This window comes from Microbacterium mcarthurae, from assembly GCF_046064585.1.
GTDB classification, from domain to species: Bacteria; Actinomycetota; Actinomycetes; order Actinomycetales; family Microbacteriaceae; genus Microbacterium; species Microbacterium mcarthurae.
Genome location: NZ_JAROCE010000005.1, coordinates 56,605 through 113,753 on the forward strand (window position 1 = coordinate 56,605; position 57,149 = coordinate 113,753).

The 57,149-nt window shown below is 68.8% G+C and carries 57 protein-coding genes and 1 tRNA gene (2 of these 58 only partly in view); 39 read left to right on the top strand and 19 right to left on the bottom strand.

Annotated elements, in window-relative coordinates; genetic code table 11:
- A protein-coding gene (locus P5G46_RS14115; RefSeq protein WP_408905916.1) for a DEAD/DEAH box helicase crosses the window boundary here: on the top strand, positions 1-59 show its final stretch. It extends 2,065 nt beyond the left edge of the window; the window shows 59 of its 2,124 coding nt (coding positions 2,066-2,124); its start codon lies off the left edge, out of view; its stop codon occupies positions 57-59.
- Between the two features lie 10 nt (positions 60-69).
- Here the strand turns inward: P5G46_RS14115 and P5G46_RS14120 are convergent, their stop codons facing one another.
- Positions 70-396 (bottom strand): sulfate permease, encoded by a 327-nt coding sequence (locus tag P5G46_RS14120; RefSeq protein ID WP_408905917.1) that lies wholly within the window; start codon positions 394-396, stop codon positions 70-72.
- Between the two features lie 158 nt (positions 397-554).
- Positions 555-4,094: a MobF family relaxase gene (mobF, locus tag P5G46_RS14125; RefSeq protein WP_408905954.1), complete on the bottom strand. Its 3,540-nt coding sequence runs from the start codon at positions 4,092-4,094 to the stop codon at positions 555-557.
- 161 nt (positions 4,095-4,255) lie between these two features.
- Between mobF and P5G46_RS14130 the strand changes: the two genes are divergently transcribed.
- Both P5G46_RS14130 and P5G46_RS14135 read left to right on the top strand, forming a co-directional pair.
- Positions 4,256-5,512, top strand: a complete 1,257-nt coding sequence (locus P5G46_RS14130; RefSeq protein WP_408905918.1) for a hypothetical protein — start codon at positions 4,256-4,258, stop codon at positions 5,510-5,512.
- Between the two features lie 214 nt (positions 5,513-5,726).
- Entirely contained in the window at positions 5,727-6,830 is a 1,104-nt protein-coding gene (locus P5G46_RS14135) for a DNA (cytosine-5-)-methyltransferase (RefSeq protein ID WP_408905919.1), read from the top strand.
- 45 nt (positions 6,831-6,875) lie between these two features.
- On the opposite strand, the gene P5G46_RS14140 is transcribed toward P5G46_RS14135, so the two are convergent.
- Positions 6,876-8,078 (bottom strand): FAD-dependent oxidoreductase, encoded by a 1,203-nt coding sequence (locus P5G46_RS14140; RefSeq protein WP_408905920.1) that lies wholly within the window; start codon positions 8,076-8,078, stop codon positions 6,876-6,878.
- Positions 8,075-8,614, bottom strand: coding sequence for a TetR/AcrR family transcriptional regulator (locus P5G46_RS14145; protein ID WP_408905921.1), 540 nt, complete (start codon positions 8,612-8,614; stop codon positions 8,075-8,077). The genes P5G46_RS14140 and P5G46_RS14145 overlap by 4 nt, the downstream gene beginning before the upstream one ends.
- Positions 8,615-8,803: 189 nt before the next feature.
- Here P5G46_RS14145 and P5G46_RS14150 point away from each other — a divergent pair, with 189 nt between their 5' ends.
- The 10 genes from P5G46_RS14150 (at position 8,804) to P5G46_RS14195 (ending at position 19,650) form a co-directional block, all read left to right on the top strand.
- Positions 8,804-10,222, top strand: a complete 1,419-nt coding sequence (locus P5G46_RS14150) for an MFS transporter (RefSeq protein ID WP_408905922.1) — start codon at positions 8,804-8,806, stop codon at positions 10,220-10,222.
- Positions 10,223-10,288: 66 nt separating this feature from the next.
- Entirely contained in the window at positions 10,289-10,501 is a 213-nt protein-coding gene (locus P5G46_RS14155; protein ID WP_408905923.1) for a heavy-metal-associated domain-containing protein, read from the top strand.
- Position 10,502: 1 nt separating this feature from the next.
- Positions 10,503-11,498 (top strand): heavy-metal-associated domain-containing protein, encoded by a 996-nt coding sequence (locus tag P5G46_RS14160; protein WP_408905924.1) that lies wholly within the window; start codon positions 10,503-10,505, stop codon positions 11,496-11,498.
- The gene (locus tag P5G46_RS14165; protein WP_408905925.1) at positions 11,488-13,812 is read left to right on the top strand and encodes a heavy metal translocating P-type ATPase; all 2,325 of its coding nucleotides are present in this window, start codon (positions 11,488-11,490) and stop codon (positions 13,810-13,812) included. Before P5G46_RS14160 ends, P5G46_RS14165 begins: the two co-directional genes overlap by 11 nt.
- A gap of 45 nt (positions 13,813-13,857) precedes the next feature.
- Positions 13,858-14,133, top strand: coding sequence for a hypothetical protein (locus P5G46_RS14170; RefSeq protein WP_408905926.1), 276 nt, complete (start codon positions 13,858-13,860; stop codon positions 14,131-14,133).
- Between the two features lie 115 nt (positions 14,134-14,248).
- Complete coding sequence (locus P5G46_RS14175; RefSeq protein WP_408905927.1) at positions 14,249-14,842, top strand: YdhK family protein; 594 nt, start codon at positions 14,249-14,251, stop codon at positions 14,840-14,842.
- A gap of 58 nt (positions 14,843-14,900) precedes the next feature.
- Positions 14,901-17,150 (top strand): heavy metal translocating P-type ATPase, encoded by a 2,250-nt coding sequence (locus P5G46_RS14180; RefSeq protein ID WP_408905928.1) that lies wholly within the window; start codon positions 14,901-14,903, stop codon positions 17,148-17,150.
- A gap of 58 nt (positions 17,151-17,208) precedes the next feature.
- Positions 17,209-17,526, top strand: a complete 318-nt coding sequence (locus tag P5G46_RS14185) for a metal-sensitive transcriptional regulator (RefSeq protein ID WP_408905929.1) — start codon at positions 17,209-17,211, stop codon at positions 17,524-17,526.
- Positions 17,527-17,776: 250 nt separating this feature from the next.
- On the top strand, positions 17,777-18,676 hold the full coding sequence (locus tag P5G46_RS14190; protein ID WP_408905955.1) for a helix-turn-helix domain-containing protein: 900 nt from the start codon (positions 17,777-17,779) through the stop codon (positions 18,674-18,676).
- A gap of 46 nt (positions 18,677-18,722) precedes the next feature.
- A protein-coding gene (locus P5G46_RS14195; RefSeq protein WP_408905930.1) for an IS5 family transposase occupies positions 18,723-19,650 on the top strand; the annotation gives its coding sequence in 2 pieces (ribosomal slippage) (positions 18,723-19,094 and positions 19,096-19,650; 927 coding nt in all).
- A 323-nt stretch (positions 19,651-19,973) separates the two neighbouring features.
- Here the strand turns inward: P5G46_RS14195 and chrA are convergent.
- From chrA to P5G46_RS14230, 7 genes are all read right to left on the bottom strand, one after another.
- Positions 19,974-21,200, bottom strand: a complete 1,227-nt coding sequence (gene chrA, locus P5G46_RS14200; protein ID WP_408905931.1) for a chromate efflux transporter — start codon at positions 21,198-21,200, stop codon at positions 19,974-19,976.
- Positions 21,197-21,529, bottom strand: coding sequence for a PadR family transcriptional regulator (locus P5G46_RS14205; RefSeq protein ID WP_269268751.1), 333 nt, complete (start codon positions 21,527-21,529; stop codon positions 21,197-21,199). Before P5G46_RS14205 ends, chrA begins: the two co-directional genes overlap by 4 nt.
- Positions 21,530-21,585: 56 nt before the next feature.
- A complete protein-coding gene (locus P5G46_RS14210; protein WP_260026862.1) occupies positions 21,586-22,746 on the bottom strand; it encodes a sensor histidine kinase in 1,161 nt (386 codons plus the stop codon).
- A gap of 80 nt (positions 22,747-22,826) precedes the next feature.
- Positions 22,827-23,495, bottom strand: coding sequence for a response regulator transcription factor (locus P5G46_RS14215; RefSeq protein WP_260026865.1), 669 nt, complete (start codon positions 23,493-23,495; stop codon positions 22,827-22,829).
- A gap of 29 nt (positions 23,496-23,524) precedes the next feature.
- Positions 23,525-24,286 carry an FAD:protein FMN transferase gene (locus P5G46_RS14220; RefSeq protein WP_269268748.1) on the bottom strand — a complete coding sequence of 254 codons (762 nt, stop codon included), beginning with the start codon at positions 24,284-24,286 and terminating at the stop codon, positions 23,525-23,527.
- 2 nt (positions 24,287-24,288) lie between these two features.
- Positions 24,289-24,513 carry an FMN-binding protein gene (locus P5G46_RS14225; RefSeq protein WP_311200160.1) on the bottom strand — a complete coding sequence of 75 codons (225 nt, stop codon included), beginning with the start codon at positions 24,511-24,513 and terminating at the stop codon, positions 24,289-24,291.
- 275 nt (positions 24,514-24,788) lie between these two features.
- Positions 24,789-26,120: a ferredoxin reductase family protein gene (locus P5G46_RS14230; RefSeq protein ID WP_282502679.1), complete on the bottom strand. Its 1,332-nt coding sequence runs from the start codon at positions 26,118-26,120 to the stop codon at positions 24,789-24,791.
- 236 nt (positions 26,121-26,356) lie between these two features.
- On the opposite strand from P5G46_RS14230, the gene P5G46_RS14235 reads away from it, so the two are divergent.
- The 18 genes from P5G46_RS14235 to P5G46_RS14320 all read left to right on the top strand — a co-directional run bounded on the left by P5G46_RS14235 (position 26,357) and on the right by P5G46_RS14320 (position 44,269).
- Positions 26,357-27,100: a VIT1/CCC1 transporter family protein gene (locus P5G46_RS14235; protein ID WP_260026872.1), complete on the top strand. Its 744-nt coding sequence runs from the start codon at positions 26,357-26,359 to the stop codon at positions 27,098-27,100.
- 643 nt (positions 27,101-27,743) lie between these two features.
- Complete coding sequence (locus P5G46_RS14240) at positions 27,744-28,154, top strand: arsenate reductase ArsC (RefSeq protein WP_408905932.1); 411 nt, start codon at positions 27,744-27,746, stop codon at positions 28,152-28,154.
- 292 nt (positions 28,155-28,446) lie between these two features.
- The gene (locus P5G46_RS14245) at positions 28,447-28,791 is read left to right on the top strand and encodes a hypothetical protein (protein WP_408905933.1); all 345 of its coding nucleotides are present in this window, start codon (positions 28,447-28,449) and stop codon (positions 28,789-28,791) included.
- Between the two features lie 46 nt (positions 28,792-28,837).
- Positions 28,838-29,765 (top strand): IS5 family transposase gene (locus P5G46_RS14250; protein WP_408905930.1). Its coding sequence is split into 2 segments (ribosomal slippage): positions 28,838-29,209 and positions 29,211-29,765, totalling 927 coding nucleotides; the frame shifts between segments, so codons are not numbered across the junction.
- A gap of 232 nt (positions 29,766-29,997) precedes the next feature.
- A complete protein-coding gene (locus P5G46_RS14255; RefSeq protein ID WP_408905934.1) occupies positions 29,998-31,122 on the top strand; it encodes an ArdC-like ssDNA-binding domain-containing protein in 1,125 nt (374 codons plus the stop codon).
- Complete coding sequence (locus P5G46_RS14260; RefSeq protein WP_408905935.1) at positions 31,119-32,072, top strand: bifunctional DNA primase/polymerase; 954 nt, start codon at positions 31,119-31,121, stop codon at positions 32,070-32,072. The genes P5G46_RS14255 and P5G46_RS14260 overlap by 4 nt, the downstream gene beginning before the upstream one ends.
- A 59-nt stretch (positions 32,073-32,131) precedes the next feature.
- On the top strand, positions 32,132-32,884 hold the full coding sequence (locus tag P5G46_RS14265) for a DUF2637 domain-containing protein (protein WP_408905956.1): 753 nt from the start codon (positions 32,132-32,134) through the stop codon (positions 32,882-32,884).
- Entirely contained in the window at positions 32,881-33,330 is a 450-nt protein-coding gene (locus tag P5G46_RS14270) for a hypothetical protein (protein ID WP_408905936.1), read from the top strand. The genes P5G46_RS14265 and P5G46_RS14270 overlap by 4 nt, the downstream gene beginning before the upstream one ends.
- 92 nt (positions 33,331-33,422) lie before the next feature.
- Positions 33,423-34,337, top strand: coding sequence for a hypothetical protein (locus P5G46_RS14275; protein ID WP_408905937.1), 915 nt, complete (start codon positions 33,423-33,425; stop codon positions 34,335-34,337).
- Positions 34,334-35,347, top strand: a complete 1,014-nt coding sequence (locus tag P5G46_RS14280; protein ID WP_408905938.1) for a ParB N-terminal domain-containing protein — start codon at positions 34,334-34,336, stop codon at positions 35,345-35,347. Before P5G46_RS14275 ends, P5G46_RS14280 begins: the two co-directional genes overlap by 4 nt.
- Positions 35,348-35,397: 50 nt before the next feature.
- A complete protein-coding gene (locus P5G46_RS14285) occupies positions 35,398-36,087 on the top strand; it encodes a hypothetical protein (RefSeq protein ID WP_408905939.1) in 690 nt (229 codons plus the stop codon).
- Positions 36,088-36,104: 17 nt separating this feature from the next.
- On the top strand, positions 36,105-37,763 hold the full coding sequence (locus tag P5G46_RS14290) for a M23 family metallopeptidase (RefSeq protein ID WP_408905940.1): 1,659 nt from the start codon (positions 36,105-36,107) through the stop codon (positions 37,761-37,763).
- A 6-nt stretch (positions 37,764-37,769) separates the two neighbouring features.
- A complete protein-coding gene (locus tag P5G46_RS14295) occupies positions 37,770-38,036 on the top strand; it encodes a DUF6112 family protein (protein WP_119296313.1) in 267 nt (88 codons plus the stop codon).
- 106 nt (positions 38,037-38,142) lie between these two features.
- A complete protein-coding gene (locus P5G46_RS14300; protein WP_408905941.1) occupies positions 38,143-38,484 on the top strand; it encodes a DUF6112 family protein in 342 nt (113 codons plus the stop codon).
- Between the two features lie 42 nt (positions 38,485-38,526).
- Entirely contained in the window at positions 38,527-39,957 is a 1,431-nt protein-coding gene (locus P5G46_RS14305; protein ID WP_408905942.1) for a conjugal transfer protein TrbL, read from the top strand.
- Between the two features lie 6 nt (positions 39,958-39,963).
- Positions 39,964-41,436: an SCO6880 family protein gene (locus P5G46_RS14310; protein WP_408905943.1), complete on the top strand. Its 1,473-nt coding sequence runs from the start codon at positions 39,964-39,966 to the stop codon at positions 41,434-41,436.
- Between the two features lie 119 nt (positions 41,437-41,555).
- The gene (locus tag P5G46_RS14315; RefSeq protein ID WP_408905944.1) at positions 41,556-42,791 is read left to right on the top strand and encodes a hypothetical protein; all 1,236 of its coding nucleotides are present in this window, start codon (positions 41,556-41,558) and stop codon (positions 42,789-42,791) included.
- Positions 42,788-44,269 carry an ATP-binding protein gene (locus P5G46_RS14320; RefSeq protein ID WP_408905945.1) on the top strand — a complete coding sequence of 494 codons (1,482 nt, stop codon included), beginning with the start codon at positions 42,788-42,790 and terminating at the stop codon, positions 44,267-44,269. Before P5G46_RS14315 ends, P5G46_RS14320 begins: the two co-directional genes overlap by 4 nt.
- A gap of 83 nt (positions 44,270-44,352) precedes the next feature.
- On the opposite strand, the gene P5G46_RS14325 is transcribed toward P5G46_RS14320, so the two are convergent.
- Positions 44,353-45,597: an MFS transporter gene (locus P5G46_RS14325; RefSeq protein ID WP_408905946.1), complete on the bottom strand. Its 1,245-nt coding sequence runs from the start codon at positions 45,595-45,597 to the stop codon at positions 44,353-44,355.
- A gap of 44 nt (positions 45,598-45,641) precedes the next feature.
- Positions 45,642-46,004, bottom strand: coding sequence for an ArsR/SmtB family transcription factor (locus P5G46_RS14330; protein WP_408905947.1), 363 nt, complete (start codon positions 46,002-46,004; stop codon positions 45,642-45,644).
- A 177-nt stretch (positions 46,005-46,181) separates the two neighbouring features.
- On the opposite strand from P5G46_RS14330, the gene P5G46_RS14335 reads away from it, so the two are divergent.
- The 6 genes from P5G46_RS14335 to P5G46_RS14360 all read left to right on the top strand — a co-directional run bounded on the left by P5G46_RS14335 (position 46,182) and on the right by P5G46_RS14360 (position 51,020).
- Positions 46,182-46,685, top strand: coding sequence for a hypothetical protein (locus P5G46_RS14335; protein ID WP_408905957.1), 504 nt, complete (start codon positions 46,182-46,184; stop codon positions 46,683-46,685).
- Complete coding sequence (locus tag P5G46_RS14340) at positions 46,682-48,469, top strand: type IV secretory system conjugative DNA transfer family protein (RefSeq protein ID WP_408905948.1); 1,788 nt, start codon at positions 46,682-46,684, stop codon at positions 48,467-48,469. The genes P5G46_RS14335 and P5G46_RS14340 overlap by 4 nt, the downstream gene beginning before the upstream one ends.
- Positions 48,470-48,553: 84 nt before the next feature.
- Entirely contained in the window at positions 48,554-49,030 is a 477-nt protein-coding gene (locus P5G46_RS14345; RefSeq protein ID WP_408905949.1) for a single-stranded DNA-binding protein, read from the top strand.
- An 11-nt stretch (positions 49,031-49,041) separates the two neighbouring features.
- Positions 49,042-49,641: a hypothetical protein gene (locus P5G46_RS14350; RefSeq protein WP_408905950.1), complete on the top strand. Its 600-nt coding sequence runs from the start codon at positions 49,042-49,044 to the stop codon at positions 49,639-49,641.
- Positions 49,625-49,837: a helix-turn-helix domain-containing protein gene (locus P5G46_RS14355; RefSeq protein WP_408905951.1), complete on the top strand. Its 213-nt coding sequence runs from the start codon at positions 49,625-49,627 to the stop codon at positions 49,835-49,837. Before P5G46_RS14350 ends, P5G46_RS14355 begins: the two co-directional genes overlap by 17 nt.
- The gene (locus P5G46_RS14360) at positions 49,830-51,020 is read left to right on the top strand and encodes a tyrosine-type recombinase/integrase (protein WP_408905952.1); all 1,191 of its coding nucleotides are present in this window, start codon (positions 49,830-49,832) and stop codon (positions 51,018-51,020) included. Before P5G46_RS14355 ends, P5G46_RS14360 begins: the two co-directional genes overlap by 8 nt.
- A gap of 246 nt (positions 51,021-51,266) precedes the next feature.
- Here the strand turns inward: P5G46_RS14360 and P5G46_RS14365 are convergent.
- Positions 51,267-51,340: transfer RNA gene (locus tag P5G46_RS14365), tRNA-Pro, on the bottom strand.
- 303 nt (positions 51,341-51,643) lie between these two features.
- Here P5G46_RS14365 and P5G46_RS14370 point away from each other — a divergent pair.
- Both P5G46_RS14370 and P5G46_RS14375 read left to right on the top strand, forming a co-directional pair.
- Positions 51,644-52,222 (top strand): GNAT family N-acetyltransferase, encoded by a 579-nt coding sequence (locus P5G46_RS14370; RefSeq protein WP_239275977.1) that lies wholly within the window; start codon positions 51,644-51,646, stop codon positions 52,220-52,222.
- 39 nt (positions 52,223-52,261) lie between these two features.
- Complete coding sequence (locus P5G46_RS14375) at positions 52,262-52,645, top strand: RNA-binding S4 domain-containing protein (RefSeq protein WP_239275978.1); 384 nt, start codon at positions 52,262-52,264, stop codon at positions 52,643-52,645.
- A 122-nt stretch (positions 52,646-52,767) separates the two neighbouring features.
- On the opposite strand, the gene P5G46_RS14380 is transcribed toward P5G46_RS14375, so the two are convergent.
- The 5 genes from P5G46_RS14380 to P5G46_RS14400 all read right to left on the bottom strand — a co-directional run.
- Positions 52,768-53,670: an NUDIX hydrolase gene (locus P5G46_RS14380; protein ID WP_239275979.1), complete on the bottom strand. Its 903-nt coding sequence runs from the start codon at positions 53,668-53,670 to the stop codon at positions 52,768-52,770.
- 200 nt (positions 53,671-53,870) lie between these two features.
- Positions 53,871-54,311, bottom strand: coding sequence for a DUF805 domain-containing protein (locus P5G46_RS14385; RefSeq protein ID WP_239275980.1), 441 nt, complete (start codon positions 54,309-54,311; stop codon positions 53,871-53,873).
- Positions 54,312-54,478: 167 nt separating this feature from the next.
- Positions 54,479-56,002, bottom strand: coding sequence for a ribosome biogenesis GTPase Der (der, locus tag P5G46_RS14390; RefSeq protein WP_239275981.1), 1,524 nt, complete (start codon positions 56,000-56,002; stop codon positions 54,479-54,481).
- Complete coding sequence (gene cmk / locus P5G46_RS14395; protein WP_239275982.1) at positions 55,992-56,705, bottom strand: (d)CMP kinase; 714 nt, start codon at positions 56,703-56,705, stop codon at positions 55,992-55,994. The genes der and cmk overlap by 11 nt, the downstream gene beginning before the upstream one ends.
- On the bottom strand, positions 56,698-57,149 hold the end of the coding sequence (locus P5G46_RS14400) for a prephenate dehydrogenase (protein ID WP_239275983.1). It continues 682 nt past the right edge of the window; the window shows 452 of its 1,134 coding nt (coding positions 683-1,134); the start codon falls outside the window, past its right edge; the stop codon is at positions 56,698-56,700. The genes cmk and P5G46_RS14400 overlap by 8 nt, the downstream gene beginning before the upstream one ends.

A 57,149-nucleotide genomic window follows, 5' to 3' on the forward strand; every position in this document is an offset into this window, starting at 1 on the left:
CTTCAACGCTCGGCCCCTTCGAGCGTGAGATGCTCGCAGACACCCAACGAACACTCTGACCAGAGCGCGTCAGACCGAGATCGCCTGACGCCTAGCTTTCGACTCCCGAATCAGAGCACCACACAGCAGGACCAGCGTGATCGGCCCGTTGAGGGTCAGCTTGATCGAGTTCCACGCGCACAGCAGCACTATGAGGTTGAGCCAGCCGGGGCCGCCGTTCTCGATCATTGTGACGCACCAGTAGGCGGCGAGCAGGTACGGGATCGCGAGAAGCATCGCGGGGATGCCCCAGCGCAGGCCCCGGCGCGTGCGGGTGGCGGCGATGAGGAGGTTGGTGGGCGCGTAGCTGAGGATGCCGTGGGTGCGGACGCTCGCCGCCCAGATGACCCGGAACATGGTCACAGTCCTTCCAGGGGTTCGGCGACAAGAACCTGAAAGGACCGCCCGTAGCCTGCGGGGTGGTCATACCGTCGCGGAGAGCGACAGCGCCAATATAGAGGCCGCCTCGTCCTCCACTGTACGACGGCCGCCGGACATCGAGAAGGGCACCGGACTCACAGCGCGCGGCGAACCGGCTCCCGTTCCAGCCAACGCTGCGGCTCCTCCCCCGCTCCCCGCACGAGGCTGCGTGCCCGGTCCAGGGCGGCCTTGGCTCGGGCGGCGTCGATCTTCTGCGCATCGTCCTCGGCGGCCGGGGTGCCGAGCGGAGTAGCCTCGGTGATGTCGTAGCGGTCGCGGTAGGCGGCGATGGTGCGTGCGAGGCGCCGCCAGGTCGCCGCGGTCTTGGCATCCTTCGGTGGCGCACCGAGCGCCTTGGTCCAGGTCTGCTTCTCGTTGAGGGCGGTGTCGAGGAGCGCGGTGGCGCGGGTCTCGATGAGGTCGCGGCGTTCGGTGAGCGCCTGCCGGAACTCGCCGCTCATGGTGCCGGTGGCTTCGGGGATGAGGCCGGCGATCAGGCGCGGTGCCTTACGAGCACGCCCCGAACCGGCTGGCCTCGCGGTGACGCGGGCGACGCGGTAGTGGAGGACGGCGGCGATGTCATCGGCATCCGTGAACCCGCGCGCCCGCACGAGGCGCGGCAGCAACGTCTCGATGTCGTGGTGGTTGGCCTCGGCGCGGCGGAGCTCGGCGGTCAGCGCTCCGAACGCCGGAGAGGCGATCGCGTCCTCGGCCTCCTCCTCGGTGAGACCGGATGCTCGGACCATGAGCGCCCACCTGTCCCGTTGCGCTGCGGCCGCCAGCGTCTCGTACTCGGCAGCGAGCTGGCCGATGTTCGCCCAGGCGTCTTGTTCGGTGGTGATGGTCTCGTGTGCGGAGAGCTCGGCACCGACGTGCTGGAGCACCCCGTGCAACACGCTTCGGGCGGTGGCCTCGGTATTGTCGCCCGGATGCGGCCCCTGGTGGGAGTCGTCGGGCTTGTCGATGGCGACGTAAGCGACGTTCGTCTGTCGTCCGCGGGTGAGCGCGACGTACAGGTTCTCCCTGGTCATGGCTGCGTCGACCAGCACGTGCGAGGTGTCGACCGTGATGCCTTGCGCCCGGTAGGAGGTCACGGCGTAGCCCAGGTCAAGATGCTCGGCGGCGTAGGCGGCGGGGATCACGACCGCGGCACCCCATTTGCGGTCGGCGCGGCGGAGGGTGAGGGAGCCGTCGACCTGGACCTCGGTGACCGTCCACCTGTCGCCGTTGCGCACCCAGCCTCTCCCGGCACGGAGCCGACGGTCGTTGCGCCGGGTGATGACGGTATCCCCGACCGCGGCATGAGTGCCGTCGTGCAGCTCGACTTCGCGGCGGGCGTCCACGGCGCCGTCGAGGATCAGGTCCGTGCGGGCGCGCTGGTTGAGCGCCTGGACGGATTCGTTCGAGTCGGAGACCAGCACTGTCGCCCGTCCGGCCTGCCGGTCGGCCCGCCAGGCGGCGTAGGCGGCATCGATCATCGTCTTCGTCTCACCGCCGTGGATGCGGTCGTGGTCCAGGTAGGTGTCGATGACCTCGACGTGGCCGTGGCGCAGGCCGAGCGAGGCGGTCTTTTCCCAATCGTTCGTGAACCTGTGCACGTCGACCAACTCGGGGGCATCCTCGCGGTCATGCACGAGCAGAGAGAACGCGCCGCCGGCATCGACGGACTGGAGCTGCGCGTAGTCGCCAACCAGCAGCACCTTCGCCCCAGCCTCGGCGGCGAGATTCGTGATGCGGTCCAGGGAGAGGGTGCCGGCCAGCGACGCTTCGTCCACGATCACGAGTTGATCTGCGCGGAAGGTGGCGCCGGTGCGTTGATGGACCTCCCACCATTTCGCGGTGTTCTCCGTCTGGATGCCGAGGTCATCGGCGAGGATCTGCGCGGCCACCGCAGACGGCGCGAGCCCGACCACACTGCCGGCGCCGTGCTCGTGCTCCCACGCACGCCGCAGCGCGGACATGGCCGTTGTCTTCCCCGCCCCAGCAGGGCCAACGAGGACATCGACGATGCGGCCCGAGACGGCGATCTTTGCCAGCGCGGCGGTCTGGTCGTCGCCGAGGGTGTGCCCCTTCCGATCCGGGCGGGCGGCGATCCGTTCGATCACCGCGAGGGGCACGGTCGGACCGGTGGTGGTGCGAGCGCGATCGAGGAGGCGGTCTTCGGCCGCCAGCAGCAGCTCGGAGGAGAACACGGTGGAGTGCTTCGGCCGGAACACGCTCGTGCCGTCCGGCCGCCGGAACGTCACCGGGCTCGACGCGAGTTCCGGTGGGGTGAGCCGGAGGGAGGCGGCCTCGGCGGCGTCCACGACCAGCCCGACGACCGCCTCTCGATCAACGGTTGAGGCGAAGCGGTAGCCCATCGTCCGCCGGGCAGCTTCGGCCGTGAGGTTCCAGCGTCGCCAGGTGGATCGCTTCTCGCCCATGACCTCCACGACCGACTGGCCGAGGGACGCGATCACGTCCAGCGGGATGTCGTCCGCTCGCAACAGCAACGGCGCCTCGTTCGCGGTCACGCCCCGCGCCCACGCGGTCGCATCCGTGCCGAGCAGCCAGCCGGCGCGCTCCCGCCATTCGGCGGTGAGGTCGGCGAGGGATCGGACCTGCTTGTCCGGTCTCGTGGTGAGGGTGGCTTGGGCGCGGAGCTTGATGATCGTCGCCGTCGAGGGTTGCCGGCCGTGCTTTTCGACGTACTCCGCGATGAGGCGGTTCTTCTCCATGTCGATGTGCCGGGAGCGGGAGGAGAACTCCGCCACCAGCTCCTCCGGCACCGCAGTCACCGCCCAGGCAGGGTTGCGGTCTCGCCCCATGCCGCGGGCCTCCCACTCCACGCCGAAAGCACGTGTCAGGTGGTCGGTGAACACTGCCTCGTGCAGCTCCGAGAGCGCGACCGTGGCGGCGTGCATCGGGCGCCCGTCCAGGGAGCGCCACTTGCCGTCGAGGACGGTCTGCACCTTGTTCGAGATGACGACGTGCGTGTGCAAATGCGGGTCACCCGCGCGAGAGTCGTAGTGATCGAACGCCGTGGCGACGAGACCCCGGACATCGACCTGTGCGACGGCTCCGTTGCAGGCGGTTGCGCCAGTGCGGGTAGCTGCAACCTCCCGCTCCATGAACGCAACCACCTCCGCAACCGCCGCATGATGCGCATCCGCGATCAACGCCTGCATCCCCGCATCCGCGACCGCCCACAACACGCTCGCGGACTTCGGGATCGAGAACGTGAAGTCATACCCCGCGACCGCGCGCCGCGTCCCGCGCGCAGCTTCCTCCGCCTCGATCTGCGCGACCGCCTCCGCGCGGGACACTGGACCGAGCATCGGGTCGAGGGCGGCGGCACGCTCTGAGATGCGCTCGGCCACGGTCTTGTAGGCGGGATAAGCAAGGCCGAGGGGTTCGCCGGTAACAGGGTGCCGGCCCATCCCCACCAGGAGCTGGAGCTGGGACTCAGACACTTGATCGCCCTCCACGACCATCCCACCGAGCGCGGCGACGCCCGCGCCGAGCCAGCGCCCTGGCGGGCTGCCCTCCTCTGCGTAGTAGCGGGTCAACGGTGTGGAGAGCGACCTGTCACCGTCCCCGGCGGCGACCGTGCGCAGCAGGTACTTGTAGCCGTCGCCGGCGCTCATCACGCGCATCGAGACCGTCACAGCACCTGCCTTCGCCACTTCTCTCATGAGGTGAGCGGATACCCACCGAAGCAGCGCGTCCGGCGCCCCGACGCACGCTGGAGCGCCAAGGCCCCGAGGGTCTGGAAACCGGGCTGCCCGAGCAATGCGTGCCTGGCTATCGTGAATGCATGATCTCCCGCTACCACCTGAAATGCCCCGGCTGCGAGGAGGTCTTCGTCGCACGGCTCGGGGTAGAGCCGACAAGCGGAACCCGGTTCTACCTTCCGTGCCCTCACTGTCGCTTGCCGATCCGAGGCTCCATGTCAGGAACGGAGCTCGAGAACCACAGGATCAATCTCGAATGCGAGGTGGTGAACGGCGCCGAACCGGACTTGCCAGGCGCTCGTGTCGTGACGATCAACCCGTTCGTGCCTTCGCTGTATGAGGCCGATTCGTTCGCTCCGAGCGGCGCCTTTCCGACGTTGACCCTCGCACGGATTCTCGGCGACCACGTGTTCACGGAGTTCGAGACGGAGAGGCATCAGGCACTCGACGCCGGACGACTCCTGTGGCCTCGGGTTCGGATGCTCTTCCAGTACTACCTTCAGGGCAACATGCAAATGTTCACGCGCATCGCAAAGGAGCAGTTCGGGCTCGACTGGGAGCCGAGCAAGGCGCATCAGCGAACGAGCGTCGCCTACCAGGCGATGGGCACGGTGACCACGATGATCGCGGGTACCACGGGCAACCACTCGGCCACGGTCATCGATCGCTTCGCCAGAAAGCACACTGCAGCGATGAATCGCAATGAGGAGCACCTCGTTGCCTTCCGGGAGCGGGGCAAGGAGTCGGCTGCGCTAGAACGAGACCTCTTCACCGAATTGAACCGCTTCGTCGAACGGCACGAGTCCTGGGAAATGGGACTGCTCGTCAGGTTCGTCGGGCCGGCAGAGCAGGCTGAGTTCGAGAACCTTGTGCTTTATCGAGACGAGTTCTCAACCGTCAGGGACCTCTACCAGCAAGGCTTCGAGCTTGCATCCAAATGCATCTGGCCGCTCGTCGCCGCGCAAAACACAGTGAAGCGCGGCACCCCCGATGACTTCGGGAGCGATCACCCCCAGAGTGTGCCGGCGAACAAGCAGGCTCGAAGCCTCACGCAGTTCGACAGGCTCGCAAATGCTCACAAGATCGCCTACGCGGCTCAGGTTCCGGGATGGGAGTCACTCGGGGAACTTCTGAACAACAAGCGCCGCAACGCGATCGGCCATGCCACGGCGCACCACGATCTCCAGACCGGCCGCGTTGTCAGCGACACGGACCCCTCTGGGATGAGCTACCTCGACTTCCTCGGACAGACACTGGGGGTCTTCGATGCATTGTCAACACTCGCACAAGTGCTTCGCGCCTGCCGAGTTGCAGCCTCACCCGACTTCGGCGTCGCATAGACCACGACCTGCAAGACGCGTGGCGACTCCGATGGCGGGCTGAGCGAGAGGCAGATCGGTGCCAGCCCGAGGGGCGGGAGTGGGTGTGCCTAGCAGTGTCGTCGGCGAGGCATCGACGGCGATTGAGCGGGGTCGTGCACCTGGCAGGTGATCAGCCCGGCGATGAGCTCCGTGAGGGGCTCGGGTCCGGGATCACCGAACTGCCGGAGCCCTCATGCACGACCACACCCCTTCCGGGGACCGTCGTCTGCGGGTCGGGTCGCTGTTCTCCGGATACGGCGGCCTTGACCTGGCCGTCGAGCACGTCTTCGACGCCGAGACGATCTGGTTCTCCGAGATCAACGAACCCGTCGCCCGTGTCTTCGCCCACCACTGGCCCGACGCGCCGAACCTGGGCGACGTCACCACCATCGACTGGCGCGACGTGCCACCGGTCGACATCCTCTGCGGCGGCTTTCCATGTCAGGACGTCTCGACCGTCGGTAAGCAGGCTGGCCTCGCGCCTGGCACCCGCTCCGGGCTCTGGTCGCACATGGCGGCCGCGATCGATGCGCTGCAACCGGAGTTCGTGGTGATCGAGAACGTCCGCGGCCTGCTCTCCGCACCGGCGGTCCGCAACCTCCCCGAAGGAGCAACCGATGCCCGAAGCAACCCCGCCACCGCACCCCCCGCCAGCGATGCGAGTGCAACCCTTCGCGAGATGGAACCCGACCCGTGGCATCTGGGAGACGATGCAGCCCGACCTCTCAGGGCGTTTGGCGCCGTGGCGGGAGACCTGGCCGACCTGCGGCGCGATGCGCGATGGATCGGCCTACCGGCATCCTCCACCGGCGCACCGCATCAAAGGTTCCGCGTCTTCGTCCTCGCCCACCGTCCTGTTCCGGACCCCGCTGGCCTCGGACTCCTCCCGCGGCGGCGAGAGCCTGGAACAGGTGCGATCCCGTCGGGGCACGATCGCGCTAAGCCATCAGATCATCGACCTCGCCCTACACGGACCGCATGGCTCGCCGACGCAGAGCGACGACTCGGAGACCCTGTGGTCGCTGATCGAGGACATCTTCACCGCTGGGGACACTACGCCCCAGCTATCGCCCGATGGGAACACATCACCGGCCGACCCGCCCCCGCACCAGCGCTCCTGAGCGAGGCGAAGGGGCCACGGCCCGCGCCAGAGTTCGTGGAGTGGCTGATGGGACTCGAACCAGGCTGGGTCACCAACCCGGATCATGGGCTCACCGACAATCAGCAACTCGCTGCCCTCGGCAACGGCGTCCTCCCGCTTCAGGCAGTTCAGGCCCTGGACACCATGTGGAGATAGTCACGGATCGCGAGGCCCATGTGCGGTATCTCCTTCGCTGGCGGCCTACCGACGACCCGCTTGGGCGTCCGATAGCTCAGACCGGTGGGCGGCGTGCAGACGCGAGACCCACTGGCGAACTGCAGCGGTCACGTCGATACCGGTGAGCGCAACAAGGTCATCGCCGAGGCAGTGGCCTACGACCAGGGGTTCGGAAGAGATCACGCGCGTATAGGAAGCGAGTGCTGGGTGGCCGGCTCCTGTGAGAGTGCGGCCGTGGATGCGTGCGGAGAAAGTGGAGGCCGGAAGGTAGGCGCCGGGGTCGTCGCCGTGGCCGAGGTCGTGAAGCAGCGTCTTGGCGGCGTGCGCGCCCTGTGCGGTGGCATCGTCCCAGTGATCGATGCGGTAGGAGCTGCGGCCGGGATAGTGGTGCACGGCGACGCCGCCTGCGGCGTAGATGCGTTGATCCGGGGCGGACAGGGTCCGCAGCCGGTTGTCAACGGCGATGCCGCCCGGGCCGGTCCACGGGGCTGGCGCGGCGGGGAGGGTGCCGTGGGCCACGATCGCGAGGTCGCCTTCGACCTTGGTGTCGTCGTCGAGCACGACGGTGATGTGGTCCGCATGGGTGCGGATTGCGCATACGTCGCGTCCCAGATGGACGGCGTGATGGTGCCGGTGCAGGTCGAGCAATTGACGAGCGGCGTCGTCACCGATGGCGCTGGCACCCGGCAGGGCCGAGCGGGCGATGAGGACGGTGTTGTGCCCAGCGTCGGTGAGCAGCGAGGCGGTCTCCGAGGCGACCAGGCCGCCGCCGAGGAATAGGACGCGTGCGGGGTCGGCGGTGGCGAGCAGGTCGCGCACGCGGATGGCATCGGTAAGGGAGTGCAGGGTCGTCAGCCGGCCGGCGCTGAGGGCTTGGTCGCGTCCTACGATCGTGTCGTCGAGCGGGCGAGGACGGCTGCCCGTGGCGACGATCAGCGCGTCGAAGGCCCGGTTGTTGCCGGAGTCGAGGTGGACACGACGGATGCGGGGGTCGATGCCGCGGACGGTGTACGCGCTGGTCTGGACTCCTATCGGGGGGAGGTTGGTCTGGTGAGGCTCGAGCAGTCCTATCGCCACACCCTTGTTGACCAGGGTTCGGTTGTGAGGCGTTTCGCCGTTGCGCGCGAATAGCTCGATATCGATGTCGACACCGTGGGCGCGCAGGGTCTTGACGGCGGAGACTCCAGCCGCACCTGCGCCGATGACCCCGACCGTGAGGCCGGTCATCGCGGGTCGGACGCGGCGCCGGCGGTGAAGGCGGGGATGAGGATCGCGTCGATGAACCACGGCGCGTCGTCGGGATCGAGGCGTCCGACGCGGACTTCCTCGGCTGCGCCGTTCATGACGACGTGAGTGGTGGTGAGCAGCCAGGTCACCGGCAGGTCGCTGCGGAACGCACCCTCGCGCTGGCCGCGCAGCAGCAGATCCCGCATGCGAGCCTCGGCCTTCTCGTGCATCTCCCGGATGCGGGCGGCGGGGAGCTCCTTCTGCGCGGCTGCCAGTAGGGCACGTGACTGGTCGACGAGCAACCAACTTGAGGCGACCAGGCGACGGAACGCCTCGCCCGCGTCGCCGTCCAGGGAGACCTCGCTCAGGACCTCCTCGCCGCGTTCGATGCTCTCGGCCAGGGCGGCGTCGATCAGCTCGGCTCGGTTCTGGAAGTGCCCGTACAGGGTCATTCGGCCCACGCCGGCCTCGGCGGCAATGTCGGCCACCGAGGCGTCGGGGTCCTTGCGGATCGCGGTCACGGTCGCGGCCAACATCTTCGCCCGGTTCCGCTGCGCGTCCGCACGCTGATTCGCCGCCCGCGGTGTGGTCGCGGCCGCACCGCGGGAGCCACTCCTGGTCGTGTCCTTCTTCGTTGGCATATGCCACCTCATAACTCGTACGGGAATGCATGAGATAGTGTAGCGGTTACAACCCGTACACCCCTGATTGAGTTAGGAGTCGCGATGACGACCAACGCTTCGCCCACGGACGCTGCGGGCACCCACACACGACGATGGCTGGCACTAGCCCTGTTGGGCACCGCGCAGTTCATGCTGATCCTGGACGTGACGGTCGTTGCGGTCGCCCTGCCGCAGATGACCATCGAGCTGGGCCTGTCGCGCGAGGCTGTGACCTGGGTGGTCGCCGCCTACACCCTCACCTTCGGCGGTCTGATGCTGCTGGGCGGGCGAAGCGCGGACCTGTTCGGGTCCAAGCCGATCGTCTACGCAGGACTGTTCGCGTTCACGGCAGGCTCGCTCCTGGCAGGCCTGGCCGAGAACGGAACGATCCTGCTGACGGGACGCGTCGTCCAAGGCCTCGGAGCGGCACTGCTCTCTCCGGCGGCCCTCTCGGTCGTGGTCCGCCTCTTCACCGGTGACGAGCGCAATCGCGCCCTGGGCATCTGGTCCGCGCTCGGCGGCGGTGGCGCCGCGGTCGGCGTGCTACTCGGCGGGCTGATCACCGCCGGGCCCGGGTGGCCGTGGGTGTTCTTCATCAACATCCCCGTCGGCCTCATCGTGCTGTTCGGACTGCTCCGCGTCCTACCGCCTCTGCCTCCAGCGCCCGGGCAGCGAGCCTCGCTCGACCTGCTCGGTGCCCTGCTCGTCACAGCGGCGACCGGGTCGGCGATCTACGCCTTGACGATCGCGGGCGAGGACGGCTGGACCAGCACACACACGCTGATCGGAGCTGGCGCGGCGGTCGTCCTGTACTTGCTGTTCGGGTGGAGACAGAAGGCCGCGGCCTCCCCACTGATGGACCTCGGCCTGCTGGTGCGACGTCCTGTGGGGGCCGGAGTGTTCGTCATCATGATCGCCACCGCGCTGATGGTCGCCGTATTCTTCCTCGGCACCTTCTCCTTCCAGCAGCACGCGGGCCACGGCCCCCTGGCCACCGGCCTGCTGTTCCTGCCGATCGCCGCAGCCACCATGACCGGAGCCAACCTCGGCGGGCGTCTCATCGGCCGAGTCGGGGCGCGCGCCCTCGGCGTCGCCGGGATGGCGTTTGCCGCGGTCGGGCTCGCGGTGCCCGCGCTGTGGCCCACCACCGTGGCAACCACGGTCGGCGTCAGTTTCGGCGCCCTCGGTATCGGCGCACTGTTCGTGGTCGCCTCGGCCACTGCTCTGGGGCAGATCGGCCCGGAGGAGGCGGGCATCGCGTCGGGCCTGCTGAGTACTTTCCACGAGTTCGGCGCCTCCATCGGCGTCGCGACGGTCTCCAGTCTCGCCGCGGTCAGCCTTGCGGCGGGAGGCGGCGAGTCGGGGTTCCAGCAAGCGTTCGGGTTCGCCGCCGCAGCGGCCGTCGTCGCCGCGGTGGTTTCCCTTGTCGCCATTCCGAGGCCTGCCAAGCCGCATGAGCGGGCGGCAGAACCTCATCATTGATCAATACCCCTTGGGGGTATATGGTCGAGGCGTACAAGTCGTACATAAGTGAAGGAGTTGAGCATCATGGCAACCACGACCGAGTACCAGGTGACCGGGATGACCTGCGGACACTGCGAGGGATCGGTGCGAGCTGAGGTCTCGCAGGTTCCGGGCGTGACCGGGGTGGAAGTCAGCGCCCAGACCGGGCAGCTGGCCGTGACCAGTGAGCAGCCGGTCGAGGATGCCGCGGTGATCGCGGCGGTCGATGAGGCCGGCTACACCGCGGTCAGGAGCTGAGATGAAGGCGCCTGCGCGGCTCGGCCTGTACGGCGCGGGGCTGGTGGCCGTGTTCGCCGTGGCGTTCGCCACGGCGGGCGCGGTCGTTCCCGCCGAGACCGTGCAGGCCTGGACGGAAGAGAGTGGCGAGCACGCCGCGCACGACGACGAGGAAGGAGACGACATGAACGGCGAGGGCGGACACACCGGCCACGACGCGGCGGCGTCGTCGCTGGGACTCGGCGTGGCACAGGACGGCTACCAGCTCACCGGCCTCAGCGCACCGAGCGCGACCGGCGCCGACGGTGAGCTGTCGCTGACGATCACCGGACCCGACGGGCAACCGGTGACCGACGTCGAGCTGGAACACGAGAAGGAGCTTCACCTGATCGTCGTGCGCGCCGACGGGCAGCAGTTCCGGCACGTGCACCCCGAGATGGACGCCGACGGCACCTGGTCGATTCCGTGGCAGTGGGACGCGGCCGGAACCTACCGGGTGTTCGCGGACTTCGTCCCCGGCCAGGGCGGGGAGGGCATCACGCTATCGACCACAGTGCAGGTGCCTGGCGACTTCGAAACCGTGGCAGCGGAGCCGACCGCGCAGACCTCGGTCGATGGGTTCGACGTCGCGGTGACCGGTGACCTCGTCGCGGGCGAGTCCTCGGCGCTGACCATGACCATCACCCGCGACGGTGAGCCGGTCACCGTTCTGGAGCCGTATTTGGGCGCGTTTGGGCACCTGGTCGCGCTGCGCGACGGCGACCTGGCCTACCTGCACGTCCATCCCCCCGGCGAGGCACCTCGGGCCGGGCAGGCGTCGGGTCCGGAGATCGTGTTCGAGGCCACCGCTCCCACCGCAGGCCGCTATCTGCTGTTCCTGGACTTCCAGGTCGACGGTCAGGTCCGCACCGCGTCGCTGGTGATCGATACCACCGGCGCCGATGGTGAAGGGGCCGCGCCCGGGCAGGACTCGGACACCGGCGAGGAGAACAGCGAGGACGAGGACCATGACCACTGACCAGACCAGCACCGCCGTCGCGGGGATCGAGCTGCAGATCGGTGGCATGACCTGCGCGTCGTGTGCGAACCGGATCGAGAAGAAACTGAACAAGCTCGACGGCATCACCGCGAGCGTGAACTACGCGACCGAGAAGGCCAGCGTCACTGCCCCCGGCGGCTATGACCCGCAGTTGCTGATCGCGGAGGTGGAGAAGACCGGCTACACCGCCGAGCTCCCCAAGCCCACCAAGGGCTCCGGCGAAGGCGCGGACGATGAGGGCGAGTCCCGTGAGGACGCCGAGCTGCGTGTCCTGCGCCAGCGGCTCATCGGCTCAGCGGTGCTCGCTGTCCCGGTGATCGCGATGGCGATGATCCCGGCGCTGCAGTTCGACTACTGGGGCTTCGCTTCCCTGGCTCTGGCCGCACCGGTGGTGGTGTGGGCCGGGTGGCCGTTCCACAAGGCCGCCTGGATGAACCTGCGCCACGGTGCCGCCACGATGGACACCCTCATCTCCGTGGGCACCACCGCGGCGATGATCTGGTCGATCATCGCGCTGTTCTTCGGCACCGCCGGTGACCGCGGCGTGGTCCACCCGTTTGAGTTCACGATCTCACGCTCCGACGGCCTCGGGCACATCTATCTGGAGGTCGCCGCGGGGGTGATTACGTTCATCCTGCTCGGCCGGTACTTCGAGAAGCGCTCCAAGCGCCGCGCCGGAGCCGCGCTGCGTGCCCTGCTCGAACTCGGCGCGAAGGAGGTCTCCGTCCTCCGCAACGGCAAGGAAGAGCGGATCTCCATCGAGGAGCTGCGTGTCGGGGACGAGTTCGTCGTCCGGCCTGGTGAGAAGATCGCCACCGACGGCACCATCACCTCCGGCAGCTCCGCGATCGACGCGTCCATGCTCACCGGAGAGTCCGTGCCCGTCGAGGTCGGCGAAGGAGATGCCGTCACCGGCGCGACCGTCAACGCCGGCGGACGCCTCGTTGTCCGCGCCACCCGGGTCGGTTCGGACACCCAGCTGGCGCAGATGGCCAAGCTCGTCGAGGACGCCCAGTCGGGCAAGGCCGAGATCCAGCGCCTCGCCGACCGCGTCTCCGGGGTGTTCGTCCCCATCGCCATCGCGATCGCGGTGGCCGCCCTCGGTGCCTGGATCGGCGCAGGGTTCCCGCTCTCGGCCGGGTTCACTGCCGCGGTTGCGGTGCTGATCATCGCCTGCCCCTGCGCTCTCGGTCTCGCCACCCCGACCGCACTGCTGGTCGGGACCGGCCGCGGTGCCCAGATGGGTGTGCTCATCAAGGGCCCGGAGGTGCTGGAGTCCACCAAGCGGGTCGACACGATCGTGCTGGACAAGACCGGCACCGTCACCACCGGCAAGATGACCCTCACCGACGTGATCACCACAGGCGGCACCGACCGGGCCGAGTTGCTGCGCCTGGCCGGGGGCCTGGAGGACTACTCCGAGCACCCGATCGCCCAAGCCATCGCTGCCGGCGCCACCTCCGAGGTCGGCGACCTGCCCACCCCGGAGTCGTTCGAGAACGTCGAAGGCAAGGGCGTCCAGGGCGTCGTCGACGGCCACGCCGTGCTCGCCGGACGCGAGTCGCTGCTCGCTGAGTGGTCCCAGCACCTCGACGACGACCTCAAGACTGCCAAGCAGGCCGCCGAGGCCGAGGGCAAGACCGCGATCACGGTCGGCTGGGACGGCGCCGCGCGCGGCGTGCTCGTGGTTTCCGACCAGATCAAGCCCACGTCCGCCGAGGCGGTCCGCCAGTTCACCGAGCTGGGGCTGACGCCGGTGCTGCTGACCGGCGACAACCAGACGGTGGCCGAGCAGGTCGCCGCTGAGGTCGGCATCACCGAGGTGATCGCCGAGGTGCTCCCGAAGGACAAGGTCGACGTCGTCGCCCGCTTCCAGGACGAGGGCAAGGTCGTCGCGATGGTCGGCGACGGCGTCAACGACGCCCCCGCCCTGGCCCAGGCCGACCTCGGACTGGCCATGGGCACCGGCACCGACGTCGCCATCGAGGCCGCCGACATCACCCTCGTGCGCGGTGACCTGCGCGCCGCGGCCGACGCGATCCGGCTCGCGCGCCGCACCCTTCGGACGATCAAGACGAACCTGTTCTGGGCCTTCGCCTACAACACCGCCGCCATCCCGCTGGCCGCGTTCGGGCTGCTCAACCCCATGCTCGCCGGCGCCGCGATGGCGCTGTCCAGCGTGTTCGTCGTCTCCAACAGCCTGCGACTGCGCACGTTCAAGGCCAAAGCCGACAACGAGACCGCGCCAACCGGCGGCGCTCCTGCACCGGCACGCGAACCCGCGAACGCCTGAACCGCCCGTTCCATTGTCATCACCACTACCGAAAGGACACATCCGATGACTGCACACGACCACCACCACACCGACACCGCGGGCACTGGCGCATCAGGCGGTGGATGCAGCGGCCACGGCCCCAGCGCCGAGGCCCTCGCCCAGACGCCCGCGGCCGAGATGGCCGAGTGCCCGGTCATGGTCGGCACCCCGGTCGTCAAGGCCGACGCCGAGGCGGCCGGCCTGGTCCGCGATCACGACGGGCAGCGGTACTGGCTGTGCTGCGCCGCCTGCGGACCCCTGTTCGACGCCGACCCCGACCGTTACGCGAACGCGGCCTGAGACCGGGTCACGCAACCGGACGTCCTGGCTTTCGTGCCCCGAGAACCATTCACACGGGCACGAGGCCAGCGTCCGGCCCACGACCTGGCGAAACGATCACGAGGAAGGAAACATCATGAGCAGACGCGTGAACCGGGCCCCGAACCGACGTCTGGGTGCCGTCGTCGGTGCCGGATTGCTCAGCGTCGCCGTTGTGCTGGCCGGATGCGCTGGCGACAACGCGGATGAGGACTCGCCTGCGGGCTCCTCACAGGAGCACGGCGAGCATGGCGGGATGGACCACCCGGCCGACGGCGGCCCGGTCCCTGAAGGCATGACCGAGGCCACCGACCCCGCCTACCCCGTCGGCACCGAGGTCACCCTGGCCGCGGACCACATGGAGGGCATGGACGGCGCGACCGCGATCATCGTGGGCGCCTACGACACCTACACGTACTCCGTCGACTACACCCCCACCACCGGTGGCGACCCCATCACCGATCACCGCTGGGTCGTCCAGGAAGAACTCGCCGACGCCGGAGACGAGCGGCTGGCCGATGGCACCGAGGTCACCCTTGCCGCCGCACACATGGAAGGCATGGACGGCGCGATGGCCACGATCGCCTCCTCCACCGAGGAGACCGTCTACGTCGTCGACTACGAAGCCGACGGCATGACCATGACCAACCACAAGTGGGTCGTCGAGAGCGAGATACAGCCCGCTTCCTAAACGCCGACGCGCCGCGATCAGCGCCGCCACAAGCGTCGGCACACCCGGAGAGACGAACATGAACGAACACACCAGCCGCCACCCCAAGGGCCATACGGGCCACACGGGCCACGCCCCAACCGACCAGGCCCGGGCGGATCACGCTGGCCATCAGCAGCACGCCCAGGATGTCGGGGACGAGCACCATGCTCACCACACCGGCCACGAGGAGCACGCCGGGCACGGAGATCGCTCCGAAAGCGGCGCCGCTCAGCAGAACAACGACCACCACTCCGGTCACGGCGACCACGGTGGGCATAGCGGTCACGCGGGTCATGGAGATCATGTCGGGCAGTTCCGGCGGCTGTTCTGGATCATGCTCGTCCTCGCAGTCCCGGTGGTCGGGTTCAACGAGATGTTCGCCCACCTCGTCGGCTACCACCTCCCCGACGCCGAGTGGGTGTGGTGGGTCTCGCCCGTCCTCGGCACCATCGTCTACGCCTGGGGTGGCTGGCCGTTCCTCACCGGTGCACTGAGCGAGGTCCGCTCCCGCAAGCCCGGGATGATGCTGCTGATCGGATTGGCGATCACGGTCGCGTTCATCGCCTCCTGGGGCGCGACGCTGCACATCCTGGATCATGAGCTGAACTTCTGGTGGGAGCTCGCGCTCCTGGTGGTCATCATGCTGCTCGGCCACTGGATCGAGATGCGCTCCCTAGCCCAGACCACCTCGGCCCTGGACTCCCTGGCCGCGCTCCTGCCCGACGAGGCCGAGAAGGTCGACGGCGACCAGGTCGTGAAGGTCGCGCCCACTGACCTGGCCGTCGGCGACGTGGTTATCGTCCGCCCAGGCTCGGCGGTCCCCGCCGACGGGAGAATCGTCGACGGTTCAGCGTCGATGGATGAGTCGATGGTCACCGGGGAGTCCAGGACCGTCCGCCGCCAGGTGGGTGACACCGTGGTAGCTGGGACCGTCGCGACCGACTCCGGCCTTCGGGTCGAGGTCACCGCCACCGGGGAGGACACCGCGCTGGCCGGCATCCAGAAGCTCGTCGCCGACGCCCAGGCATCCTCCTCCCGCGCGCAGCGGATCGCCGATACCGCGGCGGCCTGGCTGTTCTGGCTCGCCCTCGGCGCGGCGGCGGTCACCGCCGTCGTGTGGGCGCTGGCCGGCCTGCCTGACGACGCGGTGGTGCGCACCATCACCGTGCTGGTGATCGCCTGCCCCCATGCCCTGGGCCTAGCGATCCCGCTGGTGGTCTCCATCGCCACCGAGCGCGCCGCCCGCGGCGGCGTTCTCGTCAAGGACCGCCTCGCCCTGGAGTCCATGCGCACCGTCGACGCGGTCCTCTTCGACAAGACCGGCACCCTCACCAAGGGCGAGCCCACCGTCACCGCCATCGAGCCCGCCGGAGGCCACGACGGTGACGAGATCCTGGCGCTGGCCGCCGCCGCAGAGGCCGACAGCGAACACCCCTTGGCACGCGCCATCACCAGCGCCGCGAAGGAACGCGACCTCGACGTCCCTCAAGCTCGCGACTTCTCCTCCTCGCCGGCCGTCGGGGTCAAGGCGACTGTCAAGGCCACGGTGATCGAGGTCGGGGGTCCGTACCTGCTCGAACAGCACGGACTCGATGAACTGCCCGTTGCCGACACCTGGCGGGCGGAGGGGGCGATCATCCTGCACGTCCTCGCCGATGGCGAGGTCATCGGCGCCCTGCGGCTGGCCGACGAGATCCGGCCCGAGTCCAAGGACGCCGTCGATGCCCTCCACGCTGCCGGCGTACAGGTCGTGATGATCACCGGCGACGCGCAGGCCGTCGCCGACACTGTCGCCGCCGAGCTCGGCATCGACCGGGTCTTCGCCGGAGTCCGACCCGAGGACAAGGCCGCCAACGTCAAAGAGCTGCAGGACGAGGGCAGGAAGGTCGCGATGGTCGGCGACGGCGTCAACGATGCCCCCGCCCTCGCCCAAGCCGATGTCGGCATCGCCATCGGCGCCGGCACCGATGTCGCCATCGGCTCAGCCGGAGTCATCCTCGCCTCCTCCGACCCCCGCTCGGTGCTCTCCGTCATCGACCTCTCCCGAGCGAGCTACCGCAAGATGAAGCAGAACCTCTGGTGGGCCGCCGGCTACAACCTCATCTCCGTGCCGCTGGCCGCAGGCGTCCTAGCACCGATCGGGTTCGTGCTGCCCATGAGCATCGGCGCGATCCTCATGTCCGCGTCCACCGTCGTCGTCGCCCTCAACGCCCAGCTGTTGCGACGTCTCGATCTCACCCCGGCCGCCAGCACCGCCAAAATACTCGACCGCACACCGGCGCCATGACCAGCCGGTTAAAGGCGACCGGGCATCGCCCCAGGTAGACATGGAAAGGAGCACCACTATGACGACCACCATCCCGACGCCACCGTCCCCGACCGGGCACGGCTACATCAGCGACAAGGACCGCTACCTCGCTCGCCTCAAGCGCATCGAGGGACAGGGCCGTGGCATCCACCGCATGGTCGACGAGGACGCCTACTGCATTGACATCCTCACCCAGATCAGCGCGGTCACCGCAGCCTTGGAGAACGTAGCCCTGGGGCTCCTCGACGACCATCTCAAGCACTGCGTCACCGCAGCGATCCGCTACGGCGACGGACGCGCCGAGGCCAAGATCAAGGAAGCCTCCGACGCCATCGCGCGCCTCGTGAAGTCCTAAGGCTCGCGATGCTCGACCTCCTACGCACCCTCATACCCTCTCTCGCTGTTCGTGACATCGAGTTGTCGGCCCATCGGTGCTGCCAGGTGATGCGCTGGCTCGTCACCGTCCGGTTCGCTCGCGAAACGGATGATCGATGAGCGACCTTCGCACGAGCCACGCGGAACGCTGGAGAGCACAATGCGAGGAAGGACGCTGCGCGGTCGCGTGCCGCTGACCGTCGCGGAAGCGAGTGCGGCGCGACACGAAGATGATGCGTGGGCCAATCCTTGCTCGTAGTCAGAGCATCTACGCACCGATCCCGCCCCTGGCCTACGACTGTGTGAAGTTGATCTTCGTCCGCCGCGGATCGGCAGTCCTGCTCAGCGAGTTCGGCGAGAGACCCGTTGCAGTCGGTGACGTCGTGGCACTTGGCGCGAACACACTATGCGGGAGTGAGCCTGAAGGCTCGATCACGGTTACCACGCTCTACCTCGACCGGGATTACGTTGTCGATCAGGTCTTCTGGCAACACGCAGCCCTGTTGGCTGATCGACTCGATGCGCGGGACTTTGCCGAGGAGCTGTACTCCGAGCCGGCGCAGGTGCTCCGCCTTGGCGAGGACCGCGCGGGGATGTTAATGCCGTGGCTCGACGAGCTGGTGACGCTCAGCCTCGACGGCCCGTCACCGGAACGGTTTTACCGGATGCAAGCGCTGCTGTTCGCGGTACTGGACGTGATCGCGCCCTACGTGAAGACCACACCGGTGCGACGGTCACTGACCCAACGCAGGGCCACCCACCCTGGTTCGCCACATCTGCGTCGCCTCTTGCCGCTGCGGGCTGAGGCGCGCGCAGTGGTTGAGCTTCTGCGCGGGGCGCCGGCGGAAAGGTGGACGCTCGGTGCGCTTGCGGAGGCGGTGCACCTGTCTCCATCTCAGCTGGGGCGCGTGTTCGTCGATGCCTACGGAAAGTCGCCGATGGCGTACCTGATGACCGTGCGTGCCGAACACCTCGCCCGATTGTTGCGGGAGACTGAACTGCCGATTGAGACCGCGATGCGCGATGTCGGTTGGCATAGCCGCGGCCATGCCGCCCGACTGTTCCGCCAAGCGGTCGGAGTCACCCCGGCTCGCTACCGCGAACTGGTCCGAGAACGGGCTGCGGCCTAGGGCGTGTCTCCCATATGGATCGTGAGGCTCGCGGCAGTCCGGTCGGGTGGGGTCTGATTCTCGGTTGAAGGTGTTCACGGACGAGCAGTGGGAGCGGATCGCACCGCTGCTGCCCTCGAACGAGGGCCGGCGGGGTCACCCGTTCGGTGACAGCCGCCGCGTGGTCGAGGGCATCGCCTACCGGTACCGGACCGGGATCCCGTGGCGTGATCTGCCGCGCGGCGAGTTCGGGCCATGGCAGACGGTATGGAAGCGGCACCGCCGCTACGCCGGCGACGGCACGTGGGACCGTGTTCTCGCGCGGATCCTCGCCGACGCCGACGCGGCAGGGAAGATCGACTGGTCGGTATCGGTGGACGCCACAATCGCGCGTGCGCACCAGCACGCGACGAACACCACCCGACCTGAGCAGGACACAGGGGGCAGGATCGAATCACAAGAATCTGCCGTGGCACGAGGTTGAACCGGCTGGGCACGGGATCGGGCGGTCCCGCGGCGGGCTGACCACCAAGATCCACCAGGCCGTCGACGGCCGCGGCCGGCCGCTGGCGATGGTCATCACCGGCGGGCAGCGCAACGACGGCGCCATGCTCATGGAAGTCCTCGCCGAGATCCACGTCCCCCGACTCGGCCCGGGGCGTCCGCGCACTCGCCCCGACGCGATCATCGCCGACCGTGCCTACACCTCCGGCGTGACCCGGACTGAGCTCCGCCGCCGCGGAATCCGGGCCGTCATCCCGGAGAAGAGCGACCAGATCGCCGCCCGCAAACGCCGCGGACACCGCGGTGGCCGACCACCCGGGTTCGACGCCGCCGCCTACCGCGGTCGCAACGTCGTCGAACGATCCTTCGCTCTCGCCAAGCAATGGCGCGGCCTCGCCACCCGCTACGACAAACTCGCCATCACCTACCGGGCCGCCGTCACCATCAGCGCAATCCTCACCTGGCTACGCCATATAGGAGACACACCCTAGTGCTTCAACTCTTACTTCGCCCTCGGTCGTCGCCGCATCCTGTGGGCGTGTTCATCATGCCGTCAGCAACGCCCGACGAGTTCGAGGCCGTGGACTACAGAGGTCATGGAACACAGTTGCACTTGGGGGGAGTCGCCCCGCTCGTTGGCACCAGCCCTGTTCCATGGCTCCGCTACTTCGCGCGTCGAGCAGCACCGTAACGTTGCACACGTGCGGCATCGAGGCACCTCCGTGTCCTGCTCGATCTGCCCACGCGCGAGCGGCCACATCGTCGAAGTCTGCTCGGCAGCGGATGGTTGCCACAGCACTCGAACCGCGATTGGTCACGCCTGGCCGGTGAGTGCGATCAGGATGCCCCCCGCCGCCCCGACGATGACGACGGTCCAGGCGGGTGCCCGCCAGGTGATGAGGAGAACGAAGCAGATCAGTGCGAGCACGAAGGGCTCCGGGCCGGTGATGGCGGTGGTGAAGACCGGGTCGTAGAGCGCGGCGGCGAGGATGCCGACCACGGCGGCGTTCGCTCCGCGCATCAGGGCCTGGGCCCAGGGGCGGGAACGGAACGCGTTCCAGAACGGGAGCACTCCGGTGAGCAGCAGGAGCCCCGGCAGGAACACACCGGCGAGGGCGATCGCGGCTCCTGCGATACCGCCTGGACCGACGGTCGAGAGGGTGCCGAGGTAGGCGGCGAAGGTGAAGAGCGGTCCGGGCACTGCCTGGGCCGCCCCGTAGCCGGCGAGGAACTGGTCGGGACTGATCCAGCCGGTGTCGACCACACCGGCCTGCAGCAGCGGGAGCACCACGTGGCCACCACCGAAAATCAGAGCTCCCGCACGGTAGAAGGCGTCGAAGAGCTGCACCGCCCCCCACTGCGTGGTCGCGGCAAGCACGGGCAGCCCCACCAAGAGCAGCACGAACAGGACGAGACATATCACGCCGGCTGTGCGCGCGACGGGGAAGCGGATCATCGCGGTGGCGGGCGCGAGAGCGCTCCGGCAGAAGATCAGCCCTGCGATCGCGCCGATCACGATGGCGCCGATCTGCCCGACCGATCCGGCGAGCAGCAGAGCGCAGGTGGCGGCGAGGGCCGCGATGGCGGCGCGCACCCGGTCGGGGGTGAGTGTTCTCGCCATGCCGAGCACGGCCTGAGCGACGATTGCGACGGCGACGATCTTGAGGCCGGTAAGGATGCCGCCGCCCACGATGCCCTCGAACAGCGGCGCGCCGTAGGCGAAGGCCACCATCAAGGCGGCGGAGGGCAGTGTGAAGGAGAGGAACGCGGCGATCGCGCCGGCGGGGCCGGCGCGGAAGAGGCCGAGGCCGAAGCCGACCTGACTGGATGCGGGGCCGGGCAGGAACTGGCTGAGGGCGACGAGGTCACCGTACTGGTTGTCATCGAGCCATCGGCGGCGCTGGATCAGCTCGTTACGGAAGTAGCCGAGGTGGGCGATAGGGCCACCGAAGGCTGTCACGCCCAGCTTCGCGAAGACGCCTAGCACCTCGCGGGTGGATCCCTGTCTAGCTTGCGCGGGAGTGGTGGTGTCCGTTGTCATCGGCCTGTGTCTTCCTGTGTGAAGATACGCATCCGTTGCCGGGCGACCGCGAGGCCGCGCTGGCCTTTCTCGGTCGCGGAGTACAGCTTGCGGATGCCGCGCTCAGTTCGTTCGGTTCGTACGGTGAGGTAGCCGTCTTCGGCCATTCTGTGGAGCATGGGGTAGAGGGTGCCCGCTGAGAGGCGGTATCCGTGACTGGCGAGCTCCTCGATCATCCAGGCGCCGTAGATCTCTTCCTGTGACGCGTGGTGCAGCACGTGCATCCTGACGAGCCCAGCGAGGAGGTCACGGTACTCCTCCAGTTCGTCAACGGAAGGTTCGCTCGCCACTCCGGCTTTCTATCGGAGTTCGATATCGAATGTCGATAGGGCAGGTGAACGTGTGCTTAACGCGCCGACGATGCGACGGGGAAGCTGCACACGACAGTGCCGCCCGAGTTCGAGTGGTCGATGGCGACGGTGCCATGGTGTCGCCGCGCGATCTCGCTCACGAGGGCGAGGCCGAGGCCATAGTGTCGCGTGCCGCTGCCCGGAGCGCCGGTGCGGGTGCCTGCTCGGCTGCTGGAGAATCGTTCGAAAGCGGTCGCGGCGATCGTCGGGTCGAACCCGGGCCCGTCATCGGTCACAGTTAGGACCGCTCTGGACGCGCTCGCCGTCACTGTGATGCTGACGGCGTGCTGCGCATGGTCGAGCGCGTTCGTGCACAGTGCGAGGACGAGGCGCAGGAGTGCCGCGGGCGACCCGGTCACGGTTACCGATCCTGACTTGCCTGTGCGTATCAGTTCGATGTGTCGGGCGGTCGCGTCGTCGGCGAGGAGGGCGATGGCCCGGTCGGCGACGGCGACGAGATCGACGGGCTCCTGCGTCGCGCTGCTTCGTGGGTCGGCGGCGATAAGGAGGTCGTCGAGGATTTCGGTGAGGGCGTTCGTGTCGGTGACGACGTCCTCGATGGCATCGGTGACGTCACTCGGCAGGCTGTCCTGCCCTCTGCGTTTGAGCAGCTGGGCACGGGTACTGAGGAGGGTGAGGGGGGTACGGAGCTCGTGGCTGGCGTCTGCGACGAAGCGGCGCTGGAGTGCCAGCGCATCGGCGAGGGGCCGCATGGCACGCTTCGCCATCAGATACGACGCGGCGAACGAGAGCACGACTGCGATCACACCGCCGACAAGAAGCGCGGCCGAAAGACGACTGAGCTCCTCAGCTGTCTCGTGCTGATCGATAGCGACCTGGATGACGCGGTCGTGGTCCCCATCGGCGGTGGTGAGCAGCGCGTAGGTGCGACCGTCGACGGTGCGTTCGGATCGCTGGTCCCCGCCGCCAGCTTCGACGGATTGGATCGCGGCGGTGTCGAGCAGGCCGTCGGGCATACTCTCGGACGTGACGATCTGGCCGCCGCTGTGAGTATCGACGATGGTCACAAAGGTGCCGGAGGCGGCATCCTTCCTGGAGTCGAGTTGGGTGGCGGCGCGCAGCGCATGCTCGCTGGCCTCGGCGATGCTGCTGCTCACGATCGCGAAGACGACCCCGCCGACGACGACGAGCACCACGAGGACGAGCGCGGTGAACTGGGCGGTGAGTCGTAGCGCGGCGCCCCGGAGATCCTCCGGGTCGCGAGGCCTGCGCGCCATCACCGGAGCGGTCCCAGTTGGTAGCCGATGCCGCGGATCGTTTTCACCGATTCGCGGCCGAGTTTTCTGCGCAGATAGTGCACGTAGGTGTCGATCACGCCAGGATCGTCCGCATCGGGGAACACCGTGCCGAGCAGATCGTGCCGTTCGAAGATCTGCGAGGGTCGGCGTGCGAGGTGCTCGAGGAGTTGAGATTCCCGCTCGGAGAGGTCGATCGTGTCACCGTCGCGAGTCGTGACGGTGCGGCTCCTCGTGTCCAGGGCTCCGTTTGGGAGGGGAAGCGTGGGCACGATGTTGAGATGTCTGCGCAGCAGCGCGCGGATCCGGGCGAGGAGTTCGTCAATGTCGAACGGCTTGCCGAGGTAGTCCTCGGCTCCCCGGTCCAGCCCCTCCACACGGTCGGCGGGGTTGCTGAGGGCGGACAGGATCAGCGCAGGGGTGAGCACGCCGCGGTTGCGGAGCCTGTTGAGCACGTCGAGACCCTCGATAGCCGGCAGGCCACGGTCCAGGATCATGGCATCGAAGCTCTGAGTCAGTCCTTCGTGCAAGGCTCGCTGCCCGTCGCGGGCAAGGACGGTGTCATACCCCTCGGAGCGCAGCAACTGCTCGAGCATGCCGGCGAGGCGGGCGTCGTCTTCGACGAGCAGGATCCGCGCACGCTCGGGCATGATCGCAGTATAGGCAGGGCCTGACGCGCTCATCCGAGGATTAGGCTTGCGGCTTCCCGCAGCCCGGGCGATGCGGTGATCCCCCCGTGGTCGTCGACGGTGAGGGCGTCGACGTCGAACCGGTCGAGGATGTCGTCGCACCACTGAGGACCGCCGGCCAGGATCGCGGTCGCAAGCACATCGGCGGTGACGATGTCATCGGCGACGACCGTCACCTGCCGGTAACGGACGAGAGTGTCCGATGTAGCCGGGGCTCGCCAGATGTGCTCGCCGCGTTCTGCGGTGCCGGAGGTGGCCACCGCCTGCCGTGGGTTCTGCACTTCGAGGGCGCACAGGAGGGATGTTCGGGCGTCGGGGTCTGTGATCCCGATCCGCCACGCGGAGCCGTTGATGCTGCCGCGGGTGAGGATGTCGCCGCCGACGTTGAGCACCCAGGAGGGCATGCCGAAGGTGTCGAGAATGGTGCCAGCCGCTGCGATGGCCGCGGCTTTCACGATGCCGGACAGATCCAGGACACCGTCCGGCCGGTGAGACGTGAACACGCCAGCCGTACGATGCGACCACATCATCGCCTCCCTGTAGCAGTCGCGCACGGCATCGCTGGAGTGCGCGAGCGTCAACTCCCCTGTCGCGATGCGGCTGAGCTCTGAGTCGGCACGGTAGAGGCTGAACCGGCGGTCGAACTCGGCGAAGGCATCTTCCACCTGGAGCAGCACCTCATCGCTCGGCACCGGCCCCGCGAAGCGGAGGCTCGCCGTCGTGCCCATCGTGTTGAACACATGCGTCGTCACGGTCACAGTCCAGCCTGGTCGAGGGCGGACTGGAGCGAGGTCAGGTAGGCGTTGCTCGTGTAGGTGGCACCTGAGACGCTGTGCACGTTCGCTGATTGTGCGGACAGGACTTCCTGACGAAGGATCGGGGCAGCGCGGTTGCTGATCGACACCGACCGGGAATCCTGGTCGGTGAGCTGCAGCGCGGTCACGTCGCTGAGGATGCCGTCCTGCACGGTGATCTGCACCTGGACGTCACCGAAACGCGTATGAACGGATGTCCCCGTGAAAGTCCCCGAGACAGCTGACGTCGTGGTCTCCGACGCGGACGCACTGGGTGTCGGTGCGGGCGTCGCTGTGCTGCTTCCGGCATCCGCCGACGGCGTGACAGTCGAAGTCGGTGCTGATCCGGCAGCCGTATCGGATGTCGTTGTCTCTGACTGCTGGCCATCAGCGCCGAGCTGCCAACCGACCGCGAGTACGGCAATCGAGGACAGGGCGCCCAGTATCGTAGCGCGCGCCCTCACCAGTCGAACCTCTCCACGTGGATCTGCGCTTCCCGCAATCCTGCGGCGCGGGCATCGCGAATCACCAGATCCGTCCACGCCTGCGGCCCGCACACGTAAAGGTCCGAGCGCAGCAAGTCAGGGAACGCCGAGGTGATCGTCACCCCACGCGACAGCGCCTCGGCAGACATCCAGGTGGCAAGGCCCGGAGGCCGTGCACCGAGCATCGTATACACGGTATTGCCGCGCATGCTGGGCAGTGCGCCGATCTCGCTCCACAGGTAGCTCTGGGTGGAATCGGTGCCGCGGAGGACGACGGTGGCTTCACCCGGACTGAGCGGGGAATGCTCCAGCAGGGATCGGATCGGCGTGATGCCGATGCCCGCCGCGACGACTGCGAGCTTCGGAGCGACCCGGTGCGCGTCAGTGAAGACACCGTACGGACCTTCGATCGAGACGCGCGCGCCCGGACGCACGCGTCCGATCGCGGCACTGCCGCGCCCGAGGTCACGCACTGTGATGCGCGCCGTCGTGGCGGTCGGCACAGCGGAGAAGGAGATGGGATGCGCATGCCACCACGTCGCACCCGTCCAGAACCGCCAAATCGCGTACTGGCCGCCGGCCGTGTGCAGCCGATCCAGGTTCCGCCCCGTGAGGTGGAGCGACACGACACCCGGAGCGACCTGCTCGACCCCGGCGACGCGGATGCCGTGACGCGCGCTGCGGATCATCGGCACCAGGAAGCGGAAGACACCGATCGAACCGAACGCGAGCACGTACAGGGCGAGCCAGTACACCCGCTGTCCGGTGCCTTCGGCGAGCACACCGCCCGCGCTCAGCTGGTGAGGCACGGCGACCAGCACGGCGAGGTAGCTGAGCAAGTGGATCAGATGCCAGGCCTCATAGGAGAAGCGACGGCGGACGGCGACGAGCGAAGTGACCACGACCGCGACGAGCAGCCCGAACCCGAGATAGGCGAGCAGCAGGTCCTTGCTCTGGAGGAACCCGATCGTCTCGGCAACCACGTTCGACCCGTCGCTCATCGCGTAACCGACGGTGAGGAGGGCTGCGTGGGCGAGGATCAGTGAGAGGGCGGGCTTGCCGAGCCTGCGGTGGAGGGCCATCGCCTTGTCCTGGCCGAAGACGCGGTCGATCGCCGGAATGCGAGCGGCGAGCACCAGCATCACCAGGATCAGGTCGGTACCCACAAGTCCCGTGACGATGCCGAGCGCGGTGATCGCGGAAGCGGGATCGGTGACCTGGTTCATCCCGCCGTAGGCGAGCCACAGGGAGATCGCGACGGCGACCGACAGCCAGACCGCAACAACCATCAGGTCGGCCGCGCGCATCCGTCGACGAGTGCGGACCCGCCGGACCCGCGCAACCGTATCGTCAGTGCGGAACGTTGCCGCCCGTGAAAGGGGGGCCGTATCTGTCGCCATTCTCAACTCACTTCGCGTAGCTCCGGCTATCGACAGTTCCCACGATCCCCCTCCTTTCTTCCAGGATTCTTAGCCGCCTGGCCGCGGCACGCTTAGCCTCACCAACGTTGCTCACCGGGACCAGCGGTGCTTATGTTGGGGTCATGTCGACAGATCTGCCCGCAGACAACCCCGCGCTCCAGCCGCACCCCGATGAGCCGCATCGCGGCGGCATTGCGCAACGGTTGAACTGGCTGCGTGCCGGCGTGCTCGGCGCAAATGACGGCATCGTCTCTGTTGCCGCGATCGTGGTCGGCGTCGCCGGCGCGACCACCGCCTCCGGGCCCATCCTCACCGCCGGGCTGGCGGGGTTGGTCGGGGGTGCGATCTCGATGGCCCTCGGCGAGTACGTCTCCGTCAGCAGCCAGAGCGACAGCGAACGCGCCCTGATCGCGAAGGAACGGCAGGAACTGCGCGACATGCCGGAGGAAGAGCTCGACGAGCTCACCGGGCTCTACCGGGCCCGTGGGCTCAGCGAGCAGACCGCACGACAGGTAGCCGTGGAGCTCACCGCGCACGACGCCCTTGCCGCGCACCTATCAGCCGAGCTCAACATCGACCAGGACGACGTCGTGAGCCCCTGGCACGCGGCGGTCGGTTCCGCAGCCGCGTTCACGATCGGCGCGATCCTCCCCATGCTCGCCATCCTCCTACCCCCGCCAGAGTGGCGTGTTCCGGTGACCTTCGCGGCCGTCCTCATCGCCCTCGCCATCACCGGCGCCATCTCCGCACACATCGGCGGCAGCTCCCGACCCCGCGCCATGATCCGCGTCGTCACCGGCGGCGCCCTCGCACTCGCCGCCACCTACGGGGTCGGGGTGCTCCTGGGCGCCTCGGGAGTGGCCTGATACTGAGCGAGGATCTGCTCCCGTTCGCGGTCACCGGTGCCCATCAGCCGCTTATGAAGCGGAGCAGCCAAGGAATGCTGCAAGTTCCGGTGGCTTATTCAGCACCGTTGTAAGGTTTGCAAGGAGGACGAGCCCGACGATGCGGAGGAGGGAGACCGTTGCTGCTTCAGCCAGTACCAGACTCCAGATTCGTCGGTCAGGCCGACGAGACCATCGCATCCAGATATGCGCACCGCCATGACTGCAATCCCGACGGCGGTCATCGTTGAGCATGCGCTCTCCACACGCATGTGGGGCTTCACCCGAGATGTGCTTCCAGCGCCCCAAGTGCCCGAGGATCCGGAGGAGCGGGCCTAGGCAATAGCCGTCTTCGCGACCTCGTTTCCCGCGATCATGCAAGTGGTCGCAACCTCCAAGCACGCCGGCGAGGCATGCGACAATGATGCCGAGTTCGGCTTCGCGCTCGACCTGATTCTCGCCGGCGCTCAAGGACTCCACGAACGTGACTGGACACCGACTATGCCGGTGCAGACTGGACTTCACGGCCACTCGCACCGGTGAGCGGCCTGGGAGGTCGCATGATTTCGACTTGATTACGCTCGATCGCGACCGCGCTCTTTGCCCTCGACCGAAGGAGCCCACCATGTCCGAAACCAAGCCCTCCGTGATGTTCGCCTGCGTGCACAACGCGGGGCGGTCTCAGATGGCGGTCGGCTTCTTCCGACACCTCGTCGGCGATCGTGCGGACGTGCGTTCTGGCGGTTCCGACCCGGGTGAACAGATCAACCCGGTCGCGGTCGCAGCGATGGCCGAAGTCGGAATCGACATCTCCGTCGAGACACCGAAGGTGTGGACTCTGGCCGGCGTGCAGGAATCCGACGTGATCGTGACGATGGGCTGTGGGGATGAGTGTCCGTTCTATGTCGGCAAGCGCTACCTAGACTGGGAGCTCAACGACCCGGCAGGTCAGCCGATTGAGTACGTTCGAGCGATACGCGACGAGATCGAGTGCCGAGTGCGCGGCCTCGTCGTCGAGCTCGGAATCGCGATATAACGCTGCGGTCCTGCCCTTCAGGGGTTCGCTTAGGCTATTGACGAGTCGTACATAATTTCGTATAAATGGTGAAGAAGCTGGGCTACCTACCATGCTTCGTACATTCTGTGCCCCCTCGTCGTTCTCTTGCCCAACTTGAGTGCATCGCGAGGGGGCGGTGTTATCTCGCGTCCAGCGACCGCCCGGCGTGTGGCCGATGGGTTCTTGACCTCGATGATGTCGTGAACGTGAAGCAGTGAGATGCATGTGGGTTTACTGGATTCGCTTCGGATTGTAAAATGTATTCATACGTATGAAAGAGAGCTCACGACGCCAATCCGTTGCCGATAAAGTATCTGAAGCCCTCGAAGGGCTACTGATTCAGGCTCGGGCGAAGTGGCCCACTGATGAGATCGGCTACCGGGCGAAGCTCAACAAGCGCGTCCCCGACGACCGCTTCGGCTTCTTTCATCTCCTCGAAGTGACTCCTCGCCTGCGGGATCGCTACGAGTTCAGCCTCCTCGACCCGTTCAGCCCAGCCGAGGATGAGATCCGCTTCACGGCTCGTATCGACGTGGGGCGTAGCGAGTATCATCTCGAAGGCGATGAACTTGTGCTTGTCGTTGCCCGTGACATCCGCCGGCCTGATCCGGACTAGGGCGTGTCTCCCATATGGATCGTGAGGCTCGCGGCAGTCCGGTCGGGTGGGGTCTGATTCTCGGTTGAAGGTGTTCACGGACGAGCAGTGGGAGCGGATCGCACCGCTGCTGCCCTCGAACGAGGGCCGGCGGGGTCACCCGTTCGGTGACAGCCGCCGCGTGGTCGAGGGCATCGCCTACCGGTACCGGACCGGGATCCCGTGGCGTGATCTGCCGCGCGGCGAGTTCGGGCCATGGCAGACGGTATGGAAGCGGCACCGCCGCTACGCCGGCGACGGCACGTGGGACCGTGTTCTCGCGCGGATCCTCGCCGACGCCGACGCGGCAGGGAAGATCGACTGGTCGGTATCGGTGGACGCCACAATCGCGCGTGCGCACCAGCACGCGACGAACACCACCCGACCTGAGCAGGACACAGGGGGCAGGATCGAATCACAAGAATCTGCCGTGGCACGAGGTTGAACCGGCTGGGCACGGGATCGGGCGGTCCCGCGGCGGGCTGACCACCAAGATCCACCAGGCCGTCGACGGCCGCGGCCGGCCGCTGGCGATGGTCATCACCGGCGGGCAGCGCAACGACGGCGCCATGCTCATGGAAGTCCTCGCCGAGATCCACGTCCCCCGACTCGGCCCGGGGCGTCCGCGCACTCGCCCCGACGCGATCATCGCCGACCGTGCCTACACCTCCGGCGTGACCCGGACTGAGCTCCGCCGCCGCGGAATCCGGGCCGTCATCCCGGAGAAGAGCGACCAGATCGCCGCCCGCAAACGCCGCGGACACCGCGGTGGCCGACCACCCGGGTTCGACGCCGCCGCCTACCGCGGTCGCAACGTCGTCGAACGATCCTTCGCTCTCGCCAAGCAATGGCGCGGCCTCGCCACCCGCTACGACAAACTCGCCATCACCTACCGGGCCGCCGTCACCATCAGCGCAATCCTCACCTGGCTACGCCATATAGGAGACACACCCTAGTCGGCTGACGATACAGATGGCCGCATTCGCGATACGTACATCCGCATCATCGACCGCTCCGGAACCTCCTCGGGCCCTGGGCTGGTAATCCGGTGGGGACTCGTTGGGTTCACCGCCGTGCCTGACGGTAACATCGTCCGTTGTCCGTCTCGTCTTGTTGGTGATCCCGGCGCACCTGATGGTCACCGAGCCCAGTTCGGCCCGGTGCTCAGGGTAGCGGGAGGACACCACGATGGCCACGACACGGGAGCAAGCCAAAGCCGCACGGGAGGCGAAGCTCGATGAGCTGCACGAGCGCCTGGCCGGTGCGGTCGAGCAGCTCGTCTCCGGTGAGGACTGGGCGCGTGCGCTCGCGTTCGCGGCACGGTTCAGGACCAGATCGTTCTCCAACACGCTGCTGATCTGGGAGCAGCACCAGGCAGCGTTCGAGGCCGGCCTGGCGCCCGACCCGTTCCCGTCTTATGTGGCTGGGTATCGGCAGTGGCAGGGCCTGGGTAGGCAGGTGCAGAGGGGCCAGCCGGGGTATCAGATTCTCGCGCCAGTCACCGGACGCTTCGCCACCGCCACCCCGGCGAATGCGGAGTCGTGGCGCCGCCTGGGGAAGGGCGAGAAGCCGCGTGCCGGTGAGGTGGTGCGTTCCAAGATGGTCGGTGTCCGTCCGGCCTACGTGTGGGACGCCTCGCAGACCGCCGGCGACCCGATCCCCGAAGCACCTGCGCCGAAGCTGCTGGAGGGCCGGGCCCCGGCAGGGCTGTGGGAGGGCCTGTCGGCGCAGGTCGAGGCGGCGGGTTTCTCGGTGTTGCGGGTGCCGCATGAGGGGATGATCCACGGGGCCAACGGGATGACCGACTACACCGCGAACACCGTGGCGGTGCGGGAGAACATGGACCCTGCCGCGCAGGTCAAGACCCTCGCCCACGAACTCGGCCACGTCCTCCTGCACGGTCCCGACGCCGAGGAGGCACGTCAGCATCGCGGCATCGGGGAAGTAGAAGCCGAATCCGTCGCTTTGATGGTCGGTGCCGCACACGGAATGGACACGTCCGGGTACACGATCCCGTACGTGTCAACCTGGGCGGCCCGCGTCGACGGGAAAGAGCCGGTGGAAGTCGTCAAGGCCACCGGGGAGCGGGTCCGCAAGACCGCCCTGGCGATCCTCGACCAGCTCGACACGACCCAGGTCGCCGACGGCACCCCGCCGGGTCTGGACCGGGACGCCACCCAGCGCGACGCACGCGCACAAGCGCAAGCGTCGCCGACAGCGGAGCCGGCTTCGCCGCGGCGGGCGGCTCCATCGCTTGAGCCGGCTACCAGACCCGTACCGGTGCCGGCGTTCGAGGGGCTGGGTCTGCGATGACCACGCACGGCGCGGTCTCCTCGGTCCTGCTGCGGATGAACACGGCGTGGCCATTGTCGGCCGCCGCCGGTGAGTTCGCGGCTGCGGGGGTGCCGGTTTTCCCCTGCGTACCGTGGGGGAAGCGGCCGGCCACCGAGCACGGGTTCCACGACGCCACCACGGACCTGGATCAGGTCGAGGCGTGGTGGCGGCAGTCGCCGGGCGCGAACATCGGGGTTCCGACCGGCGCCGCCTCGGGCGCGGTCGTGGTGGATGTCGACGTGCACGGCCCGGTCGATGGGCGGACCCGTTTCGATCGCGCCGCCCGTGCCGGGCTGGTGGAGGGGTGGGAGCTGCTGGTGCGCACTCCCACGGGCGGGATGCACGCCTACTACCCGGCCACGCCCGGCATGGAGCAGCGGTCGTGGCAGGTAGCGCGTGCGGGGATCGACTTCCGCGGCGACGGTGGCTACATCGTCGTCCCACCCTCGGTCCGCTCCATCGAGGGCACCACGGTCGGCTACGGGGTCGAGGAGGTCAACGCCGGCCCGGCCGGCCTGCTGGATGCGGGACGGTTGCGGGACTTTCTCGACCCCCGCCCCACACCGCGAGCCACGCCTGTGGGTCTGGATCGGGGCGTCGATGTGTCGCGGCTGGCAGCGTGGGTCGCGGCCCGCGGTGAGGGTGAGCGGAATCGTGGTCTGTTCTGGGCGGCGTGCCGGCTGGCGGAGAACGGGCTGCCTGCGTCGGATGCGCTCGATGTGCTCACCGCGGCCGCCGGGCACGCCGGGCTCGCCGAGCGCGAGATCACCGCCACGGTCCGCTCCGCCTACCGCACCGTCCGCCCCACTCCCGCCCGGCGCGGACCCTCGTCGCCGGTGCGGGGTGCCTCGCCGCTGGCCGCGGACGGCTGGTTCAGTCGTGACCCCGCCCGCCCGTCGGCAGGGTCGTCGAGAGTGCGGGGGCTGTGATGACCACCCCAGTCGCTAGCAGCACGGTCGCGAGCAGGACTGCGGGGCGCCGGTGGGCGGTGGTGACGGCGGTGTCCGGGACTGTGTTCATCGCCGCCGGCGCCTTCTGGCTGTCCTTCACCGCGCTGGCTGACCTCGCCGCGCGGTCCGGGATCGGTGCCGGGCAGGCGTGGGCGTGGCCGCTGATCGTGGACGGCATCATCGTCGTGGCCACCGTCGCCGTCGTCGCCCTCGCAGGCCACCGGTCAGCGTGGTATCCGTGGGTGCTGCTGATCGGCGGCGCCGCGGTCTCGGTGACCGCCAACGCCATCCACGCCGTGGTTGCCGCCGATGCCGACGTGCCTGGTGTGCTGGCCGCATCGGTGGCGGCGGTGCCGCCGGTGGTGCTGCTGGCGATCACCCACCTGACCGTCATCCTCACCCGACCACTCCCAACGGCCACCGACCCCCACACGGGCGTATTCGCCCGCGACCGGGCCGCGCCGGTGGAGCAGCCGACGCAGCCGTCCGCACCCGACGAGGCATCAGAGCCGAGTCTGCTCCCCGCACCGCCGGTGGAGAACGCCGCTGATGGGGACAGCGCGCCAGTTGCCCCGCCGCCGGTGGTCGAAAGTACCCGGCACACGCGGGCCACCACGCGCTCGGATCGGCGCTCGGATCGGCGTGGGCGCGCCGCGAGGCTGCGTGAGCAGGGGTGGTCGAACAAGCGCATCGCCCGCGAACTCGGCGTGCACCCGTCCACGGTCGGCCGCTGGTTCACGCCCGCGCACCTTCCCGACAAGCAGACCGTCGAGGAGGCGAAGACACCATGAGCACAACAGACCACGCCCGCCACCAGCACGAGCCCTGGCAGAACGCACCCGAGACGACCAAACACCGCTCGGTTCAAGAGGACCCGGAGAAGGCGGGGACGCCGGAAGCGGCGCAGGCCGCCAAGGTCGCCCAACGCAACCGTCCCGATAAGGCCACGATCGCGGATAGCGCGCGGCGGGCGCGGGGTGTGGAGTGGGTGCGGCCCACCGATCTGCTTGCCCGCCAGTCGGCAACAGCGGCGGGGCGGGGTATCGACTTCGAGGTCGAACTCGCCCGCCGCACCCGCCAGCGCACCGGCCACGTCACACGGGCCAGCGGCCGCGGTCTCGGCAACGTCGGCAAAGCCATCAGTGAGCGGGCGCGGCGACTGCCGGACGTCTCGGAGTTCGGCCGTGGCAGTCGGCACCAGTCGTGGGTGAGCCGTTCGGGGATCGGGCTGGGGTGACCTGAGATGCGCACCCCCGCCAACTCATCGCCGTCATCGCGACCGGCGGCGTGGGGATGCGCGTGCACCTGCCTGTCAGGAGGTGCCAGACCATGACCACGACCACACCCGCCCACTCGCACTCCGCTGACGGCGAGGACTTCACCGCCAGCGACGGGCTGCGCACGCTACTGGACCGGCTCCACGAAGCGGGACCAGGCTCGTGGAGCCATGATCCGACGGCCGCTGAGCTGATGGCCCACACCGCCACCAAGTACGAACTCCTCGCCCGCAAGCACGGCCTGGACCCGTGGGAGGCCGCCAGCGCGGCGTTCAAGGTGATGATCACCCGCGCCGCCCGCGAAGCACGCGACCCGTGGGCGGTCATCACGCACGCGGTGCGGATCACCTGCATCTTCGAAGAACGCGCCCAAGGACTCTTATGCTCGGTGCACCAAGCCCGCCGCCCGCACGTCTCGGCGTTCCACGACCCCGAACGGTTCTCCGACCGGGAGAACCCGCTGACCGACTACCACCCCGCCTTCCACATCACCGACCCCCACAACCACGATGATGCCGCGGAGGCGAACGCTGCCGGGGCCGGCTCAGACGGTGGTGGGCACGAGTCGGATCAGGCGTGCATGTCCGCTGGGTCGGCGGCCGAGGACGCCATCGCCTTGTTCACGCTGCTGGGCTGGGACCCGGCCACCGCCCGTGCCGGGGTCGAGCATGTGTGCGCCGCGTTGACCAAGACCGGCACCCGCCAAGGCGCCTACGAGGCGTTGCGGCGGGACAAGCACGCCCGCGCCCTGCTGGACATCCCCCGTTCCTCGTGGACGGCGCTGCTGCGCGCCTTGTTGGGCCATCCGCATCCCGCTTACGCCGCCACCGGCACCGGGCGGGGTGTCCTGTTGCGGCTGCTGATCGGCGAGACCCTTCCGGTGCTGCTGCGCGACGACGACCTCATCCTGACCATCTCCCTGGCCGCCCCCGGCCACCACGACGAGCCTGGTGGTGATCGGTCGTGACCGCACCGGCCGGCTACATCGAGCTGGAGCGCACCGTCGACTCGATCCGGGTCGGGCGCCGGCACCGGACCGCGTTCGGCAACATCGACGAACTCGCTGCCTCAATCGAGCGAGACGGGCTGTTGCAGCCCATCACCATCACCCCCGACGGAGTGCTGGTGTGCGGGGCCAGGAGATTGGCGGCGATCAAGAAGCTCGGCTGGCGCAAGGTCAACGTCTGGGTCCGCTCGGGCATCTCCGACCGCCTCGGGCACCTGCTGGCCGAACAGGACGACAACGTGCTCCACAAGCCGCTGACTCAGACCGAAGCAGCCGCCCTCTACCGCGAACTCCGGGTGTTGATGGCCGAGGACGCCGAGCGCAGGAAAGCAGCCACTCAGTTCAGTGCCCAGAACCAACCCGGCGCTGACGGTCCCGCAAAATTTGCGGGACCGTCAGGAGCATTGGGCGAGGCACGTCAACAAGCGGCAGCGATGATCCCCGGTGGCTCCTCGCACACGACGCTGGAGAAGATCGGCTACCTCCAGAAGATCGCCGAAGACCCCGCCCAACCCGCCGAACTAAGAGCACAAGTCACCGCTGAGCTAGAGCGCATCGACGCCGGCGCCCCGGTGCATCCGATCTTTGAGGCGATCCGCGCCGCCGCCCAGAACGCGCAGGCCGAACGCGAGACCGACCTGCACCAGCTCGCCGCCGACGCCCTCGCCCGCGCTAAGCAAACGAAGACTGGTAAGCGCCCGCCACGGCCCCGACCTGTCACCGACAACGACGGCGAGCCCGCCCAGTATCCGGTGCGGGCATTCGTGCTCACCTGGGGCGAGCTGGACCAGTGGTGGACCCACTACGACGTCGAACATCTCGCCGCCGAGCTGAGCGATGAGCAGATCGAGTCCTTCCTGACCACCGCCGAGGGCACCAGCCGATTCGCCGAGGAACTGCGCACCCTGCGCGACCGCGACACCGCCGACGATGAGCCGGTGCCGGCTCGCGCCCATCTGCGCGCCCTCTGACGGCCAACCTCCCTCTGGCCCGGTGGGTGGCGGGGGCGCACCTGGTGGGTATGAAGACTCCCGACCTCTCCGAACCCCGGACCCGCCGCCGACTCATCGCCGCCCTCGCCGCGGCGGTCATCGTGCTCGTGCTCGCCGGTGTGGGCGTCTACGGCCTCGTCCTCGGCCCACCCAGCCACGATCGCGACGACGACAGCGAGACTCCTGGCCCAGTGATGACCGCGCCGTCCGATCCGGTGCCCACGACCACGCCACGGCTGCCGGTAGTGCGGGCCTCGGATGATCCGGAGACCTTCGCCCGCAACGTCGCCACCGTGCTGTTCGAGTGGGACACCGCCAGCGGGTTCATGCCGTTGGACTACACCAGCGTGGTCCTCGACGTCGGCGACCCCACCGGTGCCGAGCAGGCGGGGCTGGCTTCGGACATCGCCGCCTACCTCCCGTCCCGGGACGCTTGGCTGGAGCTGCGGCAGTACGCCACTGCCCAGCACCTCACCATCGGCAACACGTTCGTCCCCGAAGCGTGGGCGACCGCGGTGGAGCAGGCCCAGCCCAGTCAGCTCACCGAGGGCACGGTCGCGGTCACGATCGAGGGCACCCGCCACCGCGAAGGCCTGTGGCACGACGAGCAGGTGACCTCCGAGCACGCGGTGGCGTTCACGGTGTTCGTGGTCTGCGGCCCGACCTACGAGACCTGTCATCTGCTGCGGCTGTCCCAGCTCGACAACCCCCTCCGATAGGTCCGGAGGTCGTTGTTGTGTTGAAGAAGCTCGCCATCGCCGCCCTCGCCATGATCTTCCTCGCCCCGTCCCTGGTGCTGATCGGAATCGGCGTGGTGATGAACCCCGCCCTGATCGCCACCGCCTCCTGCACGATCCCCGGCGACTCCAACGTCACCGTCGGCGACATCCCCGACGAACTGGAAGTCACCACGGCCAATGGGGAGACGTTCACGCTGAACCGGACCCAGCTCACCCATGCCGCGACGATCATCGAGACCGGCAGCAGCATCGACGGGATCACCCGCGACGGCCTTCAGATCGCGTTGATGGCTGCGCTGACCGAATCCACGCTGCGAATGCTCGCCAACACCAGCGCCTACCCGGAGTCCGCGGACTACCCGAACGACGGCGACGCCTCCGACCACGACTCCCTCGGTCTGTTTCAGATGCGTCCGCAGTCCGGGTGGGGCACGGTCGCGGAGCTGATGGACCCCGTCTACCAAGCTGAGGCCTTCTTCGGCGGCCCCACCGGACCCAACCACCCCTCACCACGGGGACTGTTGGACATTCCCGGGTGGGAGGAGATGGACAAGGGCGAGGCCGCCCAAGCCGTCGAAGTCTCCGCGTATCCCGACCGGTATCGCAACTACGAGCCGGTCGCCGAGACCATCCTGACCACCCTCACCACCACGACGTCGACCGCCGACGGGACCGCGGATTCAGGCACAGCGTCCGGGGACCCTGTGGTGCAGCCGGTGGCGGTGGGGTCGTCGCGGGTGGTTTTCCCGATGCCCGAGGGCACCTGGGTGCTCACCAGCGAGTACGGCCCACGGGTGCACCCGATCAGCGGCGAAGACTCCTTCCACACCGGCACCGACTTCGCCGCCCCCGACGGCACCCCGCTCATCGCCGCCGCGGACGGTCGGGTGAGGGTCGCGGAGTTCTCCGGCGGCTACGGCGGCCTGATCGTCATCGAGCATCAGATCGACGGCGCCACGGTGGCCACGGCGTATGCGCACATGTGGGAGCACGGCATCCACGTCCAGGTCGGCGACCAAGTGACGGCTGGGCAGCACATCGGAGACACCGGCAGCTCCGGCAACTCCACGGGGCCGCATCTGCATTTCGAGGTCCGCCTCGGCGGCACGAACGGTGAGCACACCGACCCCGCCGCCTGGCTGAACACCCGCAACGCCGCCGACCTCCGCGAGCCCGAGACCAGCTCACCAGCCGGCGACTGCGATCCCAGCGGCGACACTCCTGGCGGTGAGCCGGACCCCCTCGACGGCGACCCCGACCGCCTCGTGGACGACCCGACCTCGGATGGGCAGATCACCGCACGTCTGCTGCACCTCTACATCCAGACCATCGCCGCGTTCCCCGACACCTCCTGGGCGTGCTACTCACCCCGCCCCGGCACCGTCTCCGAACACCCCCTCGGGCGCGCCTGTGACGGGACCTTCGGCAACGCCATCGGCGAGGCGGCAACCGGACCGGCACTCGACCTCGGCTGGGAGGTCACGAACTGGATGCAGGAGCACGCCGAGACCCTGGGCATCGAGTACCTGATCTGGCAGAACCAGATTTGGTCGACCGCCCGAGCAGATGAGGGCTGGCGGCCATACGAACGCGGCACCGACGTCACCACCCGGCACGACGACCACCTGCATCTCACCGTCCGGGCCGGGAGCTGAGTCGTCATGGACGTGTTCCCCGACTTCGACGGCCTAGAAGGTATCGGTGACCTGCGCGAGGTCATCGGTGCGCTGCTGACCTTCGTGCTCATCATCGCCGTGCTGATGCTGATCGTCTGCGCCATCGTGTGGGCGCTGTCGACCGCGAACGGTCACCACGCCGCCGCCACCAAAGCAAGGATCGGCGCCTGGACCGCCCTGGGTGCCGCGGTCCTGGCCGGCGGTGGGGTGGCCTGGCTGAACTGGCTGATCGACCTCGGCCAGCAACTCTGAACCACGCCCCACCAGCGGACCCCTCATCGGCTCCGACCGTGTGGGGCGGGCGGTGCACCTGATCGACGAGAGCCCCGTCTCGCCGACGCCCCGAAGGAGCACCGTCATGACCGTCCTGAGCCTGCTCACCGAAACCACCGCCGCTGCCGCCACCACGTTGCCGGCCGTGCTGCCGATGAACGTCGACATCGATCCCAACGACACCGGACTGCCCGGCATCAGCCAGCTCCGCACCATCGTCGGCGCCGTGATGACGATCGGCCTCATCCTCTCCGTCCTGGCCTTGATCATCTCGGCGATCGTGTGGGGTTTCGGCGCCAACTCCTCCAACCCCAGCCTCGCAGGCAGGGGCAAGATCGGCGTCCTCGTGAGCTGCGGCGCCGCCATGATCTGCGGCGCCAGCGTCACGCTGATCAACTTCTTCTGGGACGTCGGCCAGCAGGTCTGAGTCCACCCACCAATCGTCCCGACTTCTGAGGAGTGATCTGCGGTGGGTGTGTGCGATATCCCCCTGGTCTCGACCGTCTGCGACACCGCCGGCGAAGCCGCCGCCTCGCTGGTCTCCGCCCCGTTCGACTGGCTCGCCGGCGCGATGGGCGCCGCCGCCGGCTGGCTGTTCGAGGCCGTCTGGTCCGTCTTCGACACCACCACCCTGGTCGACGTCACGTCGCCGGAGTACGTGGCGGTCTACAACATCCTGTTCGGCATCGCGGTGTTCGTGATGCTGATCTTCTTCTGCCTGCAACTGATCACCGGCCTCATCAGACGCGACCCCACCGCCCTGTCCCGCGCCGCCCTCGGCCTCGGCAAGAGCGTGCTCGGCAGCTTTGTGGTCATCACCCTGACCGCCCTGTTGTTGGAGATCGTCGACCAGCTCTGCATCGGCATCATCCAAGCCGCCGGCGAGACCACCGAGTCGATGGGCGACAAGATCACCCTCCTCGCCGCCGGCCTGGTGGGCATCAACATCGCCGCACCCGGCGTCGGCGCAATCATCACCATCTTCCTCGCCGGGCTCGCCATCAGCGCCGCCGCGATCGTCTGGCTCAGCCTGCTGGTGCGGAAGGCGCTCCTGCTGGTGGCGATCGTCCTCGCCCCGCTCGCGTTCTCCGGGGCATCGTGGGATGCGACGAAGGGGTGGATCAGCAAGTGGGCGATGTTCGTCATCGCCCTCATCGTCTCCAAACTCGTCCTGGTCGTGATGTTCCTCGTCGCGATCACCCAAGTCAGCGCACCGATCGATGGGGACCTGTCCTCAGTGGCGGACCCGATCGCTGGGATCGTGCTCATGGCGATGGCCGCCTTCGCCCCGTACCTGACCTACAAGTTCCTCGGCTTCGTCGGGTTCGACATGTACCACGCCATCGGATCGGAGCAGGACGCCAAGAACGCCCTCAACCGGCCCGTCCCCACCCCCTCGAAGCCACAGGGCGGTGTGGAGCCGAAGAAGGTCCTTGACGACAGCAGTGGGGGCAAGGGCGACAACGGTGCCGGTGATGGGAAGAAGCCACCGGAACCGAAGAACCCGAAGCCGCAGGCATCCAGCGGCACTGCTGGCTCGGCGGGGGCCGGTGGTGGAAAGGCGGCCGCGAGCAGTGGTGCCGGGGCAAGCGGTGGAGCAGGCGCCGGTGCTGGAGCTGGCGCTGCGGCGGCTGGTCCCGCCGCTGCGGCCGTGGTGGCGGCGAAGGTCGCCAAGGACGCCGCGACCGCCGGACCCAAGGCCGGCAAAGCCCTCGGTGGGCAAGGCGAGGCCGCCGCCGACTCCGCCGGACAGGCCGGCAGCACCCCACCACCGGCCGCGCAGGCACCCCCGCCATCGACGCCGGCACCGAAGACACCCACCGGCGGGCCGTCGGGTGCGGAGGCGCGTCCACCGAAGCAGCCCCCACCCCCTGCCCCCAAGCCCACCGGGAAGGAGTGAACCACCGTGCCTACCAAGCAGAACGAGAGTGCTGTCGCCTCGGCGGAGCTGGTGCCGGTGAAGTTCTCCCGCCTCACCCGCCGCGGGGTGTTGCTGGGGCTGTCCCTCTCGCAGCTCATCACCCTCGCCACCGGCATCCTCTCGGTCGTGGGTGCCCTGTACGCAGGCGGCGGCATCCTCCTGGCCTACACCGCACCCATCTGGGTGATCGCCGCGGCCTTGACGTGGATACCGATTGCCGGACGCCCGGCTGTGGAGTGGTTGCCGGTCGCGTTCTGGTGGCTCTGGCGTTCGACCGGCGGACAACTCCTCTACCGGCGGCGGATCGTCACACCTCGCCCGGTGGGCACCCTGGCGTTGCCAGGTGACATGGCACGGCTGCGGGAATACACCGACCCCGATACCGGGGCGGGGATGATCCACGACCCCCACGCGCAGACCCTCACCGTGGTCTGCGAGGTGTCGCATCCGGCGTTCGTGCTCCTCGACCCGGGTGAGCAGGAACGACGGGTGGCCTCCTGGGGACGCGTTCTGGCAACGGTGTGCCGCTCCGGGCGGATCGCCACGTTGCAGGTGCTGGAGCGGACGTTGCCGGACTCGGGTACCGGTTTGGCCGAGTGGTGGGCCTCCCATGGCACGGCCGACGACACCTGGGCTGCGACCACCTACGCCGAGCTGATCGACCGCGCCGGACCAGCCGGCGAACGCCACGCCACCACCCTGAGCCTGTCGCTGGACATGAAGAACGCCGCCCGGCAGATCAGAACCGCCGGCGGCGGTATCCGCGGTGCCGCCGCGGTCCTGCGCCAAGAGATGTCCACCCTCGTCGCCGCGCTCCGCACAGCAGACCTGTCGCCCTCGGGCTGGCTGAGCCCGGGCGAGATCGCTGTCATCCTCCGCAGCGCGTACGACCCGGCGATCGCCGCCACCCTGGAACGCCACGGCGAACTCGGCCAATCCCTCGCCACCGCCGGGCCGGTCGCGGTCAACGAGTCCTGGACCCGCATCCGCACCGACTCCGCCCACCACGCCGTGCTCTGGATCTCCGAATGGCCCCGCTCGATGGTGTATCCAGGCTTCCTCTCGCCAGTGCTCCTATCCACCGGGATTCAGCGGTCCTTCTCGCTGATCTGCACACCGATGCGCTCCGACCAAGCCGCTCGCGACATCCGCAAGAAGAAGGTCGAGCACATCTCCGACCAAGCTCAGCGGGCGAAGATCGGGCAGATCGAAGACGCCGCCCAAACCGCCGAGTACCAAGACGTGCTCCAGCAGGAAGCCGACCTCACCGCCGGCCACGGCGTCCTCAGATACACAGGCCTCATCAGCATCTCTGCACCAACGGTCGAGGAACTCGACGCCGCGGTCGCGGCGATCGAACAGGCCGCAATCCAAGCCTCCTGCGAAACCAGGTTGTTGGTCGGGCAACAGGCCGCCGCGTTCACCGCCGCCGCACTGCCACTGTGCCGCCGCGTCTGACCGTGCACGGGCGCCGGCCCCCGGCCCAGAGATGGTGGTGGCGTGGTGCGTGCACCTGAGGGGTGAGCCCGAACCACGGGCTCACCCCTCTCTGTTCGCCCACCGTCTTGGAGGCTGTGATGCCCACGTTCCACGACCCGCTCGCCGATGCGGCCGAAGCCTCGGAAGCACTGCGGGGCCTGGCCCACGCCTCCCGCGTGTTCGACGACCCGGCGGACACCTACCGGGTGTTCGGTGACCTCGTAGCGGGGGTGCGGTCGCTGCGCCAGGTGCTCGACCAGCTCGCCAGCACCCACCTGGGCGCGCGGGATCGGGCGTTCGACGATGACGGCAGCGCCGCCGCCGGCGCGGCGTCCGCGCTGGCCGCGGCCGATGATCTGCACCAGGCCGGCACGCTGCTCGATCAGGCCTACGACCGGCTCGACGCGGCGTTCTCACATTCCGGGCGGATCGCCTGGCACCCCGAACCGGCCGTGGATCGAGACGCCGCCCGCGAACGGCTGGCGGCACGCCTCGGCGGCGACCCCGCCACTACGACCGTGCAGGCCGGGTCGCTCGCGTTGACGGTGTGGCCGGATGCGCCGGTGGGTGAGCATCAGCGCTACGCCTACCGGATCAGCGACACCACCACCGACCAAGCGGTGGAGGGCCGGGACCTGTTCACCGGCGCCGGGACCCCCGTCGACCCCGACCGCGCCATCCGAGACCTCGCGACCTTCCTGAGCGCGGCGGGCGAGGCTCGCCAGTACGCGCTCGATCATCCCGGCAGCAGCCCGGAGCACGAGGGACTGTTCCCAGCGTGGGTGGCCGAGGCCGCACGCACCAACGCCGACGCCCTGGCCGAGCTGAGCGAGCACGACTCCACCGAGCCCGTCGCCGGAACCGCGCAGGTGGGGCGGCGGTGGCTCAACGTGGCCTTCCTCCAGGGCGAGGAGGCCGATGCGGTGCTCGATCTGATCGACCGCGACGGCGCCGAAGCGGCCATCGCGCATCTGAGCGGGTACGACTATGGCGAGGAGACCAGCCAGGCGGCCTTGGAGAACGGCTATGTCTACGAGGACCAGCCGCCCACCGGCAGCACCGAGCGGACCATCCAGGACGGCGGGTACGCGCTGACCTACAACCACGCGCTTGGGCATGTGGGCCTGTACCGGGAGTTCGACACCCCACCCGATCCCGCACTGCACGAGGTCGAGCGGCCAACCTCGGCGATCGTCAACGAGCAGCCACACCACGCGCCCGCACCGGCTCGGGAGACGTCGGCCGCCCGGCGCGCAGCCCTCGGCGCGGACCGCGACTGGTACACCCACCCCGCCGGCACCGTCAGCCAGCCCGGGCGAGGACTGTCATTGTGACCGGCGCCGAACGGGAACGGCTGCACACCTCGGTCCTCGTCGCCCCCGCCAAGGAGCGCCGCCGGCTGCGCAAACAGCGCCGGAAGGCAGCCGCGAGGCTCCAAGCCGAGCAACACGCCGCCGAGAAGGCCGCCGCACACGCGAAGGCCGAGGCCGAGCGCGCCGAACGCCGCGCCACCACCTACCTGCCCGCCGCCGGTGAGCCAGGCCCGGCCGCGCTCAGATCGCCGGGCCGGTTCCGGCTCCCACGCCACCAGGACACCTCCGCGACCCTCGCCGGGGTGTATCCGTTCGTCGCCGAAGGCGGACTCGGCTCCGACGGGGTGTTCGTCGGCCAAGACCTCTACTCCGGCGGCAGCTTCGTCTACGACCCCTGGGTCTTGTACGCCCGCGGCATCATCACCGCACCCAACGTGGTGCTCGCCGGGATCGTCGGCTCCGGCAAGTCCTCCCTCGCCAAGTCCCTCTACACCCGCTCACTGCCGTTCGGGCGCCGCGTCTACGTCCCCGGCGACCCCAAAGGCGAACACACCGCCGTCGCGAACGCGGTCGGCGGCCGCGCGATCGTCCTCGGCCACGGGCTGAACACTCGGCTCAACCCCCTCGATGAGGGCCACCGCCCCGGTGGGCTGACCGATGAGCAGTGGAAGACGACAGTGGCCTCACGGCGCCGCGACCTGATCGGCGCGCTGGCTGAGACGGTGCTCGCACGCGGGCTCACGCCGTTGGAGCACACCGCCATCGACCTCGCCCTGACCGAGACGGTGGGGGAGAACGACGTGCCGATCCTGCCCACCGTCGTCGACCACATCCTCACCCCCACCCACGACTCCGATGGGCGGCTGGCCGAGGATGGTCGGCTCGTCGGACACGCCCTACGCCGACTCGTCGCCGGTGACCTCCAAGGACTCTTCGACGGACCCTCCACCGTCGCCTTCGACCCGTCACTGCCAATGATCAGCCTCGACCTCTCCCGAGTGACCGAGAACTCCACACTCATCTCCGTGCTGATGACCTGCTCGTCGGCGTGGATGGAGTCCGCGCTGCTCGACCCCAACGGCGGGCAGCGGTGGGTCATCTACGACGAGGCCTGGCGCCTCATGTCCCACCCCGCCCTGTTGAAGCGGATGGATGCGCACTGGCGTCTGGCCAGGCATTACGGGATCGCGAACATGCTGATCTTCCACAAGCTCTCCGACCTGGACAACGTCGGCGACGCCGGCTCAGCCGTGCGCTCCCTCGCCAACTCCCTCCTGGCCAACGCGGAGACCAGGATCGTCTACCGGCAGGAGTCCGACCAGCTCGGCCCCACCGCCACCGCGCTCGGACTCACCGGCACCGAACAGAAACTCCTCCCGGCACTGGGCGTCGGTCAAGGGCTGTGGCGGATCAAGGCCAGGAGCTTCGTGACCCAACACCAGTTGCACCCGGCCGAGATGGAACTCTTCCGGACTGACCAGCGCTACACCGAAAAGTAGCGGGTTCCGCGGGCCCGTTCGGAACCTCGGAGAACTTGAGTATCCAAGGGTGGCTTCAGCGTGCCTGCTTTGGCGTCTGACGATCAAGCTCGGGTCTGGGCTCGCCGTTCGACGGCGTCGACGGGCCGCGGGACTGTACGCCAGGTGAGAGCGGTGAAGAGCGCACCGAGGATACCGATCGCGACGAGCACCAGTGAGATAGCGGGGAGACCGATCGTGGCACCGAGAACACCGGCGAGAGGGTAGGTGATGAGGAAACAGGCGTGGGAGAGGGAGAACTGGGCCGCGAAGACGGCGGGTCGGGTCTGCTCAGTGCTGCCTCGGCGCAGAAGCCTGGCCGAGGGGGTGAGGATCGTGGACGTCGCAGCTCCCAGCAGCACCCAGATAGCCAGCAGCGCCATCCACTGGGATGGGCCCTCCATGAACGCGATACTCCCGCTCGTGGCAAGGAGCAGGGTGGGGAGCGCGATCCCTCCGGCGAGCATGACCGGTCTGTCTGGCAGTGTCTCCAGCAGTTTCGGCATGAGGAGAGCGACGACCATCGAGCCGCCTCCGTAGGCAGCGAGTAAGAGAGCGGCGTCTGATTGGGGTCGCCCTAGCTCGCCGAGAACGAGCACGGTGGTGTTGACGATGACCATAGCGGTGGTGGTCGCGACGACGAGATTCAGGCCCATCAGCCCGCGTAGCTCTCTATCGGCCCAAAAAGCCCGTGCGCCGCGGGTGAGGCGGTTGAGGAACGGTGTCGGTGGTGGGGTCTCGATTCGCGGAAAACGAGAAGCGATGACGAGCACTGCGGAGATGAGGAATCCGATCACAGTGCCGACAAAGAGGTTGTGGTAGCTGATCACGGTCAGCAAGGCGGCGGCGAGCATCGGGCTCAGCAGCGATTCGAGGTCGTAGGCCAGCCGTGACAGTGACAATGCCCGGGTGTAGTCGTTCTCGTCAGGCAAGACCGAGGGGATGACGGCTTGGAACGTGGGGGTGAAGGTCGCCGAGGCGGACTGGAGCAGGAAGATCAGAAGGTAGATCTGCCACTCCTCGGTCACAAACGGCAGCGAGACGGCGACTCCGGCGCGGATCAGATCGGCGCCGATGAGCACCGGCTTGCGGGGCAGACGTGCGAGTAGGGCGGTGGTCACCGGAGCGACGGCGACGTAGGCGACCATCTTGATGCTCATCGCCACGCCCATCACGATCCCGGCATTTCCGCCGGCGATGTCGAAGGCGAGCAGGCCGAGCGCGACCGTGAGCAGTCCGGTGCCCAGCAGTGCGATGGCCTGCGCGGTGAACAGCTTCGCGTAGGTCGGATTCCGGAGGACGGTGAGCATGAGGTCGGACCGATCAGATCGAGAACAAGCGGGGGCTGCAGGTGCTACTGAGATGTGTGGTGGTGCGGCGGTGTCTGCCCGTTGGCGATTGCGTGCTCTGCCTGCTTGATCGCCTCGACGACGACAGCGAGGGCGTGCTCGTCAGTGAGCTTGTAGAGCACGCTGGTGCCCTCCTGCCTCGTGGTGACCATCCGCGCCATCCTCAGCCGGGCGAGATGCTGGGAGACCCCGGGAGGTTTCTTGTCGACGATCTCTGCCAGTGCCCTGACCGGCAGTTCTTCGGCACGTCGCAGTGCGAGCACGATCCTGATCCGGGTCGGATCGGACAGGATGCCCAGCACCTCCGCAGCCAGGTCAACGTATTCGGAGGCCGGGTCCATCCCGCATAACTGCTTATCTGCGTTCATACGCATATACTAACACTCCGGGAGAGGGCAGACGCCAGTGAAGTGTGTTGCGCCCAGATCTCAGACGGTTCCACGTCCTCAGCGGACGTACTGGTGCACCTGGCTGGTATGGGTTCCTCTGCCGATTCGTCGTCTCGCCGCAGCCGCCGCAACACCTCAACCGATGCGCCGCCGGTGGTGTTGCCACACGTGGTCATCACGGTCACCGAGACCGGTGCTCTGGAGGTCACCGTCGACGGTGCCGCCTTCCCGCCACCGGCTGAGGGGCAGGGGTGGACGCGGGGCACCTTCGGTGAGCTGATGGATGCCGTCACCGCGGACCGCACGGTCGCGGTGCGGATCGAGGTCCGCGAGAGTGACGGGTCCGTGTTCACCGACCTCATCCACGCCCGCAAACCCACACCGCCACAACCCGCAGAGACCGAGCCGAGACAACCGCGCAGCAAGCACACCAAGGCCAAACAGGCGCCGGAGCTGGTGGAGGTCACCGGCGAGGGGTTCGTGCCCGGCGAGGACATCGCCGTCGCCCTGATCGTCGCGCACACCGATGCCACCGGCACCGGCCACGCCCGCGCCCGGCTCGATGTCAGCCGCCTCGCTGGACTGCTCGACGACGGAGTCGGGGAGGTCGTGCTGCTGGGACGGGTCTCAGGCACAGTCCAGGTCCGGCGGCTGCCATGACCGGACCGGCATCGGGGCGGCAGTCCGGGAGCATGGGCGATGAGCTGACCAACGCCGCCATCATCGCTCTCATCGGCGCGTTCGGTGCCGCGTTCATCCTGCGCGCCGCCGGATCGGTGGCCGCGTTCGTCACCGGCACACCCCAACCCGCCGCCGGACCCGCATCCGGCCTGGGGGTGGTGTTCAACCCCGCCGACCCCGCCGCCGCGCTGGACGCCGATGGGCTGAACCCGGTCGCGTACTGGATCGTCACCGCGATCCTGCTCGGTGACCTCGCGACGGCTGGCGGGTGGGTGTGGGTGCGGCTGCGGCGCCACTCGCGCAAGGTCGAGACCGACCCGCGGCGCCTGGCCGGCACCGCCACCGCCCACGAGGTCGTCCAGACCGCCTCGACCAAGGCACTCTTGAAGCGCGCTTCGACGCTGCGCCCCTCGCTGACCGACCCGGCTCCAGCCGATGTCGGCTATCTGCTCGGTCGTTCACGAGGCAAGCAGGTGTGGGCCAGTGTGGAGGACTCGATCCTGCTCATTGGCCCACCCCGCTCCGGCAAGGGTCTGCATGTGGTCATCAACGCCATCCTCGACGCTCCCGGCGCCGTGGTCACCACCTCCACGCGGCCGGACAACCTCACCGCCACCCTCCGCGCCCGACTGCGTGACGGGCGGCCGGTGGCGGTGTTCGACCCGCAACACCTCGCAGAGGGCATCCCCGCCGGGATGCGCTGGTCACCTATCCGCGGCTGCCACGACCCGCTGACCGCGATGATCCGCGCCACCGGCCTCGCCTCCGCCACCGGGCTCTCTGCGGGTGGGGTGGAGTCCGGCGGGTTCTGGGAAGGCAAGACCCGCACCGCCCTCCAAGCCCTGCTGCACGCCGCCGCCCTCGACGGACGGCCGCCCTCAGAGTTGTTCCGCTGGACCCTGGACCCCACGGCCGCCGCCGAGGCCGTCGCCATCCTCACCAACAGCACCCAAGCCGCCATTGGGTGGGCGGACTCGCTCGGGGCGATGATCGATTCGGACCCCAAGACCCGCGACTCCATCTGGCAGGGCGTCGCCCTGGCCCTCGGTGCCCTGGCTGACCCGCGGGTGCTCGATGCCGTCTCGCCGGGACCGGGTGAGGACTTCGACCCAGAGACCTTCATCCGAGACCGCGGCACCCTCTACCTACTCGCAACAGGAGCCGGAGCCGGAGCCTCCGCAGCGCTCGTGGCCGCGTTCGTCGAAGACCTCATCGAAACCGCCCGCAGGATCGCCGCCCGCTCACCCGGCGCCCGCCTCGATCCACCACTACTGCTGGCACTGGATGAGATCGGCAACCTGGCCCCCCTGCCGAGCCTCCCGACGCTGATGGCTGAGGGCGGCGGAACCGGCATCACGACGCTGCCGGTGTTGCAGTCCCTCGCGCAGGCGCGGGAGAAGTGGTCCGACAACGCTGCCGGAGCCATCTGGGACGCGAGCATCGTCAAGGTCGTCCTTGGTGGTGCGTCCAACTCCCGTGACCTCCAAGACCTGAGCACGCTCATCGGTGAGCGGGACGAGTACACCGATTCAGTGACCTTGGGCGATCACGGCACCAGATCGAACCAGCGCTCGGTGCGCCGGGTGCCGATCCTGCCGCCGGACCGGATCAGGACGCTGTCGTTCGGCACCGGGGTGACCCTGCTGCGCTCAGCGCCCCCGATCGTCACCGACCTGCGCCCTTGGCCCGCACGTCCCGAGGCGGCCCAGTTGAAGACGGACCGGGCAGAGGTCGAGGCGCTGCTGCGTGGACCCGGCTCGTAACCGGGGCCTGGGGTGGTCTGTGCACCTGTCTGATACGAGCGACCCCGCACGGGTGGTCGCCACGAGTGTCAGGAGGAGAGTCCGATGGCTATCCGCACCCAGCAGTCCATCTCGGGTTTCATCGCGTCCGACCCGCAGCTCACCCACACCGCCAAGGGCAGCCCGAGGTTCTACGCGCGGATCGGGCAGGAGCACTTCCGCCGCGAGGACGACGGGACCTTCACACGCCTGGAGCCCACGTTCCACGACATGGTGGCGTTCCGGGCCACGGCCGAGCGTGCCCACGAGCGGTTCGCCAAGGGCGACAGCTTCGTCGCCGAAGGCTACGTCCGCCCCTACACCAGCGACCGCAACGGCCAAGACGTGGAGACCGAGGAGTTCGTCGCCAAGAAGGTCGGCCACGACCTGTCCCGCACCACCTATGAGGTCGACCGCAGCCGTCGCGCCGAGGCCACCGTGGACAGAGGGGCCCCCGCCCGCGAACCCGCCGGCCTGGCGGCGCCCGAGCTGATCGGTGAACGGCGGGCTGCGCCGAGCACTTCGCCCTCGCTGGGTCTGTGAGGGTGACAGCCATGACCATCACCGATGAGGTACCCGAGTTCGACGAGCCGGAACCTGACCAGCTCGACGAGGACGACTCCGAGGACCGTCCTCAGATCGACTCTGACCTGGTGGCCGAGCCGCCGCACCCAGTGAACTGGAACCTGCTCACCGCCGAGGAAGCCGAGGCGGAGTGGGCCGAGCTGGACCGCTGGGTGACCTGGCTGCGCCACACCTATGGTCTTCCCGCCAGCGTTCTGCCGCCGTTCTGGCACCGACACTCCGAGCTGGTGTGGGAGCTGTCCGCGCTGCACATCCACTGGCTGTGCGCCTACGACCCCGAGCAGAACGGATCCGCGCCGAGCGGCTGGCATCGCGACTTCGCCGATACCCGCAACCGACTTCGGGACTGGGTCGCCGCCTCCGGCACCCGCCTGGACCGCGACCGCCCCACCCGCCAGACGTCCTGGCCCGGCGAAGACCCCGTACCGGCGATCGAGGACGTGGCGATCGCCGACCGCGACGAGGACTTCCGCATGTTCGTGGAGACCGACATCGCCAAGCGGCAGGAGGCCGAGGACGCCTTCTTCGCGGAGTTGGCCGCAGGTGACGACGATGAGCGGAACCGTTGAGCCTGGCGTCGGCGTGGTCGAGCCGCTGTGGTGCGCCCGGGAGGTCTCGGAATTCCTGAATGTCTCCCAGGCCACCCTCTCACGGTGGCGCCGCGAACGCCTTGGCCCGCCGTTCCTCCAGGTCGGTGGCGTCTCCCGCTACAACCCGGTGTCGGTGCGGGCATGGGTGCGCGAGCAGGAGAGCGGTCATGGCTGATCCCCGCAACCGGCGCATGCCCCCGGTCGGGGTGCGGCTGACCACCGACGTCGAACGCCGCGTCGACGGGTTCCGCGCACGCGTGCGATGGACCGACCCCTCGACCAAGAAGCGCGTCGGACGGGTCAGCCACGTGCGCACGGCCGAGGAGGTTGAGGAGTTCTTCGACCAGATGCGCAAGGTCACAGAGACCGGCACCAACACCACGGTCACCCTCACCGCCTACGCTGCCTCGATCGGGGACCGGTGGAAGCGTGGCCTGGACCCGACCTCCACGGCCGAGAACTACGACATCGGCCTGCGGCTGAGGGTGCTGCCCGCGCTTGGGCACATCCAGGTCGTCAAGATCACCGCAGGGATGATCGACCGCACCATCGACCAATGGGAGACCGAGCACTCGGCCTCGACGATCAAGAACTCCATCGCCCCGCTCGTGCGCGTCCTTGACGAGGCGGTCCGCGACGACATCATCACCGTCAATCCCGCCAAGCACCGCGCCCGCCGCAACCTCGGCAAACATGTCACCCAGACCACCGGCGCTCTACGAGCCCACGCGATCCCCGACCTCACCACCCTCCGCACGCTCGCCGACGCCTGCGGCCAGGTGCACCAGTCCTACTCCGACCACATCATGCTCTCCGCACTTCTGGCGGCCCGCGGCTCCGAGGTCGCAGGCCTGCGCGTCGGGGACGTCGACTGGCGCAACCGGGTCGTGAAGATCGAACGCCAGCACTACCCCGGCAAGGGCGGCCTGGTCATCAAGCAGACCAAAGGACGCCGCGCGCGCTTCGTGCCGATCCTCGACGCCCTCGAACCCATCCTCGAACGTCTCGCCACAGGCAAGAAGCCCGACGACCCGCTCCTGCGCGGACCACGCGGCGGAGTGCTCACCACCGCGACTGTGCGCGACGCCACCCGCTGGGACGACCTCGTGAAAGGCCTCGGGCTTCAGGACCTGACCCGGCACGGCCTGCGGCACACCGGGGCGACCTGGATGGCTGACGCCGGTATCCCGCTCCACGTGCTCCAAGGCATCCTCGGCCACCAGTCCATCGAGACCACCAAGGGCTACCTGCACTCCGACCACCGCCACCTCGCCGCCGCCGCGAAACAGGCCAACCAGTTCCTCTCCACGTCCGGACCGAGAAGGGAGCCACTACGCCACGACGGACCCCACCTGTGACGTCCTGCGCCAGCCCGCTCCGGCCGCTCTACGGTGGCTGGAGTACCCACCTGCCCGCAGATTGGTCCACCTCGCAGGCACCATTTGGTCCACCTCGCCGCCGCGGCGGGCCTCACGGAGCGGTCGGGCCACGGCCCGAACCAGACCTCACGCAGCCGACTCGCCTGCGCACCCGAAGCCGACCTCGGACACGACGAAGCCCTGGCGAGAATCATGTCGAAACATGCTCTCACCAGGGCTTTTGCGTCGGGCTGACAGGATTTGAACCTGCGACCCCATGACCCCCAGTCATGTGCGCTACCAAGCTGCGCCACAGCCCGTGACGTTGATATTCAGTTGTTCGGGCCGATTGGCGAGGGGCTTGAACCCCTTAACCCCCAGTCAAGTGCGCTACCAAGCTGCGCCACATCCCGTCGCCCGCGAGCGGGCAACTCGATTATCTTACCCGCTCCGCGCACGTCCCGCGAACCGGTGCCGTCCCGGGCGTGTGCCGGGCGCAGGGCATCCTTCCATCGCGCCGAAGTGCTGGGTCGGCGCGTCGGTCGTCCACCATGGCGCGATCGAGCGCCGCAAGCCGCACGGCATCCTTTGCCGGTGTCCGACCCCCTCGCTACCGTCGCGGCATGAGCATCGAGATCCTCCCCGCCACCCACGAACGCTTCGACGACGCCGAGCGCGCGCTCGACAGCGGAGACGGTCCCGAATGCCAGTGCCAGTGGTGGCTGCTGCCGAACGGCCCCTGGGAGGAGACCTCGGTCGCCGAGCGCACCGAGATGTTCCGCGCCGAGGTCGACGGCGGCCGCCCACCCGGGCTCATCGCGTACGTCGACGGCGAGCCCGCCGGCTGGGTGCGTGTCGGGCCCCGCACGGCGCAGCCCCGACTCGCCCGCACCCGCAACGTCACCGGCTCGACCACCGAACCGCTCGACGACGACACGGTGTGGGCGGTCACGTGTTTCGTCATCCGCAAAGCGCACCGGGGCAGCGGCCTCATGCGGGGCCTGCTGGATGCCGCCGTCGAAGCGGCGCGCGACGGCGGCGCCCGCGTCCTCGAGGGGTATCCGCGCGATACCTCGGCCGCGAAGATCCCCGTGAACGACCTGTACCTCGGCACGGTAGCCGTCTTCGAGGACGCCGGATTCGCCGTCGTCGACCGCCCGAAGCCCGATCGCGCCCTCGTGTCCCTCACACTCCGGAACTGATCCCCCGACCTACGATGGAGGTTCCCCGAAGGAGCCTCGATGACGGATGCCACGACCACCGCGCGCGTGGACGCGTGGCTGTGGGCCGTGCGTGTCTACAAGACCCGGTCGGCCGCGACCACGGCCTGCCGCGCAGGACACGTGCGCGTCAACGGCGACCGCGCCAAGGCCGCCCAGCCCGTGCGGCCCGGCGACGAGTTGCGCGTGAGGATCCAGGGCTTCGATCGCATCCTCGTCGTGAAGAAGACGATCGCGAAGCGAGTCGGCGCGGCCCTCGTGGCCGAGGCGGTCGACGACCGCACTCCCCCACCCCCGCCGCGCGAGAGCATGCCGTTCGTGCCGGTCCGCGACCGCGGCGCGGGCCGCCCCACCAAGCGCGACCGCCGCGAGATCGAGAAGCTCCGCGGTCGCGACCTCGACTGACCGCGTTCCCCGAACGGCCGGTGTGCCGAACAGACTCACGTCCCCACCGCCATCACAACGGAGGTACTGGGCACCACGAAGCTAAGGCCCGGCGCCGCACCGCAGAATTCGCCCCGAACGCCTCAGGCGAGCTGATCCCGCAACCACCGCGCCCCGTGCACCGACGCACCGAGGTCCTCGACCCGCGCCGCGAGCCCCCGATCGCTGGTCACGACGATCACCGGGCTCCGCAGACCTAAAAATCCCCGCGCCACGGCGACGATCTCGTCATCGCCCGACCCGGACGCACGGAACACCTCCACGTGTTCGGAGCCCACGTCCGCCCCGCGGGCTTCCCCCTCAAGCACCGCCGCTACCGACGGGAACCAGCGCGTCGCCGGGAGGCCGAGGTGCTCGGCATCCATCCCCTCCACGGCGAGCTGAGAAAGCCGCGCGAGCAGGCGCTGTGCCGCGCCGGCGCGGTCGTTCCACCACCCGTCGGGCACCGACCCCATGACGTTCGCGACGTCGACGACCACGGCGGGCCGCACCGGCAGCGCGTCGCGCAGCATCGGCCACGCCGCAGCGAACCCCGGATGCAGCGGACGGGATGCCACCTCGTCGATCGGCACCCACTCCAGCGCGACGCTCTCCGGGTCGCTGATGACCGGCTCGAACGGCACGGTCACGTCGGCGACGAGCGTCGAGTACGTCCAGATGCCGAGGTCGAGGACGCTCTCGAAGCGGGGGTGCACGGCATCCACCGGGACTCCGGCTTCTTCCGCGGACTCACGCAGGGCGCCGTCACGAGCGGATTCGCCCTCGTGCCGTGCACCTCCGGGCAGCGCCCAGGTGTCGCCGAAGTGGCTCCACGACACGCGGTGCTGCAGCAGCACACCGCGGTCCGCGTCGACGGCGAGCAGCCCCGCAGCGCCGAAACGGCCCCAGTACTTCTCGCCGGTGGGCGCGACCACCCACGCGTCACCGGGGTCGCGGGGCCCGTGGGGACGCCGCGGTTCACCGGGGGCGGGAGGCTGAATCGTCATCCTCCCCAGCCTGGCACAGCCGCGCGCGGCTGGACGCGCCGCGCGTCACCTCCCGCCATCTCGCGAGACGTCATCGCGCTGACGAACGGGGCGCAGGATGCCGGCGAGTCGTCGGCGCGATGAAGTCTCGGCGCTACCCGGGCGGGCAGGAACGCGGACGCGCCCCGACCCGGGCAGGATCGGGGCGCGTCGGCAGCGCGTCAGTCGAAGCGCGCGCCCTCCGGGTTGGAGGGCAGCAGCATGAAGATGAACAGGACGAGACCGCCGACGAACGGAACGAAGGCGATGAAGATCCAGAACCCACTGCGGTTGGTGTCGTGCAGACGACGCACGGTCAGCGCGAGGTGCGGCACGATCGTGGCCAGCGCCCACAGCAGGTAGATCACGAAGAACACCAGGCCGAGGCCGCTCGGGGCGGTCGGGTTGCCGAGCTCGTCGACGGTCGGTCCGCCCGTGGCCAGAGCGAGCAACGTCAACGCGAACGAGACGACGGCCTGCACCAGGGCCCACCACCAGTACTCGCTGCGGCTGGCACGGCCGGTGAAGGTGGCGTACTTCTTGAAGAAGCGCTGCACCGCGGCACCGATCGGTGCCCCATAGTACGGCTGACTCAGCGCCGGAGCGGTCTGCGAATTGGTCACGATGATCCCCCATCACGGCATCGAAAGGGATGCCACTCCGGCGAACCGGATTGGTCCGCCGGTGTGGACTCTATCGACACTCAGGTGTCTTTCAGGAAACATGACACGCCGAGCCGCCCGAGGATCGACGAACGCCCCGGCCGGGGCCGGGGCGTTCAGGGGGCAGCTCAGCGCTGGCGCTTCTCGCGGATGCGCATGTTCAGCACGATCGGGGTGCCCTCGAAACCGTAGATCTCGCGCAGGCGGCGCTGGATGAACCGGCGGTAGCCCGGGTCGAGGAACCCGGTCGTGAACAGCACGAACGTCGGCGGCCGCGTCGACGCCTGCGTGCCGAACAGGATGCGCGGCTGCTTCCCGCCACGCAGCGGGTGCGGGTGCTCGGCGACGAGCTCGGCGAGAAAGGCGTTGAACTTGCCCGTGGGGATGCGCTGGTCCCACGACTCTAGCGCCGTCTCGAGCGCGGGCACGAGCTTGTCGAGGTGGCGGCCGGTGCGCGCCGAGATGTTCACGCGCGGCGCCCACGTCACGTGCGCGAGGTCCTGCTCGATCTCACGCTCGAGGTAGCGACGGCGGTCGGCGTTCTCCATGTCGTCGTCGTTCAGACGGTCCCACTTGTTGAAGGCGAGCACGAGCGCACGACCCGACTCCAGGACCAGGTCGATGATGTTGAGGTCCTGCACGCTGATCGGCTGCGACACGTCGAGCACGACGACGGCGACCTCAGACTTCTCCAGGGCCGTCGAGGTGCGCAGCGACGCGTAGAAGTCGGCGCCCTGCTGCAGGTGCACGCGACGTCGGATGCCGGCGGTGTCGACGAGCGTCCAGAGCTTGCCGCCGAGTTCGACGACCTCGTCCACGGGGTCACGAGTGGTGCCGGCGAGCTCGTTGACCACCACTCGCTCCTCGCCGGCGGCCTTGTTCAGCAGCGACGATTTCCCGACGTTCGGGCGGCCGAGGATCGCGACGCGGCGCGGGCCGCCGATCTCGTACTTCGCGACCGCCGAGACCTGCGGCAGCACCTTCATCAGCTCGTCGAGGAGATCGGCCACCCCGCGGCCGTGGATGGCCGAGACGGGGTGCGGCTCACCGAGACCGAGGTTCCACAGGGCCGCGGCCTCCGGTTCCTGGCGGGCGTCGTCGACCTTGTTGGCCACGAGGAACACGGGCTTCTTGGTCTTGCGCAGCAGCCGCACGACGTGCTCGTCGGTCGCGGTCGCGCCGACCGTGGCATCCACCACGAACAGCACGACATCGGCGAGATCGATCGCGACCTCGGCCTGCGCCGCCACCGAGCGGTCGATGCCGCGGGCGTCGGGCTCCCAGCCGCCGGTGTCGACCAGCGAGAACCGGCGATCGAGCCACTCGGCCTTGTAGGTCACGCGGTCGCGAGTGACGCCCGGGGTGTCCTCGACGACCGCTTCACGCCGCCCGAGGATGCGGTTCACCAGCGCCGACTTGCCGACGTTCGGGCGACCGACGATCGCCACGACCGGCAACGCCGGCAGGAACTCGATGCCGTCCTCCCCCGAGGCGAGGCCCGCCAGGAGCTGGGCGTCCTCCTCATCGAGGTCGAAATCCTCGAGGCCCGCGCGCAGCGCCTCCGCACGCTGCTCGGCCAAGACCTCATCGAGGTCGGCCATCTTCTCGGCGAGCTGGTCGGGCCCGCCTTCGTACTCGTCGTCAACGCCCATCGCGGGCTCCCATCGTGGAGTCGACGACGTGAAGCACGGCGTCGACGGTCTGTTCGAAATCGAGGTGCGTCGAGTCGACGACCTCGACGCCGGGGGCGGCGCTGAGGAAGTCGACGACGGTGGAATCAGCGGCATCCCGCTTGTGCAGGGAAGCCGCGACGGCCGCGGCGTCCTGCGAGGTCAGCTCGGCGCTCCGGCGTGCGGCGCGCACCTCGGGCGCGGCCGTGAGCAGGATCCGCACCGGCGCGTCGGGGTACACGACCGTGGTGATGTCGCGGCCCTCGACCACGACACCGCGCAGACCCGAGGATGCCACGAGCCGGCGGAACAGGTCGTTCACGGCCTGCCGCACGGCGGGCACGCGGGCCACGCCGCTCACGGCATCCGTGACGCGCGGTTCGCGGATCGCGGCGGTGACATCGGTGCCGCCGACGCGGACCCAGCGGTCGGCCGGGTCGAGCGAGATGGCGTAGTCGAAGTCGCCGAAGACCTCGAGCACCGCGGTGGCGTCGGAGGTGTCGCTGCCGTGCTCGAGCGCGTGCCAGGCGAGCGCCCGGTAGGCGGCCCCGGTGTCGAGGAATCCGAACCCGAGGCGCGTCGCCGCGGCCTTCGAGACGCTCGACTTGCCGCTGCCGGCGGGTCCGTCGATCGCGACGACGAGGACGGGAGCGTCGGCGGAGGGCTTGGTGAGGGGCTCAGTCATGGGTGGTGCTCGCAATCCGCCATCCGCGCTGCTGGAGCCCGTCGACGGCTCGGCGGACGGCGTCGGGGACGACGCTGATCTCGGCCAGGCCGAAGGGAGCCCCCGGCGAGTGCTCGAGACGCAGGTCTTCGACGTTGACGTCGAGGTCGCCGAGCTCGCCGAAGAGGCGGCCGAGCTGACCGGCGGTGTCGTCGACCATGACGACGAACGTGTCGAAACGACGGTTCTGTCCGTGCTTGCCGGGGAGGCGCTCCACGCCCTCGTTGCCACGGCGGATCATGTCGGCGACCGCGCGACGCGCGCCCGGGGCATCGGGGTCGCGGAGCGCCGACGCGACGTCGCTGAGGTCGGCGGCGAGTTCGTCGAGCACCTCGACCACGGGCGCCGCGTTGGCGCCGAGGATCTGAACCCACAGTTCAGGAGCGGATGCCGCGATGCGGGTGG

Bases quoted from the DNA above. Each gene is read 5' to 3' on its own strand.
- P5G46_RS14120 (WP_408905917.1), bottom strand. From the start codon at position 396: ATGTTCCGGGTCATCTGGGCGGCGAGCGTCCGCACCCACGGCATCCTC.
- mobF (WP_408905954.1), bottom strand. From the start codon at position 4,094: ATGCGCGTGATGAGCGCCGGCGACGGCTACAAGTACCTGCTGCGCACG.
- P5G46_RS14130 (WP_408905918.1), top strand. From the start codon at position 4,256: ATGATCTCCCGCTACCACCTGAAATGCCCCGGCTGCGAGGAGGTCTTC.
- P5G46_RS14135 (WP_408905919.1), top strand. From the start codon at position 5,727: ATGCACGACCACACCCCTTCCGGGGACCGTCGTCTGCGGGTCGGGTCG.
- P5G46_RS14140 (WP_408905920.1), bottom strand. From the start codon at position 8,078: ATGACCGGCCTCACGGTCGGGGTCATCGGCGCAGGTGCGGCTGGAGTC.
- P5G46_RS14145 (WP_408905921.1), bottom strand. From the start codon at position 8,614: ATGTTGGCCGCGACCGTGACCGCGATCCGCAAGGACCCCGACGCCTCG.
- P5G46_RS14150 (WP_408905922.1), top strand. From the start codon at position 8,804: ATGACGACCAACGCTTCGCCCACGGACGCTGCGGGCACCCACACACGA.
- P5G46_RS14155 (WP_408905923.1), top strand. From the start codon at position 10,289: ATGGCAACCACGACCGAGTACCAGGTGACCGGGATGACCTGCGGACAC.
- P5G46_RS14160 (WP_408905924.1), top strand. From the start codon at position 10,503: ATGAAGGCGCCTGCGCGGCTCGGCCTGTACGGCGCGGGGCTGGTGGCC.
- P5G46_RS14165 (WP_408905925.1), top strand. From the start codon at position 11,488: ATGACCACTGACCAGACCAGCACCGCCGTCGCGGGGATCGAGCTGCAG.
- P5G46_RS14170 (WP_408905926.1), top strand. From the start codon at position 13,858: ATGACTGCACACGACCACCACCACACCGACACCGCGGGCACTGGCGCA.
- P5G46_RS14175 (WP_408905927.1), top strand. From the start codon at position 14,249: ATGAGCAGACGCGTGAACCGGGCCCCGAACCGACGTCTGGGTGCCGTC.
- P5G46_RS14180 (WP_408905928.1), top strand. From the start codon at position 14,901: ATGAACGAACACACCAGCCGCCACCCCAAGGGCCATACGGGCCACACG.
- P5G46_RS14185 (WP_408905929.1), top strand. From the start codon at position 17,209: ATGACGACCACCATCCCGACGCCACCGTCCCCGACCGGGCACGGCTAC.
- P5G46_RS14190 (WP_408905955.1), top strand. From the start codon at position 17,777: ATGATGCGTGGGCCAATCCTTGCTCGTAGTCAGAGCATCTACGCACCG.
- chrA (WP_408905931.1), bottom strand. From the start codon at position 21,200: ATGACAACGGACACCACCACTCCCGCGCAAGCTAGACAGGGATCCACC.
- P5G46_RS14215 (WP_260026865.1), bottom strand. From the start codon at position 23,495: ATGCCCGAGCGTGCGCGGATCCTGCTCGTCGAAGACGACGCCCGCCTC.
- P5G46_RS14230 (WP_282502679.1), bottom strand. From the start codon at position 26,120: ATGCGCGCGGCCGACCTGATGGTTGTTGCGGTCTGGCTGTCGGTCGCC.
- P5G46_RS14235 (WP_260026872.1), top strand. From the start codon at position 26,357: ATGTCGACAGATCTGCCCGCAGACAACCCCGCGCTCCAGCCGCACCCC.
- P5G46_RS14240 (WP_408905932.1), top strand. From the start codon at position 27,744: ATGTCCGAAACCAAGCCCTCCGTGATGTTCGCCTGCGTGCACAACGCG.
- P5G46_RS14245 (WP_408905933.1), top strand. From the start codon at position 28,447: ATGAAAGAGAGCTCACGACGCCAATCCGTTGCCGATAAAGTATCTGAA.
- P5G46_RS14255 (WP_408905934.1), top strand. From the start codon at position 29,998: ATGGCCACGACACGGGAGCAAGCCAAAGCCGCACGGGAGGCGAAGCTC.
- P5G46_RS14260 (WP_408905935.1), top strand. From the start codon at position 31,119: ATGACCACGCACGGCGCGGTCTCCTCGGTCCTGCTGCGGATGAACACG.
- P5G46_RS14270 (WP_408905936.1), top strand. From the start codon at position 32,881: ATGAGCACAACAGACCACGCCCGCCACCAGCACGAGCCCTGGCAGAAC.
- P5G46_RS14275 (WP_408905937.1), top strand. From the start codon at position 33,423: ATGACCACGACCACACCCGCCCACTCGCACTCCGCTGACGGCGAGGAC.
- P5G46_RS14285 (WP_408905939.1), top strand. From the start codon at position 35,398: ATGAAGACTCCCGACCTCTCCGAACCCCGGACCCGCCGCCGACTCATC.
- P5G46_RS14295 (WP_119296313.1), top strand. From the start codon at position 37,770: ATGGACGTGTTCCCCGACTTCGACGGCCTAGAAGGTATCGGTGACCTG.
- P5G46_RS14300 (WP_408905941.1), top strand. From the start codon at position 38,143: ATGACCGTCCTGAGCCTGCTCACCGAAACCACCGCCGCTGCCGCCACC.
- P5G46_RS14315 (WP_408905944.1), top strand. From the start codon at position 41,556: ATGCCCACGTTCCACGACCCGCTCGCCGATGCGGCCGAAGCCTCGGAA.
- P5G46_RS14325 (WP_408905946.1), bottom strand. From the start codon at position 45,597: ATGCTCACCGTCCTCCGGAATCCGACCTACGCGAAGCTGTTCACCGCG.
- P5G46_RS14330 (WP_408905947.1), bottom strand. From the start codon at position 46,004: ATGAACGCAGATAAGCAGTTATGCGGGATGGACCCGGCCTCCGAATAC.
- P5G46_RS14340 (WP_408905948.1), top strand. From the start codon at position 46,682: ATGACCGGACCGGCATCGGGGCGGCAGTCCGGGAGCATGGGCGATGAG.
- P5G46_RS14345 (WP_408905949.1), top strand. From the start codon at position 48,554: ATGGCTATCCGCACCCAGCAGTCCATCTCGGGTTTCATCGCGTCCGAC.
- P5G46_RS14350 (WP_408905950.1), top strand. From the start codon at position 49,042: ATGACCATCACCGATGAGGTACCCGAGTTCGACGAGCCGGAACCTGAC.
- P5G46_RS14355 (WP_408905951.1), top strand. From the start codon at position 49,625: ATGAGCGGAACCGTTGAGCCTGGCGTCGGCGTGGTCGAGCCGCTGTGG.
- P5G46_RS14360 (WP_408905952.1), top strand. From the start codon at position 49,830: ATGGCTGATCCCCGCAACCGGCGCATGCCCCCGGTCGGGGTGCGGCTG.
- P5G46_RS14370 (WP_239275977.1), top strand. From the start codon at position 51,644: ATGAGCATCGAGATCCTCCCCGCCACCCACGAACGCTTCGACGACGCC.
- P5G46_RS14375 (WP_239275978.1), top strand. From the start codon at position 52,262: ATGACGGATGCCACGACCACCGCGCGCGTGGACGCGTGGCTGTGGGCC.
- P5G46_RS14380 (WP_239275979.1), bottom strand. From the start codon at position 53,670: ATGACGATTCAGCCTCCCGCCCCCGGTGAACCGCGGCGTCCCCACGGG.
- der (WP_239275981.1), bottom strand. From the start codon at position 56,002: ATGGGCGTTGACGACGAGTACGAAGGCGGGCCCGACCAGCTCGCCGAG.
- cmk (WP_239275982.1), bottom strand. From the start codon at position 56,705: ATGACTGAGCCCCTCACCAAGCCCTCCGCCGACGCTCCCGTCCTCGTC.